This is a genomic window from Paractinoplanes maris, from assembly GCF_023544465.1.
Lineage (GTDB): Bacteria > Actinomycetota > Actinomycetes > Mycobacteriales > Micromonosporaceae > Actinoplanes > Actinoplanes maris.
In genome coordinates this window covers 437176-494298 of record NZ_JALPVL010000003.1, presented here as the reverse complement: position 1 = coordinate 494298, position 57123 = coordinate 437176, and the positions used below count along the sequence as shown (strand labels likewise).

The 57123-nt window shown below is 70.6% G+C and carries 50 protein-coding genes (2 of these 50 cut by a window edge); 29 read left to right on the top strand and 21 right to left on the bottom strand.

Annotated elements, in window-relative coordinates; translation table 11 throughout:
- Positions 1-273, top strand: partial view of a hypothetical protein gene (locus tag NAG42_RS11405; protein ID WP_250030176.1) — the final stretch only. Its footprint begins 498 nt before the window's first position; 273 of the gene's 771 nt are visible here — the last part of the coding sequence; its start codon lies beyond the left edge, outside the window; it ends in the stop codon at positions 271-273.
- 42 nt (positions 274-315) lie between these two features.
- Here NAG42_RS11405 and NAG42_RS11400 read toward each other — a convergent pair whose 3' ends face one another.
- Positions 316-1335 (bottom strand): LacI family DNA-binding transcriptional regulator, encoded by a 1020-nt coding sequence (locus NAG42_RS11400; RefSeq protein WP_250030175.1) that lies wholly within the window; start codon positions 1333-1335, stop codon positions 316-318.
- Between the two features lie 152 nt (positions 1336-1487).
- Here NAG42_RS11400 and NAG42_RS11395 point away from each other — a divergent pair, with 152 nt between their 5' ends.
- Genes NAG42_RS11395 through NAG42_RS11375 form a run of 5 tightly spaced genes read left to right on the top strand, consistent with a single transcriptional unit; the run spans position 1488 to position 8638 of the window.
- Entirely contained in the window at positions 1488-3419 is a 1932-nt protein-coding gene (locus NAG42_RS11395) for a beta-galactosidase (protein ID WP_250030174.1), read from the top strand.
- 2 nt (positions 3420-3421) lie between these two features.
- Positions 3422-4348, top strand: a complete 927-nt coding sequence (locus NAG42_RS11390; RefSeq protein WP_250030329.1) for a carbohydrate ABC transporter permease — start codon at positions 3422-3424, stop codon at positions 4346-4348.
- Entirely contained in the window at positions 4345-5220 is an 876-nt protein-coding gene (locus NAG42_RS11385) for a carbohydrate ABC transporter permease (RefSeq protein WP_250030173.1), read from the top strand. Before NAG42_RS11390 ends, NAG42_RS11385 begins: the two co-directional genes overlap by 4 nt.
- Positions 5221-5233: 13 nt before the next feature.
- Positions 5234-6556, top strand: coding sequence for an ABC transporter substrate-binding protein (locus NAG42_RS11380; protein WP_250030172.1), 1323 nt, complete (start codon positions 5234-5236; stop codon positions 6554-6556).
- 6 nt (positions 6557-6562) lie between these two features.
- Positions 6563-8638, top strand: coding sequence for an alpha-galactosidase (locus NAG42_RS11375; RefSeq protein WP_250030171.1), 2076 nt, complete (start codon positions 6563-6565; stop codon positions 8636-8638).
- Here NAG42_RS11375 and NAG42_RS11370 read toward each other — a convergent pair.
- On the bottom strand, positions 8635-9075 hold the full coding sequence (locus NAG42_RS11370) for a MarR family winged helix-turn-helix transcriptional regulator (RefSeq protein WP_250030170.1): 441 nt from the start codon (positions 9073-9075) through the stop codon (positions 8635-8637). The two genes, NAG42_RS11375 and NAG42_RS11370, sit on opposite strands and share 4 nt — an antisense overlap.
- A gap of 95 nt (positions 9076-9170) precedes the next feature.
- Here NAG42_RS11370 and wrbA point away from each other — a divergent pair, with 95 nt between their 5' ends.
- Both wrbA and NAG42_RS11360 read left to right on the top strand, forming a co-directional pair.
- Complete coding sequence (gene wrbA / locus NAG42_RS11365; RefSeq protein ID WP_250030169.1) at positions 9171-9794, top strand: NAD(P)H:quinone oxidoreductase; 624 nt, start codon at positions 9171-9173, stop codon at positions 9792-9794.
- Between the two features lie 28 nt (positions 9795-9822).
- On the top strand, positions 9823-11247 hold the full coding sequence (locus NAG42_RS11360; RefSeq protein ID WP_250030168.1) for an MFS transporter: 1425 nt from the start codon (positions 9823-9825) through the stop codon (positions 11245-11247).
- A gap of 100 nt (positions 11248-11347) precedes the next feature.
- Here NAG42_RS11360 and NAG42_RS11355 read toward each other — a convergent pair whose 3' ends face one another.
- Positions 11348-12475 carry a TetR-like C-terminal domain-containing protein gene (locus NAG42_RS11355; protein WP_250030167.1) on the bottom strand — a complete coding sequence of 376 codons (1128 nt, stop codon included), beginning with the start codon at positions 12473-12475 and terminating at the stop codon, positions 11348-11350.
- A 200-nt stretch (positions 12476-12675) separates the two neighbouring features.
- Between NAG42_RS11355 and NAG42_RS11350 the strand changes: the two genes are divergently transcribed.
- Together NAG42_RS11350 and NAG42_RS11345 are read left to right on the top strand one after the other, a co-directional pair.
- The gene (locus NAG42_RS11350) at positions 12676-14142 is read left to right on the top strand and encodes a cellulase family glycosylhydrolase (RefSeq protein WP_250030166.1); all 1467 of its coding nucleotides are present in this window, start codon (positions 12676-12678) and stop codon (positions 14140-14142) included.
- Between the two features lie 21 nt (positions 14143-14163).
- Positions 14164-14703, top strand: coding sequence for a GNAT family N-acetyltransferase (locus NAG42_RS11345; RefSeq protein ID WP_250030165.1), 540 nt, complete (start codon positions 14164-14166; stop codon positions 14701-14703).
- Between the two features lie 22 nt (positions 14704-14725).
- On the opposite strand, the gene NAG42_RS11340 is transcribed toward NAG42_RS11345, so the two are convergent.
- Positions 14726-17881 carry a LamG-like jellyroll fold domain-containing protein gene (locus NAG42_RS11340; RefSeq protein WP_250030164.1) on the bottom strand — a complete coding sequence of 1052 codons (3156 nt, stop codon included), beginning with the start codon at positions 17879-17881 and terminating at the stop codon, positions 14726-14728.
- Positions 17882-18029: 148 nt separating this feature from the next.
- On the opposite strand from NAG42_RS11340, the gene aat reads away from it, so the two are divergent.
- Together aat and NAG42_RS11330 are read left to right on the top strand one after the other, a co-directional pair.
- Positions 18030-18728 (top strand): leucyl/phenylalanyl-tRNA--protein transferase, encoded by a 699-nt coding sequence (gene aat / locus NAG42_RS11335; RefSeq protein ID WP_250030163.1) that lies wholly within the window; start codon positions 18030-18032, stop codon positions 18726-18728.
- A 179-nt stretch (positions 18729-18907) separates the two neighbouring features.
- Complete coding sequence (locus tag NAG42_RS11330) at positions 18908-19465, top strand: hypothetical protein (RefSeq protein ID WP_250030162.1); 558 nt, start codon at positions 18908-18910, stop codon at positions 19463-19465.
- 49 nt (positions 19466-19514) lie between these two features.
- Here NAG42_RS11330 and NAG42_RS11325 read toward each other — a convergent pair whose 3' ends face one another.
- Positions 19515-20012, bottom strand: a complete 498-nt coding sequence (locus tag NAG42_RS11325) for a hypothetical protein (RefSeq protein WP_250030161.1) — start codon at positions 20010-20012, stop codon at positions 19515-19517.
- Positions 20013-20244: 232 nt separating this feature from the next.
- The gene (locus NAG42_RS11320; protein WP_250030160.1) at positions 20245-22500 is read right to left on the bottom strand and encodes a catalase; all 2256 of its coding nucleotides are present in this window, start codon (positions 22498-22500) and stop codon (positions 20245-20247) included.
- A 241-nt stretch (positions 22501-22741) separates the two neighbouring features.
- On the opposite strand from NAG42_RS11320, the gene NAG42_RS11315 reads away from it, so the two are divergent.
- Complete coding sequence (locus NAG42_RS11315) at positions 22742-23599, top strand: DUF2382 domain-containing protein (RefSeq protein WP_250030159.1); 858 nt, start codon at positions 22742-22744, stop codon at positions 23597-23599.
- A gap of 81 nt (positions 23600-23680) precedes the next feature.
- On the opposite strand, the gene NAG42_RS11310 is transcribed toward NAG42_RS11315, so the two are convergent.
- Positions 23681-24712: a LacI family DNA-binding transcriptional regulator gene (locus tag NAG42_RS11310; RefSeq protein ID WP_250030158.1), complete on the bottom strand. Its 1032-nt coding sequence runs from the start codon at positions 24710-24712 to the stop codon at positions 23681-23683.
- Positions 24713-24874: 162 nt separating this feature from the next.
- Between NAG42_RS11310 and NAG42_RS11305 the strand changes: the two genes are divergently transcribed.
- Genes NAG42_RS11305 through NAG42_RS11275 form a run of 7 tightly spaced genes read left to right on the top strand, consistent with a single transcriptional unit; the run spans position 24875 to position 32535 of the window.
- Entirely contained in the window at positions 24875-26092 is a 1218-nt protein-coding gene (locus tag NAG42_RS11305; RefSeq protein ID WP_250030157.1) for an amino acid ABC transporter substrate-binding protein, read from the top strand.
- Between the two features lie 7 nt (positions 26093-26099).
- Positions 26100-26987 carry a branched-chain amino acid ABC transporter permease gene (locus tag NAG42_RS11300; protein WP_250030156.1) on the top strand — a complete coding sequence of 296 codons (888 nt, stop codon included), beginning with the start codon at positions 26100-26102 and terminating at the stop codon, positions 26985-26987.
- A complete protein-coding gene (locus NAG42_RS11295) occupies positions 26971-28044 on the top strand; it encodes a branched-chain amino acid ABC transporter permease (RefSeq protein ID WP_250030155.1) in 1074 nt (357 codons plus the stop codon). Before NAG42_RS11300 ends, NAG42_RS11295 begins: the two co-directional genes overlap by 17 nt.
- Positions 28041-28769, top strand: coding sequence for an ABC transporter ATP-binding protein (locus NAG42_RS11290; protein ID WP_250030154.1), 729 nt, complete (start codon positions 28041-28043; stop codon positions 28767-28769). The genes NAG42_RS11295 and NAG42_RS11290 overlap by 4 nt, the downstream gene beginning before the upstream one ends.
- Positions 28762-29502: an ABC transporter ATP-binding protein gene (locus tag NAG42_RS11285; protein ID WP_250030153.1), complete on the top strand. Its 741-nt coding sequence runs from the start codon at positions 28762-28764 to the stop codon at positions 29500-29502. The genes NAG42_RS11290 and NAG42_RS11285 overlap by 8 nt, the downstream gene beginning before the upstream one ends.
- Before the next feature lie 43 nt (positions 29503-29545).
- Positions 29546-30460: a LamG-like jellyroll fold domain-containing protein gene (locus NAG42_RS11280; protein ID WP_250030152.1), complete on the top strand. Its 915-nt coding sequence runs from the start codon at positions 29546-29548 to the stop codon at positions 30458-30460.
- Positions 30461-30468: 8 nt separating this feature from the next.
- Entirely contained in the window at positions 30469-32535 is a 2067-nt protein-coding gene (locus NAG42_RS11275; RefSeq protein ID WP_250030151.1) for a PQQ-dependent sugar dehydrogenase, read from the top strand.
- A gap of 76 nt (positions 32536-32611) precedes the next feature.
- Here the strand turns inward: NAG42_RS11275 and NAG42_RS11270 are convergent, their stop codons facing one another.
- A complete protein-coding gene (locus NAG42_RS11270) occupies positions 32612-33646 on the bottom strand; it encodes a hypothetical protein (RefSeq protein ID WP_250030150.1) in 1035 nt (344 codons plus the stop codon).
- 423 nt (positions 33647-34069) lie between these two features.
- Between NAG42_RS11270 and NAG42_RS11265 the strand changes: the two genes are divergently transcribed.
- Both NAG42_RS11265 and NAG42_RS11260 read left to right on the top strand, forming a co-directional pair.
- A complete protein-coding gene (locus NAG42_RS11265; RefSeq protein ID WP_250030149.1) occupies positions 34070-35380 on the top strand; it encodes an AI-2E family transporter in 1311 nt (436 codons plus the stop codon).
- Between the two features lie 192 nt (positions 35381-35572).
- Entirely contained in the window at positions 35573-36973 is a 1401-nt protein-coding gene (locus NAG42_RS11260; RefSeq protein ID WP_250030148.1) for a M28 family peptidase, read from the top strand.
- Here the strand turns inward: NAG42_RS11260 and NAG42_RS11255 are convergent.
- A complete protein-coding gene (locus NAG42_RS11255) occupies positions 36970-38730 on the bottom strand; it encodes an alpha-keto acid decarboxylase family protein (protein WP_250030147.1) in 1761 nt (586 codons plus the stop codon). The two genes, NAG42_RS11260 and NAG42_RS11255, sit on opposite strands and share 4 nt — an antisense overlap.
- Positions 38731-38871: 141 nt before the next feature.
- Between NAG42_RS11255 and NAG42_RS11250 the strand changes: the two genes are divergently transcribed.
- Positions 38872-39618 (top strand): DUF998 domain-containing protein, encoded by a 747-nt coding sequence (locus NAG42_RS11250; RefSeq protein ID WP_250030146.1) that lies wholly within the window; start codon positions 38872-38874, stop codon positions 39616-39618.
- On the opposite strand, the gene NAG42_RS11245 is transcribed toward NAG42_RS11250, so the two are convergent.
- From NAG42_RS11245 to NAG42_RS11225, 5 genes are all read right to left on the bottom strand, one after another.
- Positions 39512-40336, bottom strand: coding sequence for a glycosyltransferase family 2 protein (locus NAG42_RS11245; RefSeq protein ID WP_250030145.1), 825 nt, complete (start codon positions 40334-40336; stop codon positions 39512-39514). The two genes, NAG42_RS11250 and NAG42_RS11245, sit on opposite strands and share 107 nt — an antisense overlap.
- A gap of 47 nt (positions 40337-40383) precedes the next feature.
- The gene (locus NAG42_RS11240) at positions 40384-40962 is read right to left on the bottom strand and encodes a dihydrofolate reductase family protein (RefSeq protein WP_250030144.1); all 579 of its coding nucleotides are present in this window, start codon (positions 40960-40962) and stop codon (positions 40384-40386) included.
- Positions 40963-41493: 531 nt separating this feature from the next.
- Positions 41494-42768: an ABC transporter permease gene (locus NAG42_RS11235; protein WP_250030143.1), complete on the bottom strand. Its 1275-nt coding sequence runs from the start codon at positions 42766-42768 to the stop codon at positions 41494-41496.
- Positions 42765-43460 carry an ABC transporter ATP-binding protein gene (locus NAG42_RS11230; RefSeq protein ID WP_250030142.1) on the bottom strand — a complete coding sequence of 232 codons (696 nt, stop codon included), beginning with the start codon at positions 43458-43460 and terminating at the stop codon, positions 42765-42767. The genes NAG42_RS11235 and NAG42_RS11230 overlap by 4 nt, the downstream gene beginning before the upstream one ends.
- Positions 43457-44482 carry an efflux RND transporter periplasmic adaptor subunit gene (locus tag NAG42_RS11225; protein WP_250030141.1) on the bottom strand — a complete coding sequence of 342 codons (1026 nt, stop codon included), beginning with the start codon at positions 44480-44482 and terminating at the stop codon, positions 43457-43459. The genes NAG42_RS11230 and NAG42_RS11225 overlap by 4 nt, the downstream gene beginning before the upstream one ends.
- A 121-nt stretch (positions 44483-44603) precedes the next feature.
- Between NAG42_RS11225 and NAG42_RS11220 the strand changes: the two genes are divergently transcribed.
- Complete coding sequence (locus NAG42_RS11220; RefSeq protein WP_250030140.1) at positions 44604-46193, top strand: methyl-accepting chemotaxis protein; 1590 nt, start codon at positions 44604-44606, stop codon at positions 46191-46193.
- 28 nt (positions 46194-46221) lie between these two features.
- Here the strand turns inward: NAG42_RS11220 and NAG42_RS11215 are convergent, their stop codons facing one another.
- The gene (locus NAG42_RS11215) at positions 46222-46476 is read right to left on the bottom strand and encodes a zinc ribbon domain-containing protein (protein ID WP_250030139.1); all 255 of its coding nucleotides are present in this window, start codon (positions 46474-46476) and stop codon (positions 46222-46224) included.
- Positions 46477-46568: 92 nt separating this feature from the next.
- Here NAG42_RS11215 and NAG42_RS11210 point away from each other — a divergent pair, with 92 nt between their 5' ends.
- The gene (locus NAG42_RS11210; RefSeq protein WP_250030137.1) at positions 46569-46955 is read left to right on the top strand and encodes an HPF/RaiA family ribosome-associated protein; all 387 of its coding nucleotides are present in this window, start codon (positions 46569-46571) and stop codon (positions 46953-46955) included.
- Positions 46956-47017: 62 nt separating this feature from the next.
- Here NAG42_RS11210 and NAG42_RS11205 read toward each other — a convergent pair whose 3' ends face one another.
- Together NAG42_RS11205 and NAG42_RS11200 are read right to left on the bottom strand one after the other, a co-directional pair.
- Positions 47018-47641, bottom strand: a complete 624-nt coding sequence (locus NAG42_RS11205) for a response regulator (protein WP_250030328.1) — start codon at positions 47639-47641, stop codon at positions 47018-47020.
- Positions 47642-47661: 20 nt separating this feature from the next.
- Positions 47662-49596: a sensor histidine kinase gene (locus tag NAG42_RS11200; RefSeq protein WP_250030136.1), complete on the bottom strand. Its 1935-nt coding sequence runs from the start codon at positions 49594-49596 to the stop codon at positions 47662-47664.
- Between the two features lie 93 nt (positions 49597-49689).
- On the opposite strand from NAG42_RS11200, the gene NAG42_RS11195 reads away from it, so the two are divergent.
- The gene (locus NAG42_RS11195) at positions 49690-50760 is read left to right on the top strand and encodes a CPBP family intramembrane glutamic endopeptidase (RefSeq protein ID WP_250030134.1); all 1071 of its coding nucleotides are present in this window, start codon (positions 49690-49692) and stop codon (positions 50758-50760) included.
- Positions 50761-50786: 26 nt separating this feature from the next.
- Here NAG42_RS11195 and NAG42_RS11190 read toward each other — a convergent pair whose 3' ends face one another.
- From NAG42_RS11190 to NAG42_RS11175, 4 genes are all read right to left on the bottom strand, one after another.
- Positions 50787-52688, bottom strand: a complete 1902-nt coding sequence (locus tag NAG42_RS11190; protein WP_250030132.1) for a sugar phosphate isomerase/epimerase and 4-hydroxyphenylpyruvate domain-containing protein — start codon at positions 52686-52688, stop codon at positions 50787-50789.
- A 342-nt stretch (positions 52689-53030) separates the two neighbouring features.
- Positions 53031-53618 carry a hypothetical protein gene (locus tag NAG42_RS11185; protein ID WP_250030130.1) on the bottom strand — a complete coding sequence of 196 codons (588 nt, stop codon included), beginning with the start codon at positions 53616-53618 and terminating at the stop codon, positions 53031-53033.
- Complete coding sequence (locus NAG42_RS11180) at positions 53615-54349, bottom strand: hypothetical protein (RefSeq protein WP_250030128.1); 735 nt, start codon at positions 54347-54349, stop codon at positions 53615-53617. The genes NAG42_RS11185 and NAG42_RS11180 overlap by 4 nt, the downstream gene beginning before the upstream one ends.
- The gene (locus tag NAG42_RS11175) at positions 54343-55032 is read right to left on the bottom strand and encodes an ABC transporter ATP-binding protein (RefSeq protein ID WP_250030126.1); all 690 of its coding nucleotides are present in this window, start codon (positions 55030-55032) and stop codon (positions 54343-54345) included. Before NAG42_RS11175 ends, NAG42_RS11180 begins: the two co-directional genes overlap by 7 nt.
- A gap of 98 nt (positions 55033-55130) precedes the next feature.
- On the opposite strand from NAG42_RS11175, the gene NAG42_RS11170 reads away from it, so the two are divergent.
- The 3 genes in view from NAG42_RS11170 to NAG42_RS11160 are tightly spaced (each overlapping or abutting the next) and all read left to right on the top strand, a layout consistent with a single transcriptional unit that may run on beyond the window.
- Entirely contained in the window at positions 55131-55982 is an 852-nt protein-coding gene (locus NAG42_RS11170) for a sensor histidine kinase (protein ID WP_250030124.1), read from the top strand.
- The gene (locus NAG42_RS11165; protein WP_308201137.1) at positions 55979-56686 is read left to right on the top strand and encodes a response regulator; all 708 of its coding nucleotides are present in this window, start codon (positions 55979-55981) and stop codon (positions 56684-56686) included. Before NAG42_RS11170 ends, NAG42_RS11165 begins: the two co-directional genes overlap by 4 nt.
- Positions 56676-57123, top strand: partial view of an SAM-dependent methyltransferase gene (locus NAG42_RS11160; RefSeq protein WP_308201136.1) — the 5' portion only. Its footprint extends 338 nt past the window's final position; only the first 448 of its 786 coding nucleotides appear in the window; the start codon lies at positions 56676-56678; its stop codon lies off the right edge, out of view. Before NAG42_RS11165 ends, NAG42_RS11160 begins: the two co-directional genes overlap by 11 nt.

Genomic DNA, 57123 nt, shown 5'->3' with positions numbered 1-57123 from the left:
CCGTCCCGCCACGACGAGTGGGTGATCACCGACGACGCGGCGGCGGTGGCCGGGCGCATCCACGAGCGGTTGCCGTCCCTCGACCTGTGGCTCGACCGTGAGCTGGTGTGGCGGTCGGCCATGGGCGCCTCGACCGAGCTCGGCGTCATGTCGGAGCCGATGAAGCTGTGGTTGCTCGCCGAGCGGGGCCAGTCCGACGAGCTGCGCGAGTTGCTCGACGACGAGGAGGTCGACCGCGAGATCTGGGAGTGGGCCAAACGCCAGGCCGAGTGACAGCGCCGAGTGACAGCGCCGAGTGACAGCGCCGAGTGGGGGTCAGGCTGAGTGGCGCCAGACCACGGGGGAGTCGAGCACCACGCTCAGCTCCACCGGCTCGGCCCCGGCGATCTGACGCAGCACCAGCTCGGCCGCGTTCCGCCCGACCTCGCGGGCCGGCTGGTGCACGGTGGACAGCGGCGGTTGCGTGCGCAGCGCCCACGAGCTGTCGTCGAAGCCGACCAGTCCCACGTCCTCCGGCACCCGCCGACCGGCCTCGCGCAGCGTCTCCAGCGCCCCGGCCGCCACCGCGTCGGACGCCGCGAACACCCCGTCGATGGCCGGCTCCCGGTCGAGCAGCGCCCGCATGCCCTTGACGCCGTAGGAGTAGTCGTAGAGCGGCACGTCGGCCACCAGTTGCGGGTCGAACCGCTCGCCCAGTGCCTCCTGGAACCCGGTCAGCCGGTCGGCCCCGGAGTCCCGGTCGAGCGCCGCCGCGATCATGCCGATCCGCCGCCGCCCGGTCTCCATCAGGCGCCGGGTGACGGCCCGGGCCGAGCCGAGGTTGTCGATGCCCACATACGGGATGTGCCGCGCCAGATCCGGCGGGTGACCGACGAAGGTGGCCGGCAGCCCGAGCTCGGCGATCACCCGGATGATCGGGTCGTGCGACCGCGCCGACACGATGATCGCCCCGTCGACGAACCCGCCGCTCAGATAGCGCCCGACCCGCTGCATGTCCCGGTCGGAGTCGATGACCAGGCTGACCATCTGGTGGTCGGCCAGCGACAACGCCGAGTTGGCGCCCAGCATGATGGCCCCGATGTTCGGGTCCTCCAGCAGCAGCGAATGCGGCTCCAGGGTCAGGAAGCCCACGGCCTGTGACCGCTGCCGGGCCAGGTTGCTGGCCGCGCGGTTGGGCACGTAGCCGACCTCGGCGATGGCCGTCTCGATGGCCGTGCGCGCGTCGGCCGACACGTAACCGCCGTTGAGCACCCGGTTGACAGTGCCCCGCGAGACGCCGGCCGCCGCGGCCACGTCGTGCACGGTGGCGCGGCGCGCTTTCCTGGGCCCGGTCACGGCAACACTGTAACGGCTCCCGATCTCCGGTTCGACATTCGCTATTGACCGCTCACCAGCGACGACCCTAGTGTGTGCCCGTTCACACAATCGACATCGGCGGTTGCTTGCGCCGAAATGTGTGCACGTGCACACACGATGAAGGGGGACAGATGCCGCGGCTGGGCTGCGACTACAACTTCGAGCAGTGGCCGCCCGAGGTGTGGGTCGAGGACATGGCGCTCATGCGCCGGGCCGGCGTCGGCCTCGTGGCGGTCAACGTGTTCGGCTGGTCGGAGCTCGAAGCGCGGCCGGGGGAGTACGACTTCACCGCGCTCGACCGCGTCGTCGAGTTGCTGCACGAGGCCGGCATCAAGCTCAACCTGGGCACCGGCACGGCGAGTGCGCCGCCGTGGCTGACCCGCCGGCACCCTGAGGTGCTGCCGGTGACCGCCGACGGCACCACCCGCTTCCCGGGTGGCCGCCAGGCCTGGTGCCCCAGCTCACCGGTCTTCCGCGAGCACGCGCTCCGCCTGGTCGAGCAGGTCGCCGCCCGTTACGGCAACCACCCGGCCCTCGACCTCTGGCACGTCTCCAACGAGCTCGGCTGCCACAACGCCCTCTGCTACTGCGAGGCCAGCGCGGCCGCCTTCCGCGGCTGGCTCGAGCAGCGGTACGGCACCGTCGAGGCGCTCAACAAGGCCTGGGGCACCGCTTTCTGGAGCCAGCGCTACGCCGCCTTCGACGAGATCCAGCCGCCCCGCGCCGCCCTGTCGGTGCGCAACCCGGCCCAGCTCGTCGACTTCCAGCGCTTCTCGTCGGACGCGCTGCTCGACCACTACCGCGCCGAGGCGCAGGTGATCCGGCGCCACTCGGCGATCCCGATCACCACCAACTTCATGGTGACCGCGCACATCCGCAACCAGGACTACTGGTCGTGGGCGGCCGACATGGACGTGATCGCCAACGACCACTACCTCGACCACCGCCTGCCCGACCCGGTGGCCGAGCTGTCGTTCGCCGCCGACCTGACCCGCGGCCTGGCCGGCGGACGCCCCTGGATGCTCATGGAGACCTCGACCGGCGCGGTCAACTGGCAGCCCTACAACCTGGCCAAGGAGCCCGGTCAGCTGCTGCGCAACGCGTTGACCCACGTGGCCCGCGGCGCCGACGCCATCTGCTTCTTCCAGTGGCGGGCCTCGGCTCAGGGCGCCGAGAAGTTCCACTCGGCGATGATTCCGCACGCCGGCGCGGACAGCGCGGTCTGGCGCGACGTGCTCGAGCTGTCGGCAACGCTGGGGAAACTGGGCGAGGTCGACGGCACGACGGTCGCGGCCGACATCGCGCTCGTCTTCAGCTGGGAGTCGTGGTGGGCCACCGACACCGAGGCCCGCCCATCGCAGGATCTGCGCTACCTGGACCAGGTGCACGCCGCCTACCGCGCGCTGCGGGAACTCGGCGTCACCGCCGACATCGTCGCTCCCGGCACCGACCTCAGCCGCTACCGCGCGGTAGTCGTCCCCTGCCTGCACATGGTCTCCGACCAGGAGGCGGCCGCCGTGACGAACTACGTCGAGAGCGGTGGCCGCGCCGTCATCACGTTCTACAGCGGCATCGTCGACCCCGACGACCGCGTACGCCTGGGTGGCTATCCGGGCGCGTTCCGCGAGCTGCTCGGCGTGGTCAGCGAGGAGTTCGCCCCACTGCTGCCCGGAGCCTCGGTCCCGCTGGCCGACGGCGGCGAGGCCACTCTCTGGACCGAGCGGCTGCGCCTGACCACAGCCACGACCGAGCTGGCGTACGCGGACGGGCGCCCCGCGGTGACCCGCAACGAGTTCGGAGCGGGCGAGGCCTGGTACGTGTCCACAGGACTCGACACTCCCGCGCTCCGAGACGTCTTCGAGCGCGCGACGGCGCACTCGGGTGCTGAACCTGCGCCGGACACCGAAGTCGTTCGGCGGGGGCCGTTCGTCTTCGTGATCAATCACGGAAGCAAAGACATCGACCACCCGATCACCGGCCACGAGCTGGTGACCGGCCAGACGGTCACCGGTTCGGTCACCGTGCCCGGCGGCACGGTCCGAGTCGTACGGGAAGAGGCGTGACCATGACCCAGGCGACCATCGTCGACGTGCCGGAAGGCACGGAGGCGCCACCCCGCAGGAGCGGAGCCGTCCGGTATGGGAGGGCGGTGCCCTTCTTCGTCGTACCGTTCGGGCTGCTGTTCGTTCTGTTCTACCTGCTGCCGATCGGGTACGCGATCGTACAGTCGCTCTACACCGTCGAGCGCACCGGTACGTTCGGGCCGGCCCGCGAGGTCTTCGGCGGGCTCGTGCAATACGGGCGGGTCTTCCAGGACGGCCCGTTCTGGAGCTCGATCGGCCGGGTGCTGGTCTTCGGCGTCGTCCAGGTGCCGGTCATGCTCGGCCTGGCCCTGCTGCTGGCCCTGCTGCTCGACTCGGGCCTGGTCAAGGGGCGCCGGTTCTTCCGGCTGGCCTTCTTCGTCCCGTACGCGATCCCGGGTGTCATCGCCGCGATCATGTGGGGCTTTCTCTACTCGCCCAACCTGTCCCCGCTCAAGCCGGTGACCAGCGCCATCGACTTCCTGTCGGCCGACTTCGTGCTCTGGGCCATCGCCAACGTCGTGACCTGGGTCTACGTCGGCTACAACATGCTGATCATCTATTCCTCGCTGCTGGCCATCCCGGCCGAGGTCTACGAGGCGGCCCGGATCGACGGCGCCGGACCGATCCGGATCGCCTGGTCCGTCAAGATCCCGCTGGTGATGCCGGCGATCGTGCTCACGACCGTCTTCTCCATCATCGGCACGCTGCAGTTGCTGGCCGAACCTCAGGTCTTCCGCAGCTTCAGCTCGGCGGTGTCCAGCACCTACACACCCAACCTGACGGTCTATTCGACGTCGTCCGTCCCGAACTTCAACCTCGCCGCCGCCTTCTCGGTCGTGCTGGCCCTGGCCACGTTCGTCCTGTCCTTCGCCTTCCTCAGGTTCACGCAGCGAAAGGGTGCCCGATGAGCGTCCTCGCGCCGGAAAACACCAAGGGCAAAGTCCGGGAGAGCCTGTTTTCCCGTACGGGCGCCATGCTCATCATGGCCGTCGGCACGGTCTACTTCCTGACGCCGATCTGGTGGCTGTTCGTCGGCGCCAGCAAGAGCTCCGAGGAGTTCACCAGCACCAACCCGCTCTGGTTCGCCGACTTCGACCTGTTCACCAACATCGGTGACCTGTTCGCCTACCGCGACGGCGTGTTCCTGCGCTGGATGCTCAACAGCGTCCTCTACACCGGCGGGGCCGCGCTGCTGGGCACCCTGATCGCCGCGATGTGCGGTTACGCGCTGGCCAAGTACCAGTTCCGCGGGCGCGAGCTGCTCTTCAACGTGGTGCTCAGCGGCGTGCTCGTCCCGGCCACCGCGCTCGCCCTGCCGCTGTTCCTCATCTTCAGCAAGGTCGAGATGACCAACACGTTCTGGTCGGTCTTCCTGCCCAGCCTGGTCAACCCGTTCGGCGTCTATCTGGCCCGCATCTATGCCACCGCGAGCGTGCCCGACGACCTGCTCGAGGCGGCCCGGATCGACGGCTCGGGCGAGATCCGGACGTTCTTCAAGGTCTCGACCCGGCTGATGACGCCGGCCCTGGTCACGATCTTCCTGTTCCACTTCGTCGCCGTCTGGAACAACTTCCTGCTGCCGCTCATCATGCTCAGCGACGAGCGGCTGTTCCCGGTGACGCTCGGCCTCTACTCCTGGAACACCCAGGTCAACCAGATCCCCGAGCTGCGCGGTCTGGTGATCATCGGTGCCCTGCTCTCGATCACCCCCCTGGTGATCGCGTTCCTTTTCCTCCAACGGTTCTGGCGTAACGGCCTCGGTGCCGGCGCCGTCAAGTAAAGGAAGTCACCCCATGCGGAAAAGACTCAGCGCCCTCCTGATATCCGTGCTCGCCCTCTCGGCGTGCGGCTCCGGCGGCGACGACTCGCCGGAGGGCACGGCCGCGGCCGCCTCCTGCGCCCCGTCGTCGGGCCCGGTCACCATCACCTACACGACCTGGATCCCCGGGATCGAGAAGGTGGTGAAGCTCTGGAACGACAAGAACCCGAACATCCAGGTCAAGGTGCAGACCGGCCCGAACGGCAACGGCGGCACCTACCAGAACTTCTTCAACCAGCTCAAGGCGGGCAACACCCCCGACCTCGGCCACATCGAATACGACGCGCTGCCCAGCTTCCGCGTCCAGGACGGCCTGCTCGACGTCGCCCAGTGCGACATCGTGGCCAAGGCCAAGGACCAGTTCATCCCGTGGACCTGGAACCAGGTCAGCTTCGGCGACGCGAAGTCGGCCTGGGGCATCCCGCAGGACTCGGGCCCGATGGCGCTGTTCTACCGGGCCGACCTGTTCGAGAAGAACGGGATCGCCATCCCGAAGACCTGGGACGAGTACGCGGCGGCGGCCGAGAAGGTCAAGGCGGCCGGCGGCTACATCACCAACTTCTCGCAGAGCGACATCAACCAGTTCGCCGGCTTCACCTGGCAGGCCGGCGGCCGCTGGTTCGCCAACGACGGCCAGCAGTGGACGGTCAACCTGACCGACGACAAGACCAAGAAGGTCGCCGGCTACTGGCAGAACCTGATCAGCAAGAAGCTGGTCTCGACCGTCCCGCCGTGGACCACCGAGTGGGACAACGCCTACAACTCCAGCTCGGCCTGGACCTGGGTCTCCGCGGTGTGGGGAGCCAACTCCATCATGAGCGGCGCGCCCAAGACGGCCGGCAAGTGGCGGGTCGCGCCGATGCCGCAGTGGACCGCCGGTGACGACGTCGCGGGCAACTGGGGCGGCTCGGCGACCGCCGTCTTCAAGAGCTCCAAGCACCCGTACGAGGCCGCGCAGTTCGCCCTGTGGCTGAACACCAGCGAGGAAGCGCTCGCCCTGCTCAACAAGGAAGCCCAGCTCTACCCGGCCACCACCGCCGGAACCAAGTATTCGTACCTGGCCAACCCGGTCGAGTTCTATGGTGACCAGAAGATCTACGAGGTCTTCGCCGACGCCGCCACCCAGGTGACGCCCGACTTCACCTGGGGCCCGACGATGACCTCGACGTACGCCAGCGCCTCGGACGGTTTCAAGGCGGCGGTGTCCGGCCAGGGCACCCTCGACGAGGCCCTCGCGGCCACCCAGAAGCAGACGGTCGAGACCCTCAAGTCCCAGGCCATCCCGGTCAAGGAGTAACACACGTTGCTGATCCACCTGCAGGCCGCGGGCACCAGCTTCGTGCTGGACGCCCGCGGCCCGCAGCCGCCTTCGGTCCTGCACTGGGGCGCCGCGCTCGGCGACCCGGCCGACGAGGACCTGGCTGCGCTCGCCTCGGCCGCTGTGCCCGCCGTCCCGCCCAGCTCCCTCGACACGCCGCCGCGGCTGTCGATCCTGCCCACCCTCGGTGACGGTTGGAGCGGCCGGCCCGCCTTCGCCGGCGCTGGTCGGCCCCGCTGGCACCTGTCCGGGGTGTCCCGGCCGTCGCCCGCTTCGGTGCTGGTCACGCTGGAGGCCGAGGGCCTGCTCGTGGCGACCGAGATCGAGCTGAGCGCTCAGGGGGTGCTCCGGGTGCGGCACCGGCTCGACAACACCGGCCGTGAGCCCGTCGACGTCGGCGGGCTCGGCGTGGTGCTGCCCGTGCCGGCGCGTGCCTCCGAGGTGCTCGATTTCAGCGGCCTGTGGGCGTACGAGAGGAAACCGCAACGCATCGCGCTGCGGAACGGGGCCTGGGTGCGCGAGACCCGCCATGGCCGCCCCGGGCACGACGACCCCTATCTGATGATGCTGGGCACGCCCGGGTTCAGCTTCGGCGAGGGCGAGGTGTGGGCGGCGCACCTGGCGTGGAGCGGCGACAAACAGCTCTGGGTGGAACGTTCCAGCCTCGGCCCGGCCGTCCTCGGGGCGGGGGAGTTGCTCGCTCCGGGCGAGGTGCGGCTGGCTCCCGGCGACTCCTATGCCACGCCGTGGACCGTGGCCGTGTGGTCGGCCGACGGCATCGACGGTGTCTCGGCCCGCCTGCACGAGTGGATCCGCTCCCGGCGGGCGCCTCTGACACCGCGGCCGGTGGTGCTCAACACCTGGGAGGCCGTCTATTTCGACCAGTCCCTGGAACGACTCCGGCCACTGGTCACGGCGGCGGCCGAGGCCGGGGTGGAGCGATTCGTGCTCGACGACGGCTGGTTCCGGGGTCGCACCGACGACCGGCGCGCCCTGGGCGACTGGACGGTCGATCCGGTGCGCTGGCCGCAGGGCCTGACCCCGCTGATCGAGGCCGTCCACGAACGCGGCATGCAGTTCGGCCTCTGGCTCGAACCCGAGATGGTGTCGCCCGACTCCGAGCTGGCCCGGGCCCATCCCGACTGGATCCTGGGCGGCCCGGACGCCGCCACCTGGCGCCATCAGCTGGTGCTCGACCTGTCGATCCCGGCCGCCTGGTCCTTTGTGCTCGACAGCATCGCGGCGCTGCTCACCGAGTATCCGATCGCCTTCATCAAATGGGATCACAACCGCGACCTGCTGCAGGAAGGCTCGGCCCACCGCCAGACGACCGCGCTCTACCGCCTGCTGGCGACGCTGAAGCACCGCTTCCCGGACGTCGAGATCGAAAGTTGCGCCTCCGGCGGCGCCCGCATCGACCTGGGCATCCTCGACCACGTGGACCGCTTCTGGACGTCCGACACGAACGACGCCCTGGAACGCCAGCAGATCCAGCGCTGGACCGGCATCCTCATGCCCCCCGAGCTGCTCGGCTCGCACGTGGGCGCCCCCACCGCCCACATCACCGGCCGCCGCGGCGACCTCAGCTTCCGGCTGGCCACGTCGTTCTTCGGCCACCCCGGCATCGAGTGGGACCTGACCACCGCCCCACCGGCCGACCGCGCGCTGATCGCGGCCTGGGTGACCGAATACCAGAAGCGCCGCGCCCTGCTCCACACCGGCACGGTGGTCCGCTCGGACGGCGACGACCCCACCCGCCTGATCCACGGCGTCGTCTCACCCGACCGCCGGTCCGCGCTCTACGCCCTGGTCTCGCTGCGCGCCCCCGGCACCGCGATCCCGCCCCCGATGCTTCTCAAAGGCCTCGATCCCGTACGGCGTTACACCGTGCGCCCCCTCACCCTGGGCTCCCCACCGCGAACCCTCCAGGACGCCCCACCCCCGTGGCTGCAAGCGGGCGAGGTGACGCTGACCGGCCGCGTGCTGGCCGAGGTGGGCCTCCCGGTCCCGTTGCTGACACCCGAGCAGGCCCAGCTCTTCACCGTCGAAGCGGCCCCCTAGGCCGACGATTTGCCGTCGACGTTGGTGGACATGGTGTGCAGGACGTCGGGCAGCTGCCTCAGCGTGGCGGCGGGCAGGCCGCGGACCGTCTCCTGTGCGAGGGTGACCCACAGTTCCCGGATCTGGCCGGCCAGCGCTTTGCCGCTGTCGGTCAGCGCCACGACGGTGGCGCGTTTGTCGGCCGGATCCGGGGTGCGCCGGATGTGGCCGGAAACCTCCAGCTTCCGAGTCATCAGCGTGACGCTGGGGGGCTCGCAGCCCAGCGCCTCGCTGAGCTGAGCCTGGATCAGCGGGCCGGTCCGGTCGAGCTCGAGCAGCACGGCTTCTTGGCCCACGTGCAGGCCGAGCGGGGCCAGCAACTGCGCCGCCCGGGCCCGGTGACGCAGGCTGAGCAGGCGGATGGCCTGGTTGAGGGCGTCGGCGTACTCGGAATCCATGGGCACTCCTTGACAACAGCTTTCGTTACGCGCATAAGATTATGCGCATAACCATTATGCGCGTAACCAATGCTACACAGACTCGAGGAGCCGGTATGACGGTGAAGGTCGCAGTCTTCTACTACAGCTCAACGGGCACAGTTCACGCCCTCGCGAAGGCCGTCGTCGAGGGCGCCGCCTCGGCGGGGGCCGAGGTGCGACTGCGCCGGGCCGCCGAGTTGGCCCCCGCCGACGCCATCGACCAGAACCCGCGGTGGCGCCGGCATCTCGACGCCACCAGCTCGGTGCCGGTGGCCGAACTCGACGATCTGGCCTGGGCCGACGCGTACGCGTTCGGCACGCCGACCCGATTCGGGACGCCGGCCGCGCAGCTCAAGCAGTTCATCGACCAGGCCGGCGGCCTGTGGCGCGACGGAGTCCTGGCCGACAAGCCGGTGACGGCCTTCACCTCGGCCTACAACCGGCATGGCGGCAGCGAAGCCACGATCCTCGCCCTGGGCAACGTCTTCTACCACTGGGGCGCGCTGATTGTGCCGCCCGGCTTCACCGACGCTACGGTCTACGCCGCCGGCGGCAACCCCTACGGCACCGTATCGACCGGGGGCGCCGGCCCCGACGCCGCGGCCCTCGATGCTGCCCGCTACCAGGGCCGGCGGTTGGCCGGCTTCGCCGTCCGGCTGAAGGGTGCCCCCCTCGTCGTGGGCGCTGCCCAGGCCTGAGGAGCGGTTCGATGAAGCGGAGGAAGTCATGACGAGTGCCGGTGCGGACAACCAGGTGGTCAAGCCGTACACCGGCTCGTCCTGGCTGGTTCTCGCGCTGGCCTGTGCCTGCCAGTTCATGGTCATTCTCGACGTGGCGATCGTCGTCGTCGCGCTGCCGGCGGTGCAGCGGGATCTGGGGTTCACCGACACCGGACTGGCCTGGGTGGTCAACGGCTACGTCCTGGCGTTCGCCGGTTTCATGCTGCTGGGCGGTCGCGCGGCTGACCTGTTCGGTCACCGCCGCATGCTGGTGTCCGGGCTCGTCCTGTTCTCCCTGGCCAGCCTGGTGGCGGGCCTGGCGACCAGCGCGGCGATGCTGGTCGTCGCCCGCGCCGCGCAGGGGCTGGGTGGCGCGATGCTGGCCCCGGCCACCCTTGCCGTGATCAACACCTGCTTCTCCGAGGGGGTGCGGCGCGGCCGTGCGTTCGGGGCGTGGTCCGCTTCCGGTGGCGTCGGCGGCATGGTCGGTGCGGTTGCCGGCGGTGTGCTGACGACCGGGCTGTCCTGGCGGTGGGTGTTCCTGATCAACGTGCCGATCGGGGCGGTGCTGATCGCGGTGGCGATGGCGTCGCTGACCGCGCGACCCGGCCGCCGCGAGGCGATGGATCTGGCCGGTGCCATCACTGGTACGGCCGGGTTGGCGGCACTGATCTACGGAGTCATGCAGACTGCTGACAACGGGTGGGGATCCGCGCGGGTGCTCGTCCCAGTCGTGGCCGGCGTCCTGCTGCTGGCGACCTTCCTGCTGGTGGAGCAGCGGTTCGCCACGGCGCCGATGATGCCGCTGAGGCTGTTCGGCAATCACCGCGTGGCGGTCACCAACGCGATGCTTTTCCTGTTCGGTGGCATCGCCGTCGCGATGTGGTTCTTCACCTCGCTTCTCATGCAGAACGTGCTGGGCTACAGCGCGCTCGAGGCCGGGCTGGGGCAGACGCCGGCCGCGGTCATGTTCGTGGTGGTCGCGCGGTTCGCCGCCGGCTGGCTGCCGAAGACCGGCGTGCGTCTGCTGATTCTGGCCGGGTGCGCGAGCTTCGTAGCCGGGTTCGCGTGGCTCTCGCAGGCGGGCGTCGGCAGCGACTACGTGGCGAGCGTCCTGGGCCCGACACTGCTGGTGGCGATCGGCATCGGCCTGGTCTTCCCGACGCTGATGGCGTCGGCGACCGCCGACGCCGAGCCGCGCGACGCCGGCATCGTCGGTGGCCTGGCCAACACGGCCGGCCAGGTCGGCGGTTCCCTGGCGCTGGCGGTGTTCGCGACCGCGGCCGCCGCCCGCGCCGCCTCGCACAGCGGTACCAGTTTCTCTCCTGAGGCCCTGGCCTCCGGCTACGAACTGGTCTTCGGCCTGGCGGTCGGAGTCGCCCTGGCAATCGCCGCGGTGAGCCTGCTGTTGCCTTCACGACAGCGGAACTGAACCGCGACGACAGGAGACATCGCGTTGCCCACGGGGGTGACCGCCCGCCGGCGGCCGACCCGTCGAACCCGAGGACACGGCCTGGCCACGGCGGGCGGCCTTACATGGTGGTCTCGATGACCTGGTCGATCAGCCGGATCAGCGCCATGGTCCCGTCCGGCGCTCGCAGGCGGACCACGACGTCGACCCGCGAGCCCGCCCCCCACGTCGGGCCCAGGCGAGCTCCCGCCGAGAACTCCTGACTGCCCAGGGTCGGCGGATCGCCTTCGATCAGGGGTGCCACCCACACCTCGTCGCCGTGCACCACGACGATCCGGTCGGCCCGCAGATGAGGTGGCAAGGTGTGCGGCTTGTCGGCGACGACCCGCACCCCGGCCGACAACCGAGTCTTGTTGCCGTCGGCGCGGAGAAGCGGATCGTGGGAGGCCGTGAGGGAGAAATCACGGTTGAGGAACACCGAGACCGTCACCGGGCAGTCGCCGAGCACAGCCTTCTCCTGTGGCGCTTCCGTCATCAACAACAGCGGCTGCGACACGTCGGCCGCCCGCAGCATCGCGCCCATCGGCACCTCGTCCAGCCACCGGAACGCCCGCTCGACCGCGGGCGGGACGATCACCGGCTGCTGCTGCACGTATTCGGGTTCCCGGAGCGGGGCGACCCCGGTCAGGATCATGTCGAGCAGCGTCCGCAGAACGGAGGACCAGTCGCCCCGCCTCGTGCCGAACACGCTGTGATAGGTGACCGCGGCGGCGAGAACGTCGACGATCGCCTCGGTGTCGACGTCCGGTGGCAGGTCGCCCCGGACGATACCCCGCTCGAGCACTGTGGTGACGATTTCCCGCCATCGGCGCTCGCTCGCCTGCCGCAGGCGCTCGACGCCGTCGACGTCGTTCCCGCTGACATTCAGCACCAGACGCAGCAGCCCATGTGTCACGCCGGACTGAACCGAGTAGAAACCGACCATCTGGTTCATCGCCTGGAAGAGCTCGGTCCGGGTGTCTCCGAGATCCGCGACATCCTCCACCAACCGCCCGCGGCCCTGCACCTCGGCATAGACCACCTCCGGTTGCGGGCAGAGCCGATGGAACTCCTCGAAGCTCATGCCCATCCGCTGGGCGACGGCGGAGCCGAAGCTCATCTGCGCCGTCCACCACTCCTGAAAAACTTCTTCGACCGCGTTGACGACGGCCGCCTCGGTGTCCGGATCCAGTTCCGGCGGATCATTCACGCGCTCACCCTAGAACGGCCGTCCGCCGGCCGACGAGGCTCAGCGCGCACCGCCGCTTGGCACGCGGTAGTCATTGCCGAAGGCGCGCGGTGGAACTTACCGTCGTCAATAGATGCCCGATCGCATCCATAAACACCGAGACGGTGGCTCATCGCCGAACCTCCGGGTGCTCATCCCCCCTCGTGAAGGCTGGGTTCCCCATGCCCAAACTCCGCTTCCGTGCCCTGGTCCTGGTCGGTTCGCTGCTGCTGACCGCGGTTCTGCCGGCCTCGCCGACCCGCGCCGCGACACCATCCGCCGCGCCCAGCCTGGCCGGCCGGATGGCCGCCGTCCTGGAGGCGAACACGATCAACTACTACCCGTCCAACGCGGGGTGGACGTCGATGTGGACGACCTTCGACGCGGCCCGCATCGACGCCGACCTCGGCCGGGCCGCCACGCTCGGCGCGGACACTGTCCGGGCCATCGTCTTCCCGCAGACGTTCGGCTATCCCGAGCCGACCTCCGGGTATGCCGCGAAGCTGGCCCAGTTCATCAACATCGCCGAGGACAACGGCCTGGACGTCAAGCTGACCCTGTTCGACTGGTGGTCGAACTGGACCGATGTGGACAACAGCGTGATCTGGGCGGTCAGCCTGCTCTTCCCGTACGTCGACGACCCGCGGGTGCTCGCGGTCGAGCTCAAGAACGAGATCCCGCCGGGCAATGCCGCCGCGATCGCCTGGGCCCGCGAGCTGATTCCGGCGATCCGGGCCACCGCCCCGACCATGCCGCTGACCCTGACCGTCGACGGCGCGAGCGGGGCCGCCGGCATGGCCACCCTCAAGTCTCAGCTCGCCGGTACGCCGCTGGACTACTACGACTTCCACTTCTACGGCGCGTCGGAGCGCTCCCTGGCCGAGATCCGCCGTGCTCAGGCCGCGGTGGCCCCCACCCCGGTGGTCATCGGTGAGACCGGGTTGAGCACGCTGTCCTCCACCGAGGGTGAACAGGCGGCCTACCTGGCCCGGGTCTTCCGCGCGGCCCAGGAGACGAGCATCGGCTCGGTGGCGCCGTGGATCCTCGACGACTTCGCGCCCGGCGCCATCCCGGCCAACTCCTCGGTCTCCACCCAGCCCGCGCAGTACAAGTTCGGCCTCCACCACACCGACGGAACCCCGAAATCCGGCGCTGCCGTGGCCGGCGCCGGGTGGACGGGCGGGACACTGTCGAACAGTGTGCTCAACCTCGGGTTCGAGTCCGCCGCGGTCGATTCACCCTGGCGGCAGTACCTTCCGCAGGCCGGCGCGGCCGTCATCGTCACCGACACGGCCCGTACCGGAAGCCGGTCGGCCCGGTTCTCCGGCACCACCCGTACCTCGAGCGGGCTGCCCTCGCTGCTCACCTCGCCGATCACGCCGGTGCAGGGCGGCCTGGCCTGGCATGCCGAGGCCTACGCCCGGGGCACCGCGGCCACGGGCATCACCGAGCTCGCTCTGAGCTGGTTCGACATCAACGGCACGTGGGTCGGCCAGAACACCTCCAACCGGCTGCCGACCGGCACCACCGGCTGGACCAAACTCGCCGTGGACGCCACCGTCCCGGCGGGCGCGGCAAGCGTCCAGCTGCACCTGAAGTCCGGCGACAACACGGGAACCGTCTGGTTCGACGACGTCGCGGTCACCTGATGCGTGAGCAAGAGTGGATCCATGCGCACGATCACGACCGACCGCCTTCTGCTGCGTCCGTGGCAGGAGGACGACGCCGGCTTCCTCCTGGATCTGGAGTCACGCTGGGAGGTCGTACGGTTCCTCGGCGCGCATCCCACGCCGATGAGGACGCGGGAGGAGGCGCTCGCGTCGATCAGGCGCCGGCGTGCCCTCGACCACCCGGTTCACGGCATCTGGGTGATCGCCACGGCGGACGGTGCGCCGGTGGGTAACCTGCTGCTCAAGCCGATCCGCTTGTCGGCCGGGGAGCCGTCCGGCGGACCGGACGAGGTCGAGATCGGCTGGCACCTGCATCCGGACGCCTGGGGGCACGGCTATGCCACCGAGGCGGCGCAGGCCGTCCTTCACGACGCGTTCGGCCGCGGGCTGGCGAGGGTCCTCGCCGTGACGGATCCGGGCAACCATGCCTCCCAGGCCGTCTGCCGGCGGCTCGGCCTGACCGCCCTCGGACGCACGACCAGGTACTACGACACCGTCAACGAGCTCTTCGAGGGCTCACCCCGCATGGTCGCGGGATGAGCCCTCGGACAGCAGTGCCAGGTCAGCGAGCCTCGGCCGTGTAGAGGGCCGCGACCTCCTCGTCGGTCAGGGAACGGTTGTAGGCGTGGACCTCGTCGACCGCTCCGGACCAGAAGTCGGTCGCGTTGCCCGCGTACTTGGCCCGGCCGACCGTCAGCGGGCCGGTGCTCACCACGTCCGGACCGGCCGGGACGGTGGCCACCCGCTTGCCGTCGACGAACAACCGGACCTCGCCGGTGGCGTGGTCGCGGACGCCGGCCAGGTGGTACCAGCGGTTCAGCTCGGGCGTGAGCTCCAGCCGGGCCCGGTTGCCGCCCGGCGTACTGAAGGCGAAAGCACCCTGGCCGTACTGGAGATAGAACGGGTTCTCGCGGGCCCGGCCGTCCTGGCTGAGGACGGTGGCGTAGTTGCCGGGCAGCTTGTCGAGCGAGGCCCACGCGGAAACCGTGTAGTCCTTGGTGGTGTCGAGGACCGGCGCCGCGGTGCCGGCCGCGTCGCCGTCACCGTCGAACCTCAGGGCCGAGCCGTCGACACCGTCCACCCACGACGTGTTTCCGGTCAGCCCCAGCGAGGCGCCCCCGCTGCTGTCGCGGGCGGTGGTGCCGCTGCCCTCGTTCAGATTCCAGTCGCCGCGGCCGGGGAAGGTCGCGTCCGCCGCGGCGGTGGCCCCGGCCTTGATGACGGCCGCGTTGATGGCCCGTACGGGAGCGGGGTTGACCTTGATCTGCCGCCGGTCGTAGGTCCAGAGGCCGTTGAGCTCGGTCTCCAGGTCGGTGATCTGCGTGTAGACCGAGCCGGACAGCTCCGCGCCCGCCGCTTCCCGGTAGAACCGGTCGGTGTTGTCGACATACTTGGCGGTCAGCGCGGCCTTGTCGGCGACACCGCTGTAGATGGCGGCCGGCGGGCCGGGCCACATGTGCCCCGGAGTGCGCAGGGTGAAGCCGCCGTGCTCGCCGTCCATCGCGATGCGGGTGGCGTCCGGGTAGGGCGGGTCGTTGTTGACGTAGTCGTGGTGGTCGATCACGTCGCCCCGGCCGCTGTCGCCCTTGGAGGAGCAGCAGTTGACGCCGCTGTGAGCGTTGAGGATGCGGGACTCATCGAGCGCCTTGGTCTCGTCGGCGATCCGCCCGGTGGCGGCGCGGTCCCACTCGCCCCAGCCCTCGTTGAAGACGATCCAGCCGATGATCGACGGGTAGCTGTGGTGCTGCCTCATCATCTCGCGGCCCTGGCTCAGGAACGCCTCCTGGCCGGCCGGGCCGGTGATGTCGGCCGAGACGAAGTCCTGCCAGACCAGCAGGCCGAGCTCGTCGGCGTGCCGGTACCAGCGGGCCGATTCCACCTTGATGTGCTTGCGGACCGCGTTGAAGCCGAGCTTCTTGGTCTCGACCAGGTCGAACTTGAGCGCCGCGTCGCTGGGCTGGGTGTAGAGGCCGTCCGGCCAGAAACCCTGGTCCAGGGTGGCCAGCGAGAAGATCGGCTTGCCGTTCAGAACCAGCTTGGGGAAACCGCCGACGGTCTGGACGGCGACCGTGCGCAGGCCGAAGTAGCTCCGCACGGAATCGGTGCCCAGCTTGACGTCCAGGTCATAAAGGTACGGATCGTCCGGGCTCCACAGCCGGGGATTGCTGACCGTCAGCCGCAGGTCGGTGTTGGTCGCTCCGCGGACCTCGCCGACCTTCTTGCCCTTCCTGTCCCGCGCCACGATCGTCGCGGTCGCGGTGGCCGACGACCGGACCTGGATGGTGGCCGAGGTCAGCGTGGGCGTGACGACGACCTCGTCGATGGCCCCCGCGGCAACCGGCTCCATCCAGACGGTCTGCCAGATGCCCGACGACGGCTCGTAGACGATGCCGCCCGGGTTCAGCGACTGCTTGCCCTTGGGCTGGTCGGGGCCGGTGACATCGGTGACCGCGACGACGATCTCCTGCCGGCCGGTCTTCTTGAGCGCGTCGGTGATGTCGGCCGTGAAGGCGTTGTAGCCGCCGGTGTGCTCGGCGACCAGCGTGCCGTTGACCCAGACCGTGGCCTGGTAGTCGACCGCCCCGAAATTCAGCTTGATCCGCTTGTTCCGCCAGCCACCCGGCACGGTGACGAGCTTGCGGTAGAACATGTGGTCCTCGCGCCGCTCGATGCCGGACAGCTGCGACTCGACCGGGAACGGCACGGTGATCCGCTCGCCGAGGGCCCGGCCGAAGACCGGCTGCTCGCCCGCTTCGGCTCCGGCGAACTCCCACGGCCCGTTGAGGTTGAGCCACTCTTTGCGGACGAGTTGAGGGCGCGGATATTCGGGCAGGGGACGCTGCTTGTCGACCTTGTCGCCCCACGGCGTGGTCAGCCGGTGCGTGGAGTTGTTGGTCGCCGAGCGGATGACCTGCGGGACCGTCTCGCCGCCGACGACCAGGCCGCCGGTGCCGTCGTAGTTGACCCGCACCCGCTGGTTCTTCTGCACGGTCGCGCCCAGCTTGAGCACGATCCTGCGGCCGTCCCGCCGCGCCGAGGTGATCGGGAACGGGGTGGTGTCCACCTCGACCTTCGTCGTCGTGGCGAACTGCCCGAGGGCGGTCACCGGGGCGTCGAAGTCCGCGGTCAGCGTCGTACCGGTCCGGTCGACGGTGAAGGCGACCGGGAACACCTGGAAGCCGTCCGGCGGGGTGAACGCCGACTCGGGCACGAGCTGCTTGGCGATCCCGGCGCCGGCCCAGCGCAGGAAGAGGTTCGCGCCGCCGACATCCTGGAACATCTCGATCCGTACGGTATGGGCCTCGCCCGCGACCAGGTGCACCGGCGCACTGTTCTGCTCGACGTCCCAGTCGCCGACCCAGTGGTCGATCACCGGCTGGTCGTCCAGGAAGAAGCGGAAGCCGTTGTCGCCGATCATCGAGAACGTGTAGTCGCCGGTGGCCGGCGCGGTGAGCTTGCCGGTCCAGCGGGCCGTCGTGTGCTCGGTGCGGCCGGTCAGGGACTCGAACGTGCCGGCCAGGCCGGGCAGGTCGATGGCCGGGTCGAGCACGACCCCGCCGAGCTCCGCGAAGTCGCGCGCGCCGGGCGCCGACATGCGGAAGTACTCACCCTTGAGACCGTGGACGGACGCGGCGGACGCGGCGCTCGCGGGCGCCACGAGGACGGAGAGGACGAGGAGGACAGCCAGAAGGAGAGGTCGCAGGGGAGATCGTTGCACCGAGTGTTTCCCTTCGATCAACAACGCGTTGCGACCACATTCAGGCATTTACATGCGTGATGTCAACAGAATGAAACAGGTACCGACATTTTCGCGAACCCGAGTGTGCCCGGAAGGACCCGCTCGCTTCTCCGGGTACGCTCCCGGTGTGATCGGGCTCGAGCTGCGCCGGGCGCGCCAGGCCCTCGGGTTCCCGCCCGTCTCGCAGGCGGACGACGACGGGTTGCTCGCGGTGGGTGGCGACCTCAGCCCCGAGCGGCTCCTGGTCGCGTACGCCAACGGCATCTTTCCCTGGCCCAGCAAGCGCACGCCGCTGCTCCCGTGGTTCTGCCCCAGCCCGCGGACGGTCCTGATCCCCGGCCACATCTCAGTGAGCCGCAGCGCCCGCAAGACCATGCGCCGCGCACCGTTCACGATGACCTACGACCGGGCCTTCGCCGACGTGATCGCGGCCTGCGCCACCGTGCCGAGGCACGACAACGGCACCTGGATCACGCCGGCGATGGTGCGGGGCTACATCCGCCTGCACGAGCTCGGTTTCGCTCACTCGGTCGAGGCGTGGAACGGCGACCGCCTCGTCGGCGGCCTCTACGGCGTCTCCCTGGGCGCGGCCTTCTTCGGCGAGTCGATGTTCCGGCTGGAGTCCGAGGCCTCCAAGGTCGCGCTGCTCACCCTGCTCGACCAGCTGAAGGCCTGGGACTTCCACTTCGTCGACTGCCAGATGATGACCCCGCACGTCCAACGCCTGGGCGCGGTCGACTGGGAGCTCGACCACTTCCAGGCCGAGCTGGAGCGGGCCCTGGCCCAGGAGACCAGACGGGGACGCTGGACAACTCCATCCAGGTAGGAACGGCCGGCGCCCTAACAACAAACGGAATCCCTGTCGATAATCCGGAAGCGTGAATTGTTGAAGAACGTCTTGTTGGCGACAGAAAGAATCGTTTCGGACCATTCGCTGTAACGATCGAAACAGTGTTACGTGTTCCTCGAGTCCGATCTCGGCTTAGGGGGAGTATGCCGGAACAAGTGAGTCCCGAGCACGAGTCGGCCTTGGCGGAATTCACTGCGCTCAGGGCCGAGATCGTGGCGCGGCAGAACATTCAGCAGGGGCTGCTGTCTCTGCAGCTGACGGCAGCCGGTGCTCTTTTCAGTTTGGCGCTGTCGGGCGCGGGAAGATCGGCTGCTCTCCTTATCCTGCCACTTATTACATACATGCTTGCCGGGCGGCATGTCTCGCACAGTTATGCGTGCCAGAGCATTGGCACCTACATCCGCACCAAGCTCAGCGCGCGAGTGCGCGGGGGGCTCGGCTGGGAGCATTGGCTGAAGGCGCACCGGGCCAATCCGCGGCGCTATCGGGCGCTCAACCCGCTCTTCATAACGTTCCCCGGAATCAGCATCCTGGCTCTGGTGGGGTCCGTGCCTTACTTGGCGGCCTTGAACGGCTCGTCCACGGCGACCATGCTCTGGCTCTGCTGGGCCGCCGGTGCCGTGCTTGCGGCGTCCTCGTCACGGCTTGTCTGGAGGGTGCGCAGCGACTCGTTCCTCTGGACGGGTCCGACATCGGAAGCGGGCGAGACCTGAATCCCTTCCCACCTTGACCGTGCGACTCAACCCGTGGTTGCAACCACGGTCAGTCAGATCGCGGGGTGGTGTGGGTCAGGCCGCGGTAGTTGCGTAAGCGGCGCAGGTGCAGCCAGAAGGCGCCGGCCACTGTGAGAGACATGAGCACGCAGATCACCGTGCGGATCACGTCCTCGGCGTCGCGGTCGCCCAGGAACAGCAGCGCCAGGAAGAACGCCGCGAACGCCAGGTATAGGTACGGCAACCAGCGCGGTGTGGGGGATCGCTCGATCAGGTCCCGGGCCAGGGCATCGACGTTCGGATCAGTGGCGTGTCCGCGGCGGAGGGCGGCCCGGACGGCCCGCTGAGTGGCTCTGTCCGCCCCGACCATCATGGGCGCGTTCCTGACCCGTTTCTGCACGGCCCAGATGAGCCCCAGGATTCCGGCCAGCACCAGGGCGACGCCGGCCGCGATCAGCAGCCTCGATGCCGTGGGCGAGGGAGACTTCTCGCCCCAGTCGAACCCGCCGGCGCCGATGGCCGCGGAGCCGGCCACGACGGCAGCCACGACAAGGAGACGTCGCTTCGTACGCCGTTGCGCCGTTCGCCGCAGTGCAGACGGCTCATCCGCTTCGGTCACGCCATCACCTCGCCTCATCCCGCCCGCCATACCCGTACTCAACCGCGGCCAACCGTCCACCATGGAGTGCCGTGTCGGAGGACGGGAGGCCGGCCCGCGGTCGCCGGGACGGCGAAGGGCCACCCGCCGCGTCGAGCGACGGGTGGCCCTGGTGGCCGGGTCAGGCGATGGTGGCCGGGAAACGCTGCCAGACGCGGTGCTTGGCCAGCAGCGTCTGGAGCTCGGTCAGCGCCGTGGTGGCGGAGTCGGCGGCGACCACGCCGGGCGTGCCGGCCAGGCCGGTCTGCTCGAGCACGGTCACTCCCGCGCCCCAGGCGCCGATCGCCTTGGCGTGGCGCCACGCCTCCTCGACCAGCAGGGTGACCCGCGGGTCGACGGCGGGGGAGGAGGGCGCGCCGGCCTTGGCGTCGCGGGCCGGCACCGCGTCGGGGGCCGGCGCGGGCGCTCCGGCCAGCAGGATGGCGTCGTACTCGATCGAGCGCGCCGTGGCGAAGGTGCGCTGGACGGTGACGCCGTCGACCACGCCGCCGTGCGGGGCGATCACCAGCGGGACCATGCCGGCGGCGAAGACCGCGGCGCGCACCTCGTCCACGCCGTCGAGACCCGCGGCCGGGTCGACGACGATGCCGATCAGGCGGCCGTCCGGCGGCCACTCGCCGCCGACCTGCGACAGCGCGGGGCTCGGGGTGACCTCCGTGTCGAACGGGACGGTCGGCGCGGGCACGGGCAGGCCGAGACCGGTGGCCACCTGCTCGCACAGGACCGGGTCGATGTTGGCCAGGCACTGCACCTGACGTTCCTTGATGGCCTGCTCATAGCACTTGGCCAGCTCGAACGTGTAGGCCCGGACGATGTGCTCCTTCTCGACCGGGGTCATGCTCTGCCAGAACAACCGGACCTGGCTGTAGTGGTCGCTGAACGACACCGGGTTCTCGCGCACCTTGGTCGACTCGGCCACCCGCACCGGCAGGTCGACGAAGCCGGTGTCGGTGGTGAACGGGTTGCCGCCGTCGAGCGAGTTCGGCCGGTACGGGGCCACGCCGCCGTGCACCGCGTGCTGGTGGAAGCCGTCACGCAGCATGTCGTTGACCGGCGCGTGCGGGCGGTTGATCGGGATCTGCCCGTAGTTCGGCCCGCCGAGCCGGGTGAGCTGGGTGTCGACGTACGAGAAGAGGCGGCCCTGCAGCAGCGGGTCGTTCGTCACGTCGATGCCGGGCGGCAGGTGACCGAGGTGGAACGCGACCTGCTCGACCTCGGCGTGGAAGTTGGTCGGCACACCGTTGAGCACCAGCTTGCCCACCGCCTGCACCGGGGCCAGCTCCTCGGGCACGATCTTCGTCGGGTCGAGCAGGTCGATGCCGGCGAACGTCTCCTCCTCGGTGTCGGGGAAGACCTGCAGGCCCAGCTCCCACTCGGGGAACGCGCCGGCCTCGATGGCGTCGTAGAGGTCACGGCGGTGGAAGTCGGGGTCGACACCGGCGGCGAGCTGCGCCTCTTCCCAGTCCAGGGAGTGCACACCCAGCTTCGGCTTCCAGTGGAACTTGGCCAGGACCGTCTCGCCGGCCTCGTTGACCAGCCGGAACGTGTGGACGCCGAAACCCTCCATGGTCCGGTACGAGCGGGGGATGCCGCGGTCGGACATGTTCCAGATGGTGTGGTGCTGGGCCTCGGTGTGCAGCGAGACGAAGTCCCAGAAGGTGTCGTGCGCGCTCTGGGCCTGCGGGATCTCGCGGTCCGGGTGCCACTTGGCGGCGTGGATGACGTCCGGGAACTTGATGGCGTCCTGGATGAAGAACACCGGGATGTTGTTGCCGACCAGGTCGAACGTGCCCTCGTCGGTGTAGAACTTCGTGGCGAAACCGCGCGTGTCCCGGACGGTGTCGGCCGAGCCGCGCGACCCGAGCACGGTCGAGAAGCGTACGAAGACCTGGGTCTCCTTGCCCTTGGCCAGGAACCCGGCCTTGGTGATCTCGGAGGCGGTGCCGTACGCCGTGAAGAGGCCGTGGGCACCGGCGCCCCGCGCGTGCACGACCCGCTCGGGGATCCGCTCGTGGTCGAAGTGCGTCATCTTCTCGCGGAAGTGGTGGTCCTGCAGCAGGATCGGCCCGCGCGGACCGGCCTTCAGCGAGTGGTCGGTGTCGCGCAGCCGGGCGCCCTGGGCGGTGGTCAGATACTCGCCCTGCTGGGACTTGCTGGTCTTCGGAGCGCCGGTGGCGACGCCGGTCGGCGTGACCGTCTCGGGCGCGTCCTGCTCGCTCTTGGGCGGCGGCGGCCCCTGCGGTGTGGTCGGCTCGTCGACCGTCGGCGTGCCGCTGCCGGGCGAACCCGGGCTGCGGTCGCCCAGCGCCTCGGAGACCTTCGCCGCGGCGGCCTCCACGACGTCCTTGACCTTCTTGGCCGGCTTGCTTGCGTCCATCAGTCGGAGCTCCTCGTGGTTTGTGGTGCCGGTGAGAGCTACCCGCGAAAGATCATGACAAACCGGTGAAGATCGGAAATTATCCCAGTCGCGGGTGGCCCGTCGGGGCCACGGGTGCCCGCCGAGGCCAAGCTCAAACGGGAGAGGGTGAATGACTCGGTTTTCATCGGGTCGGCGGCATGGGGCCGAACGAGCCGGGTAGGTCCTGGGCAGACGCAAACCAGCAAGGAGGAGGCCCCCTATGATCACCCTCGAGCACGCCAACCGCCTGCACGGCACCGACGTCTACGACAACGACGGCGACAAGATCGGCAGCGTCGGTCAGGTGTGGGACGACGGCCGCGGCCGTCCCGCGTGGGCCAGCGTCAAGACCGGTCTCTTCGGTCTCAACGAGTCGCTGGTGCCGCTGGAGAACGCCGACCTGCGCGACGACCGCCTGGTCGTGCCGTTCGACAAGTCCACCGTCAAGGACGCGCCGAACATCGACGCGTCGCACGACGAACCTCTGCAGGGCGAGGACGTCGAGAAGCTCTACCAGTACTACGGCCTGAGCTGGGACACCGCCGGGAGCGGCACCGCCGGCTACTCCGACAGCTCGTACTCCGACACCTCTTACGCAGGCGGCCGCACCGCCGGCTCCGGCACGTCGTACGCCGAGGGCCGCACGGCCGGTTCCGGCACCTCGTACGCCGAGGGCCGGACTTCGGCCGGTGACGACGCCATGACCCGCTCGGAGGAGCGGCTCAACGTCGACACCAAGGTCGAGCAGACCGGCCGGGCGCGCCTGCGCAAGTATGTGGTGACCGAGGAGCAGCAGGTCCGGGTTCCGGTCGCGCGGGAGGAAGCCCGCCTCGAGCGGGAGCCGATCACCGACGCCAACCGGGGCGCCGCACTCGGTGGCCCGGACATCACCGAGGCCGAGCACGAGGTGACCCTGCGCGCCGAGCGGCCGACGGTCGAGAAGGAGACGGTGCCGGTCGAGCGCGTCCGTCTCGGCAAGGAGACCGTCCGCGACGAGGAGACGGTCGGCGGCGAGGTCCGCAAGGAGCAGATCGAGGCCGACCTGCCCGACGAGAGCGGCCGCCGCAACTTCGGCTGACGCGGCAGCGGCGCCGGGGCCCGGGTGGCTCCGGCGCCGTCCGGCGTCCGCGCCCGGCCGGGCTGCGGCGCCGCTGGAGCGTCAGTGCGGCGCCGGGCCGGTCGAGTCGCGGACCACCAGCGTGTGCCCGGTCGAGCGGCGCCGCGGTCGCGCCGCCGGGGGCCGCAGGGCGAGGGCCAGCGCCATCTTGCCCATGTCCGTCATCGGCAGCCGGACGGTGGTGAGGCTGGGCGCGAGGTCGGCCGCCACCGAGACATCGTCGAAGCCCACCACCGAGATCCGTTCCGGCACGGGTACGCCGTGGGCGCGCAGTGTCGAGAGCACTCCGATGGCCATCGCGTCGTTCAGCGCGATGATCGCCGTCGTCGAGGGATGCTCCCGCAGGATCCGCTCGGTGGCGGCCACCCCGCCGTCCCGGGTGAAGTCGGTGTGGACGATCGGCAGGCCGGTGATCGACCGGCCCGCCTCGCGCAGCGCCGCCGCCACGCCGGCCATGCGGTCGACGACCGTGTTGAGCTCGGCCGAGCCCGAGGCGATCGCTATCTCGCGGTGACCCAGCTCCAGCAGGTGCCGGCCCAGCGCCCGGCCGCCGGCCTCGTTGTCGGGCAGCACCGCGTCGACGCCCAGCGTGTGCCGGCCGATCACCGCGACCCGCCCGCCACCGCGCACGAAGCCGGACAGCTCCTCGCGGGCCGCCGTCTCGTGCCGCGTGTCGGCGAAGCCCGAGCCGGCCACGATGATGATCCGCACCCGCTGGTTGATCAGGTGCCGGATCTGGCGCAGCTCGTGCTCGGGGTCGCGCCCGGAGTGGCAGATCTGCACGAGCAGCCCCTGCTCGTCGGCCACCCGGATGACGCCGCCGGCGATCTCGGAGAAATACGGGTCGTCCACCTGATGCACGACCAGGCCGACGGTCGAGCTCGCCCCGCCGGCCAGGGTACGGGCGTACGGGTTGGCGACATACCCCATCTCCTCGGAGATCCGCCGGATGCGCGCGGCCACCTCCTCGCTGACCCCATCCCGTCCGGCCAGCGCGCGCGACGCGGTGGCCAGCGAGACACCGGCGCGCTCGGCGATGTCGACGAGGCGCAACCTCACACCGGGCTTGGGCATGCGTCCACTCTCCACGAGTCGTCGCGGGACGTGATCACCAGGCCGGGGGATCGCCGGTATTACTGCAAATTATTTCCGGGGTGTTGCAAGTCACGCATCGATCACTTTAGGCTACGTAAGCGCTTTCGCAAGCGCTTACGTCCCGGCAAAGGAGCCTCTTCGATGCGTTCACCCGCCAGACGTACAACCTGGGCCGTCGCGCTCAGCGCCACACTTCTTCTCGCCGCCTGCGGCGGGGGCGACGAGGAGGGGCAGAGCTCGGACGATCCGATCGTCGTGGGCATCTCCCTGCCCCTGACCGGCGACTTCTCCGAGCCCGGCAAGGGTGTCCAGGAGGGCTACGAGGCCTGGGCCAAGACGACCAACGACAAGGGTGGCCTGCTCGGCCGCCAGGTCGAACTCAAGATCCTGGACGACCAGTCGAACGCCGACCGGGTCGTCGCCGACTACGAGCAGCTCATCGGCAGCGACCAGGTCGACCTGGTCGTCGGCCCGTTCTCCACCCGGCTCGTGGTGCCGTCGGCCCGGGTCGCGCAGGAATACAACATGCTCTTCGTCGAGCCCGCCGGTGCCGCCGCCGAGGTGTTCAACCAGGGCTTCAAGAACCTGTTCTACGCGGCCCCGGCGGTGGCCGACGACCACTACAACCACCTGGCCGAATACCTGCTCGCGCTGCCCGCCGGCCAGAAGCCCACGACCGTGGCCTACGCGGCCATGGACGACCCGTTCGCGCAGGGCACGGCGTACGGGTTGAAGAAGAAGCTCGAAGCGGGCGGCGTCAAGACCGTGGTCGACGAGGTGTATCCGCCCAACACGACCGACTTCGGCAGCATCGCGGCCAAGATCGCGTCGGCCAAGCCCGACATGGTGGTCGGCGGCTCGCAATATCAGGACGGCGTCAACCTCATCGTGGCCCTGCAACAGCTGAACTATCAGCCCAAGCTGGCCGCGTTCTCCACCGCGCCGACCAGCCCCGAGTTCGCCAAGGCGATCGGCAACAAGACCGCGGGCATCCTGTCGCCCACGGGCTACAGCCAGGACGCGCCGTACCCGAGCAACAAGGAGTTCGTCGAGAAGTTCACCGCCCAGTTCGGCAAGGCGCCCGAGGAGGACCAGGCCAACGGCTACACGACCGGCCAGGTCGTCGCGGCGGCGGTCGAGGCCGCGGGCTGCGCCGAGCAGGGGGAGTGCCAGCAGAAGCTGATCGACTGGCTGCACGGCAACCAGGTGGAGACCGTGGTCGGCCCGCTGAGCTGGGATGCCACCGGCAAGCCGCAGGGCGCCCACATGATCCAGCAGTGGGTCGGCAACGACATCAAGATCGTGCTGCCGGCCGAGGCCAAGGAGGCCGACCTGGTCTACCCGAAGCCGGCCTGGTGATCAGCCGATGCCCTCCGGCGCGCTGCTCTTCCAGAGCATCATCCTCGGTCTGCTCCTCGGCGGGCTGTACGCCCTGCTCGCCGCGGGGCTGACCCTCTACTTCGGCATCATGCGGGTGGTGATGATCGCCCACTCGGCGTTCCTCATCCTGGCCGCCTACCTGGCCTGGTGGACCAGCACCGAGCTGGGCATCGACCCGCTGCTGTCGATGGTGGTGACCGTGCCGCTGTTCTTCGCCGCGGGAGTGCTGCTGCAACGAGGCCTGCTCTCCCGGTTGCGCCCGGTCACGCTGACGATGATGTCGGTGCTGATCACCTTCGCGATCGCCCTCATGATCGAAGGGCTGCTGGGGTACGCGTTCTCGGGCACCCAGCGGCGCATCCAGCTCAGCTACGGCACGGCCAGTCTCGAGCTCTTCGGGGCGCGGGTGGCCGTGGTCAAGCTGATCGCGTTCGGGCTGGCCGCGGTCTCGCTGGCCGGGCTGTACGTGCTGATGAAGCGCACCCAGTTCGGCTGGGCGCTGCGAGCCACGATCCAGCACCGCGACGCGGCCCGCCTGGTCGGCATCGACACCGAGCGGACGGCCGGCTTCGGCTTCGGTCTGGGCCTGGCCACCGCCGCCGTGGGCGGCACCGCGCTGTCGCTCGACACCACGATCTATCCGTCCCTGCACTGGCACTGGATCGGCCCGCTGATGGCCATCATCGTGGTCGGCGGCCTGGGCAGTGTCGCCGGTGCCGCCGCGGCCGCGCTGCTGCTCGGGCTGGCCCAGAGCCTGCTGCAGATCCCGATGGGCGCCACCTGGGCCCAGACCGTGTTCTACGTGGCGCTGTTCGCCACGCTGGCCATCCGGCCGCAAGGATTCTTCGGAGGCCGCCTTGCCCAACGCTTCTGACGCCACCGCCGCGGGCCTGCGGGCTCCCGGTAAGTGGCTCCCGCTCGGTGCGGCCGGCCTGCTGATCGTGGCGATCGCCGCGTTCCCCAGCCTCGCCCCCAACCCGTACATCCTCTCGAGCGGCGTCATCGTCCTGAACTGGGCCGTGCTGGCGACGTCGTGGAACTTCGTCGGCGGCTTCACCGGCTACATCTCGCTCGGTCACGGGGCGCTCGCCGGGCTCGGCGGCTATGCGACCGGGCTGCTGATCACCAAGGCCGGCATCCCCAGCTTCGTGGCGCTGCTCGTGGCCGCGCTGCTCGTGGCCGCGCTGGCCGTGCCGATCGGGTTCGCCGCTCTGCGCGTCCGGGGCGCCTCGTTCGTCATCGTGTCGATCGCGCTCGTGCTCATCCTGCTGCTGGTCTTCCAGAGCTGGTCGTCGGTCACCGGCGGCTCGCGCGGTCTGGTCGTGCCCCGGCCGTTCCCGGGCATGCTGCGGCCCGAGCATCACCGCGTCTTCTTCTTCCTGTACGGCGGTCTGCTCCTGCTCGCGCTGGCCACGTGGTGGCTGCTCGACCGCTCCCGGTTCGGCCTGGGCCTCAAGGCGATCCGCGAGGACGAGGACAAGGCCGAGTCGCTCGGGACGCCGACTTTCGCGTACAAGCTGACGGTCTTCGTCGTGTCGGCCGCCTTCACCGCGCTGGCCGGCGGGCTCTACGCGTTGTGGTTCGGCGACCTCGACCCGGTGTTCCAGTTCTCCGTGCTCACCGGCTCCTACATCGTGCTCATGGCCCTGCTCGGCGGCGTGCGCAATCTGTACGGCCCGGTGCTCGGGGCGATCGTCGTCGGGGTCGCGCTCGAGTACTTCAAGGTCGAGTTCGGCAACTCGCCGCTGCACCTGGTCACCACCGGCCTGTTGCTGGGCCTGGTCGTCATGTTCATGCCCGACGGCGTGATCCCGTCGCTCGGCGGTCTCGTCCAGCGCCTGCGCAAGGGGGAGCAGAGCTCGATCCGCGAGATGACCGCGGCTGACCTGGCCGAGCAACGCAAGCGCGAGCGTGAGGGGGCGAGCTCGTGACGCTCACGACGCACGGTCTGCGCAAGGCGTTCGGTGGCGTCGTGGCCATCGACGGTGCCGACGTCGAGTTCCGGCCGGGTCAGGTGAACGCGCTGATCGGGCCGAACGGCAGCGGCAAGACGACGTTCTTCAACTGCGTGACCGGCATGATCAAGCCGGATGCCGGCACCGTGGTCTACGGGGACCGTGACCTCACCGGGCGGGCGCCGCACGTGGTGGCCCGGGCCGGCGTCGGCCGCACGTTCCAGCTGTGCCGGGTGTTCCCGCGCATGACGGCCCTCGAAAATGTGCTCGCGGCCGTCCGTCCAGGCGGTTTGCTGCTCGGTTTGCGGAGCGCCCACCGCCGGAGCGAGCAGGAACGAGCACTCAGCTGGCTCACCCGCCTGGGCATCGAGCATCTCGCCGGGGCCGAGGCCCGCACCATGTCGTGGGGGCAGCAGAAGCTGCTCGAGCTGGCCGGCGTGCTGATGGCCGAGCCCGCCACGATCCTGCTCGACGAGCCGGCCGGCGGCGTCAACCCGGCGCTGCTCGACCGCATCGGCACGCTGGTGCGCGAATTGAACGCCGAGGGACGCACGTTTGTGATCGTCGAGCACAACATGGACCTCGTCATGAGCATCAGCGACCACATCGTGGTGTTCGACCGCGGCCGGCCGATCGCGGCCGGTCCGCCGGCCGAGATCCGCGCCGATGAGCGAGTGCTGGGGGCCTACCTTGGTGTCTGAGATCGAACTCGTCGACGTCCAGGCTGGATACGGCCGGGCCGCTCCCGTGCTGCGCGGGTTCAGCGTCGCGGTCCCGGCCGGCTCGGTGGTCTGCCTGGTCGGACCCAACGGCGCCGGCAAGTCCACTGTGCTCAAGGTGGCCAGTGGACTGCTCGGCCCGCGCTCGGGCCGGGTGCTCGTCGGCGGTCAGGACATGACCGGACGGGGACCGCAGAAGATGCTCGCCGCCGGCGTGGCGCTGGTCCTGCAGGGCCACAGCGTCTTCCGCGAGATGACCGTCGAGGAAAATGTGCTGCTCGGCGGTTACACGCTCACCGACAAAGCGAAACGCGCGAAACGTGCGGCCTTCGTCAAGGAGCTCTTCCCCGTCGTGGGGGAGCGCTGGCACTCGCTGGCCGGTCTGCTCTCGGGCGGGCAGCAGAAACAGGTCGAGTTCGCCCGTTCGCTCATGGTCGACCCCAAGGTGGTGCTCCTCGACGAGCCGTCCATGGGCCTCGACCCCAAAGCCACCAGCATCATCTTCGACCAGGTCGCGCGGATGCGTGACGCCGGGACCGCGGTGCTGCTGGTGGAGCAGAACGCCCGGCGTGCGCTGCAGACCGCCGACCTCGGGTGCGTGCTCGACCTCGGGCGCGTGCACATCTCCGGACCCGCGGCCGACCTGCTGGCCGACCCGCAGCTCGGGGAGCTCTACCTCGGCGGCCGTCCGGCGGAGAAGCCACCCGTCACCTGAGTTCGCCGAGCACCCACCTGTCACCAGAAGAGAGGTGCGTTCCATGCGAAGAACCGGACGCGTCGCCGTCGCCGCCGCCGCAGTCCTCGCGGCCACCGCGGCTGCGGCCCCCGTCTCGGCCGGCCATCGATCCGGCCCGGACATCGTCCATCCGTCGCTGCGGCCCAACCTGGTCGCCTACTACGACTTCGACCATCCGCTGCGCGGCGACCCCGCGCTCGAGCAGGACCAGGGCCGATCCAGCACCGAGATCGAACTGGTCAACGGCGGGGCCGCCATGCGGGTCGCCGACCGCGCCTATCCCGGGGGTGGGCGCGTTCTCCAGACCAGGCAGGTCAACCCGGGTGTGACCGGCAACGACGACTGGAAAGCCGGCATCTGGTCGGCCAGTGGTGTGCGGACCCTGCGCCCGTTCAGCAACGCCGAGGGCACGACGGTCATGGGCTGGTTCAAACGATCGATGGACGGCCCGGCCGCCGGCTTCAACGCTATCGGCCTGGCCGGCGTGCTGACCGGCGACTCCGACGGCCATGCCGTCCGGGCGCTGCTCGAGCTCATCGACGTCAACGGCGAGCTCAAGCTGGTCGCCCTGGGCCGCCGGATCGACGGCGGGAACTCGCAGACGTTCGCCGCGACCGAGGACTGGCGCACGCTGCTGCCCAAGGACAAGTGGGTGCACCTGACCGCCACCTTCGACTTCACCCGGGGCACGATGGCGCTCTATCGCAACGGCAAAGCGGTGCCCGGTGGCTACACCCGCACCGACGACCCGTGGCTCATCAACGGCCCGGGACCGCACGTCACCAGCGCCGCCGACGCCCGCGGCATCAAGATCGGCGGTAGCTTCCCGCAGAACACGCTCGAACGTAATCCGTGCGACTGCCGGATGGACGCACTGATGTTCCTCGACCGCTCGCTCTCCGCTCGTGAGGTCGCGAACCAGTTCCGCCTCTTCTAGGAGTCTCCATGCGCAGATTCGCCATAGCCGCCGTCGGCGCGGTCCTTATGTCCACATTGGTGGGTGTCCCGGCGTCGGCCGCCGACCCGGCCCCCGTCTACGACCCGGTGCCCACCGAACCGGTCACCTCCAAGCTCGGCCTCGTCCTGACCGAGTACGCGCAGTTCCCGCAGAGCCGGACCAACCCGCCGCTGATCGACCCGCGGCTCGACCGGGTGGCGCGGATCAACACCATCATGGAGCTGCCCGACGGCTCCGGCCGGCGCGCGGTGCCCGACCTCAACGGCAACCTGTACGTCGTCAAGAACGGCGTCCCCAGCGTCTACCTCGATGTGGCCGCCACCTTCGCGCCGCAGTTCTTCTCGGGCCGCGGGCTCGGGCAAGGCTTCGGCTACGTGGCGTTCCACCCCGACTTCGGGCGCAACGGCCTGTTCTACACGATCCACACCGAGCAGGCGTCGGCGACCACGGCGGTACCCGACTACGCCCAGGCGAATGTGATCTATCACGGCGTCATCAACGAGTGGAAGGCCACCGACCCGGCCGCCGACACGTTCGCGGGCACGCACCGCGAAATGCTGCGGATCGGCTTCGGCGGGCAGATCCACGGCATCCAGGAAATCAACTTCAACCCGACCGCGCGCAAGGGCAGCCCTGAATACGGCAAGCTCTACCTGGCCGTGGGGGACGGCGGGCAGGGCGTCAACAACACCGACCCGCAGAACCTCGCCCTCCCGCACGGCAAGCTGCTGCGTATCGACCCGGCCGGAAACAACAGCCCCAACGGCAAGTACGGGATCCCGCGCGACAACCCGTTCGCCGGGCAGCCCGGCACGGCGGGTGAGATCTACTCGTACGGATATCGGGACCCGCACCGGTTCAGCTGGGACCGCGCCACGGGCAAGCTCTACCTCGGCCACATCGGCGAGCACGCCATCGAGGCCATCTACGAGGTGCGCGCCGGCGACAACATGGGCTGGAGCGAGCGCGAAGGGGCCTTCGTCTTCGACAAGACCCCGGCGACGCCCTGCGACCGGCTGTTCCCGCTGCCGGCCGACGACAGCGGATACGTCTACCCGGTGGCGGCGTACGACCACAACCCGGCACCGGGCTGGAACTGCACCTCGGACGTCGGTGTCGCGGTGGCGGGCGGCTTCGTCTACCGCGGCCGGGACGTGCCGGCGTTGCGCGGCAAGTACGTCTTCGGTGACCTGGTGGACGGGCGCGTGCTCTACACCGAGGCCGCGGAGATGCGACGGGGCCACCAGCCGGCCACGATCCACCGGCTCAACCTCTTCACCGCGGGCGGCACCCCCGTACGGATGCAGGACCTCTCCGGACCCGGGGCGCCCGGCGACCCCAATCGGGTGGACCTGCGCTTCGGCACGGACGCCCAGGGCGAGCTCTACATCCTGGCCAAGGCCAACGGCAAGATCTGGAAGGTGACCGGGACCAGGACCTTCGCCGCCGCGCCGGCCGGTCCGGTGCGGATCTCACCGGCGCCGCGCGCGTCGAACTGGGCGCCGGTGACCCCGGCCAAGTGGCAGTTCAGCGGCAACCAGGTGATCCTGGCCGAGGCGGGGAGCGAGCGCCCGGGTCCGCGGCGGCCCTTCGAGTACGCGGTGCTGACAGCCGGGCCGGTCTGGCAGTCCGTGGACATCCGCGCGCAGGTGCGGCTCGACGAGCCGGTGTCGCTGACCAACCGCGATGTGATCATCGTATTCGGCTACCGGTCGGACACGGAGTTCTACTACGCGCACCTCTCGACCGACAACACGATCCTGCCGCACAACGGCATCTTCAAGGTGAGCAACGCCGACCGTCAGCGGATCGACTACCAATGGAACGGTCGCTCGCGCGGCGCCAACCCGGCCATCGTCGACGAGCGCTTCCATGACGTACGGGTGAAGCACCTCCCGGCCACGGGCGAGATCGCGGTGTACGTCGACGGGTCGTCCGATCCGTTGATGACCGCGCGGGACACGACGTTCACGTCGGGCCGGGTCGGCTTCGGCTCGTTCGACAACCGTGGCCGCCTGCGCCACCTGACCGTGAGCGGGACGCCGGCGGGTTAGACACGACGGGCCGGCGCTCCATCGAGGAGCGTCGGCCCATTCACGTGCCGGTGCCGTGCGGGAACGTCGGTGATTCTCAGCCGGCGGTCGGCGCGGCCGTCGTCGCCGGAGTGCCGGCCGTGCCGTTCAGCGTCGTCTCGGTGCCGGTGACGTCAACGCCGGTGACGTTCGTCTGATCGGTGGGTGCCGCGGTCGCCGTGGACGTCGCGGTGCCGGTGTCAGCAGACGCTGTGCCGGCATTGTCGGTAGACGCCGGGGTGGCCGTGTCGGTGTTTGCGGTGCCGGTGGTGTCGGTGGACGCTGTGCCGGTGGTGTCAGCAGACGCTGTGCCGGTGGTGTCAGCAGACGCTGTGCCGGTGGTGTCGGTGGACGCTGTGGCGGCGGTGTCAGCAGACGCTGTGCCGGTGGTGTCGGTGGACGCTGTGGCGGCGGTGTCAGCAGACGCTGTGTCGGCGGTGTCGGTGGACGCTGTGTCGGCGGTGTCGGTGGACGCCGGAGTGGCGGTGTCAGTGGACGCTGTGCCGGTGGTGTCAGTGGTTGCTGTACCGGTGGTCCCGGTGGATGCCGCGGTGGCGGTGTCGGTGGTTCCTGTGCCGGCGGTGCCCGCGGTTGCTGTGCCGGTGGTGTCAGTCGTGGCCGGGGCGGTGGTGCCGGCCGGTGTCGTCGTGGCGGCCGGGGCGGGGGTCTGCGCGGCGCTGGGTGCGTTCGTGGGGCTGGGCTCCGTGGTCGGGGTCGGCCCGGGCTCGCTGGGTGCCGCGGTGCCGGGGTCGGGCGCGCTCACGTCCTCGCCGCTCGACAGCGGACCGCCCGGAACGCTGGGCTGCGATTGATCGGACTGCGGCGGGCTCATCGGCCAGCCGGCCATGCCGGGCAGTCCCGAAAGCCCTTCCAGGCTGCCCAGGATCACCACGACGATGCTCGGTCCGTCGTAGGGCTTCGGCCAGTTGCCCGGCGCGACGGACGTGCTGCCGGCCGGCCCGGCCTGAGCCGCTCCCAGCGGAGCGCCTGGATCCGGTTCGGCGGCCAGTGCGGCGGACGCGGGGCCCAGAGCCAGCACGGCCCCGGCGAGCAGGCCGGCCCCGGCGGCGAACCGGCGATCTTTCATGCGCATCTCGGTTGTTCCTTTCCAGTTCTCGAGTTGTCGGGTCCGCAACAGCTCAGCACAGGAATGCGCCGCCCACGGGCCGTTCAGGGGTATTCGGCAGCCCATTCCCGAAGCCATTAACGAAACCTCCGGAACCGTGCATGGGCTGCGGATATGCGGGTAACCACCTCGCCTTTCCGGCCCGGGAATTCGTACATTCGCGACCCGACCTCGCATGCGGCCGGAAAGCGGATGCGGATGCCCGGCCAAGCAATTCACCGGGATGCGGGGACCGTCTGTAATGGACCGCACGTCCTGTCCCGTGTTTCCCATTTTGGCGCCGGGGTACCCGAGGTCCGGATCAGATGCGTTGGCCGGTTCGGTCGCAGTGCGTCGCGGCCGCCTCCCGGCCCGCGCCCGGCCGGCCGGGAGTGCGGGGAAGAGGACCGGATGGCCTGGATCGATGAAGTTCGCGAGCGTGCTCGTGCCCGGCTGGAGCAGGCCCGCAAGGGCGCCGCGCCGCCGCCGTTCTTCGACGAGTCGACGGCGACGGCCACGCCCGTCGTGATGGTCGACGCCTCGCCGCGCGACGAGGACGGGCTGCCCCGGCCCATCCGGGTCGCCGGTGCCTGGGCCTGGCGGATCGTGCTGTTCTTCGCCGTCGGCTGGCTCTTGCTCCAGGTGATCGCCCGGCTCGACGTCGTGCTGATCCCGGTCATCGTGGCCGTCCTGCTGGCGGCCATGTTCCAGCCCGTCGCCGCCTGGCTCCGCACCCGGGGCATGGGCCGGTCACCGTCCGCGGCCCTGGTCCTGATCACCGCGCTGATCGTCGTCTTCGGTGGCCTGGGACTGATCGTCAACACCGTCGTCTCGCAGGTGGACACGCTCAGCACGCAGGTCGGCGACGGCGTCGGCCAGGTGCAGGACTGGCTGGCCCGGGGCCCTCTGCACATCTCGCAGGATCAGATCAACGACGCCATCGCCCAGGCCCAGAACGCCATCACCGCCAACCGCGGGGCGCTGACCTCGGGCGCGCTGACCACCGCGACGACGATCGGCGAGGTCGCCACCGGCTTCTTCCTCACGCTGTTCACGCTGTTCTTCTTCCTGCGCGACGGCGATCAGATCTGGCGTTTCGTCTGCCGCCTGCTGCCCCGCGCGGCCCGGGTGCCGACCGCCCGCGCCGGTCACTACTCGTGGCACACCCTGGTCTCGTATGTGCACGCGACTGTCCTGGTGGCCTTCGTCGACGCGATCGGCATCGGCATCGGCCTGTTCGCGTTGCGGGTGCCGCTGGCGCTGCCGCTGGCCGCGCTGGTCTTCCTGGGCGCGTTCATCCCGGTCGTCGGTGCCACCGTCAGCGGTGCCGTCGCCTGCCTGGTCGCGCTGGTGACGGTCGGACCGGTCAAGGCGCTGATCCTGCTGGGCGTCGTCATCGCCGTACAGCAGCTCGAAGGTCATGTCCTGCAGCCGCTGATCATGGGCCGGGCCGTCGCTCTGCACCCGTTGGCCGTCATCCTGGCCATCGCCGCCGGCGTCGTGCTGGCCGGCATCGTCGGTGGCCTGATCGCCGTACCGCTGCTGGCCGTGGTCAACACCGCCGTCCGCTACTTGTTCGCCCACCCCGACGGCGAACCCACCCCGGACCGCGAACCGCCGGGCACCCACGACCCCGGCGAGGACGACGAGCACTCCACGGCCAAGCTCGACGACCCCGCCGCCCCGCCCCCGGCCAGCACCAGCCTGGAACAGCCGGCCTGATTCCGGCGAACGTCGATCGGCGGCCCGCACCAGCCGGTATGCAGGAGGAACGGGCCGCCCCTCAGTATCCACAGCTGTAAGTATTGAAGAACTTCTAACTACGCCTTAGGTTCATCAGTCACGGGGAGCGGCGGCCCGACCACGGCCTCGCGTCCTCGCCGGATCACGAGCCGGATCGACTTGGAGGAACCTTTGGACACGCACGAGCACCCGTCCGCGGTCAGCCGCCGGCGCATGCTGTCGGTCGCGCTGGGCGGAGCGGCAGCGGTCGCCCTGCCCGCACCGGCCTGGGCCGCCACCGGCCTGCGCCCCGGCGCGACCCGGCCGCCCGCGCTCACCGGTCACGACCTCGACGTGGCCCGGCGGGTGTCGGCGGAGCGCGCGCTGGCCCACCTCAAGGTGCTGTCGATCGGCATCGGGCCGCGCATCGGTGGCACCAAGTCGGAGCTGGTGGCCGCCAAATACATCTCCGGGGTGCTGGACCTCCTCGGTTACGACGTCGAGCTGCAGCCGTTCCCGGTCGCCGACAAGTTCCTGGCCCAGCTCAGCTCGCCCCGCGGGCTGCCCACCGACCTCAACTGGCAGTGCGGCGCCTCGCCGAACGCCAAGCTGGACACCAGGGTGCGCGGCGACGTGGTCGACGCGGGGCTCGGCGGCGAGGCCGACTACCCGGCCGACGTCACCGGCAAGATCCTGCTCATCGACTACGTGGTGGCCACGCGCGAGCAGGTCGTCGCGACCGCGGTGGCCCGCCGGGCGGCCGCCGTCATCTTCCTGCCGGCCGACCTGGTCGAGCCGCGACGGGCCTCGGCCTTCAGCCCGGCCCTGCCCGGACTCGCCGAGACCCCGGCGCCCATCCCGGTCGTCGGCGTCGCCCAGGCCCAGAAGCACCGGCTGCGCGAGCTGCTCGCGGCCCGGCGGCTGACACTGACCCTGTCGACGACGGCGCACCGGAACCTCACGTCGCACAACGTCATCGCCAACGCGCCCCGCCGCACCACCGGTGGCCCGGTCGTCATGGTGAGCGCCCACTACGACACCGTCATCGGTGCACCCGGCGCCAACGACGACGGCTCGGGCACCGTCCTGTGCCTGGAACTGGCCCGGGCACTGCGCAAGCTGCCGACCAACGCCCAGCTGCGCTTCGCCCTCTGGGGCTCGGAGGAGCAGGGGCTGATCGGCTCGCGCTACTACGTGGCCCAGCTCCCGCAGGCCGAGCGCGACCGCATCCTGGCCGTCTACCAGAACGACATGGTCGCGACGAGCTGGGATCCGGCCACCCGATACTGGCTGCTCTCGTTCGACGGGCTGGCCAACCGGGCCACCGACGGGGTGACCGCGGCCGCGCAACGCCTCGGCTACACCCCGCGGATCTCGCCGGTGACCCTGCGCGGCTCCAGCGACCACCAGTCGTTCCAGGAGGTCGGCATCGCCGCGGCCAACTTCTCGTGGCGCGGCGAGGCGTCCCCGGCGCTGCTCGAACCGCCCTACCACAGCCCCGAGGACACCATCGCCAAGAACATCAGCCTCGAGCGCTTGCAGGTCTCGCTCGAGCTGATCGGCTCGGCCGCCTACGCGACCGCGACCGCCTAGCTCGTCCCCGGCGCCCCGCCGCCGCTGCGCTCAGCCAACCGGCGCAGCAGCGGCGGGGCGTCGTACTTGTCCAGCACGACCTCGATGAACGTGAACGCGTCACCGATCGCGGTCAGCGCGTGCCGCAGGTCGGCCGCCGTCTCGGCGCGGTGATAGTCGACCTTGTCGCCGGTCAGCGCGGTGACCAGGCCGGCCCAGTCCCAGGCGGCGACGTCGTTGTAGCCGGCGTCCGGGCTCTGCAGGGCCCGCTCGATCGTGTAGCCGTCGTTGTTGAGCAGCAACACCACCGGCTTCAGCGCAGCGGCGGCGATCGTGCTCAACTCCTGCACGGTCATCTGCGCCGCGCCGTCCCCGGCGATCAGCACCGGGCGGCGTCCCGGGTCGGCCAGCCCCTGCCCCAGCACGGCCGGCAAGGCATAGCCGATCGAGTTCCAGATCGGCTGACCCACAAAGACCGTGTCGGGCGGCAGACGCAACCCGGCCGCACCCCAGAACGACGTACCGGTGTCGGCGAGGAGCGCGATGCCACCCGGCAGCCAGTCCTGCACCGCCGCCCACAACGCTTCCTGACTGAGGGCCGCGTCGTCATCCACCGCGACGTGCCCGGTCGTGCGCTCGTCCACCACGGCGTGCCCGGGCGTTTGCTTGTCTGGCGCGGCGTGCGCGGGCGTCGGCTTGTTTGGCGCGGCGTGCCCGGGCGTCCGTTCGTCTGGCGCGGCGCGCCGGGCCGTTGGCTCGCCCCTCGCGGCCGTCTCGAAGACGAAGTCAAAGGCGGCCAGCGTACGGATGGCATCCGCGAAAGCCACCGGCCGGGGCTCGCCGAGGCCGATCGTCGCGGTGGTGGCGCCGACGTGCACGACCTGCTCGTCCGGGCCGCGGTGGGTGAAGAAGCCGGAGAGCACGTCGCTGGCCACGGTGCCCAGTTCGATGACGAGGTCGGCTTCGCGGACGAGTCGCGCGGCGGCCTCGTCGATCATCGTGCCGGCGTAGACCCCGTGGTGCAGGGGCTCGCTCTCGTCGATGACTCCCTTGGCGGCCAGCGACGTGACGATCGGGATACCGGCCTTGGTGGCCGCGGCCAGCACCTCGGCGCCGAGGCCGAACCGTGCGACCAGGTGGCCGGCGACGATGACCGGGCGGGTGGCTGTCCTGAGTCGTTCGCGCAGCGCGGCCTCGAACTCCAGCGGCCGGCGCGGGACCGGCGTGAGCGGTGTCGCCAGGGGAGCGGCGTCGACCGGCAGCGTGGCCAGATCCTGCGGGATGCTCAGGTAGGCCGGCTTGCGGTGCGTCATCGCCGCGAGCAGCACGGCGTCGATCTGCTCGGCCGCCCGCCCGGCGGTCACGATCTCCTGGTGCACGGTCACTTCGGCGTACGCGTTGGCGAAGCGCCCGAAAACCCCGTCGGCCAGCGTGTGATGCACCGGTCGCCTCGCGGCCACCGCCGTGGTCGACGGACTGCCCGCGATGTGCACGACGGGCACATCCTCGGCCGCGCTGCCCGCGATGGCGTTGAGGGCGCTCAGCTCACCCACGCCATAGGTGGTCACGATCGCGGCCAGTCCGCGGCTGCGCGCGTAGGCGTCGGCGGCGTACCCCGCGCCCAGCTCGTTGGGCGATCCCACCCAGGCCAGCCCGTCGACCGGGATCAGGTGGTCGAGCAGCGTGAGGTTGAAGTCGCCGGGCACCCCGAACAGGTGGCCGACGCCGCACTGGACCAGGCGGCGCCCGAGGTACTCGGCAAGCGTGACGGTAACCATGCGGGCAACCCTGATCGCCGACGATCAAAATGAGCAATGTGACGTGCGTCGGCTGAGCATTCTGCGCAGACGTAGATCACATTCGTGGGCAGCCGTGATCATGTTGATCATGCGGTTGCCTCGGGGTGACAGGCTTCGGATGTGCTGTCGACGCGGGTCGCCCGGATGCTGCCGCTGGCGTGTGTCCTGGCCGCGCTTCAGATGATCGTCTTCGTCACCGTGGCCGGCCTGACCCGGCCGGGCTACGACCCGAGCCGCAACTGGATCAGCCAGCTCTCGCTCGGCCCGGGCGGCCGCCTCGCCGACGTGAACCTGGCCCTCTGCGGCCTGTGGCTCCTCATCGGCGCGGCCGGCCTGCGGCGACAGCTCACGTCGGCGCGCTGGACCGTAGCTCCCGTCCCGGTGCGGTGGGCGGTGGGGCTCGTCGGCTGGTGCGGCGCCTGCCTGATTGTGCTGGCGGTGCTGCCGACCGACGCCGGGATCGGCTACCCGCCGGACGTGCCCGAGACGCACACCGCGATCGGCCTGGCCCACCAGCTGGTGGCGGTCACGCTCGGGGGGGCCGGCGTCGTGGCGGCGGCCCTGCTCGGGCGGTGCGTCCACCGGCCGTACGCGGGCCTGGCCGTTGCCTTGCTCATGGCCATCACGTTCGTCGCGGCCAGTGTGCTGGTGGTGCTCGACGACGCGGGCGTGCTGCCGGGCAACCCCAGCGGGCTGCTCGAGCGGGTCGCCCTCTTCGGCGGCCTGGCCTGGATCGCGGTGGTGGCTCTCGCATCGACGCTCAACGGCGGGACATCGGATTCTTCCGCGACCGCACCCGGCCCCCCGACCGGAGCTCGAACAGCAACCGCAGCACCGGAAACAGCACCAACAGCAACCGCGCGGTGAGCCACGCGCGCACGAGCGAGCCGCGCGGCACCATCGCCCGATGGGCGCGATAGCCGGCCTCGCTCATCAGCAGATAGCGGCGATAATCGCCGAAGCGGTCGGCGATGCGGCGCGCCGAGGTGCTCGCGCGCAATCCGGGGTCGTACGCGATGTGCCCGCCCGCGGCCCGCAGATGGATGCCGAGATCGATGTCCTCGTGAGCCGAGCCGTCCGTGCACAGCACCGGCCGCACGAGCCGCCAGGCACTGGCCCGGACAGCCATGTTGGCGCCGAACAACCAGTCCATCCGGCCGATCACCGGCCGGCTCCAAGCCCATCGGATCGCCGCGTCACCCAGCCCGAGCAGCGGACCCAGCGCCACGTCGTAGTAGCCCACCGGCCCGGTGACCGCGTCCACCCCGGAATCCTCGAACGCCAGCCGCACCCGCCGCGACCAGTCCGGCGGCAGCCGGGTGTCCGCGTCGATCCGCCCCAGCACGGCCCCCGAGGCCGCGTCCAGGCCACGGTTCCGGGCGTGCTGCACTCCCGGCCGAGGCTCGCGCAGAATCAAAACCCTTCCCCGGTACGCGTCGAGCACTTCCCAGGTCCGGTCGGTCGAGTTGTTGTCGACCACGATGACCTCGTGCACCGGCTCCTCCTGCCCCAGCACCGCGTCCAGGCACGACCCGAGGAACGCTTCCTCGTTGAAGACCGGCACGACGACCGACAGCAGAGTCACCCCGGCCACACCACCGCTCGTCCGCCGCCGCGCCGGCTCACCGCGGGCTAGGCATGCAGCGTGGGCCGGTAAACGAGTTCCTGGACGCGCCCGTCGAGCGTCCGGCTCCCGATCAGCTCGAGGTCGAAATCCTCGGCCCCCTGAAAGATCGAACTGAGCCCGGTCCGCCCGGTGATCACCGGAAAGACCGACACCTGAACGCGATCGACCAGCCCGGCCGCCATCAGCGCCCGGTTGAGTGACAGGCTGCCGTGCGAGCGCAACGGCGCATCGGACTCCTGCTTGAGCCGCCGCACAACCTCCACTGCGTCACCACCGGCGACAGTCGCGTCGTGCCAGTCGAGCGGTCCGGTCAGCGTGTTCGACACCACCGTGGCGGGCAGATTGATCATCTTGGTGACCCAGGGGTCGCGGACCTCGGACTCCTCCGTGCTGCCGGCCAGCATCCGCGCGAACTCGCGGTAGGTGGTGGCGCCGAAGACCATCCGCTGCTCCCCGTCGTACTGCTCGAGGCGGTGGGCGAGCAACTCCGGGCCTTGCTTGCCCCAGTAGCCGGTCCAGTCGCCGCCGGCGGCCCCGAAGCCGTCGACGCTGGAGAAGACGTCGAAAGTGTAGGTGGCGGTCATGATGTTCTCCTTGTTTGCCGTTGTCCGGTCATGTGTTGTCAGACCGGTGGGCACGGCCGAACTCATCGACCGCCTCAGGATTTGCGGGCCACCGCCGCGTGTTCGTCGGTCTCCCTCAGCTCCTCCGGCCGGGCGATCTGCTCAGCCGACGGGAGCTGGGTCATCCCCGAGTCTAGTTAGGACTGACGCTCCGCGGGGCCGTGTCGCAGCTCGGCCGCTTCTGGCGGGGCGCTGCCGATTCGGGGGGTAGACCCTGGGGCGCTGCCCCAGTCCCCGGCCATCGCTGGAGAGCTCTCTGGCGATGGTTGCGGTGGGAGGCTTGGGGGCCCTCCGGGCGACGGCAGGCGGAAGCGAATCGCAATCAAGGGCAGTACGCAAGCAAAGGGCGGCTTGCGTACTGCCCTTGCTCACGATGAGCTGCGCTTGCCGTCGCCCGGAGAGCCCCCAAGCCAGGGGGAGAGCTGTGGTAAAAGACCCAGCTGTTCTTGTCCTCCGACGTCCAGCGCAAGCGAGTCCAACCCACCGACCGGTTCAGGCCCGCATGACCGTCGCGATCGGAATGCCGGCTGCTCTCAACGCCGGAACGAATCCACCGAGCACCCCGGCGACAAGGCCCGCGATGATTCCGGCCACGCCGGCTTCCCACGGGAACTGGACGTCTCGTAGTAGCGGCTCGGAACTGCCGACAATCATCGACACCACCCGCAAGCCGGCCACGCTCACCCCGATCGCCGCGGCGGCGGTGAAGAGGCCGGTCAGTAATGTCTCGACCAGGACGATGCCGGCCAGCAGGAAGCGTGGCGTTCCCACTGCCCGGCGCAGGGCGAACTCCTCGACCCGTTCGCCCACGGTGGCCAGTCCCACGTTCAGGATGCCCGCCACGCCGATCAGCAGCACGAGCCCGGCCATCGCGAAGAACACCAACCGCATCAGGGTCAGTGTTTTCTCCTGCTCCTTGCGGGATTCCACGGTGAACGCGTACGGCTCGTTCCCCATGGCCTTGAGTTTGCTGGTCACCACCTGCTCGACCGGCGAGCCCGCGGTCATCATCAGGCGCAGCTCGCCGCTGGTGTTGGGGTCGGCCAGCTTCGAGGTCGGCAGCCAGTTGGTGAGCTCGTCCAGCCGTACGTAAGCGCGGGGTTGACCGTCGCCGTCGTCGACCACGCCGGTGAAGCGTGGTGTCACGTTGTTCGCCGCGCCGCCGACCCGCATCTCGGCCGGGACGTGGTGGCGGTCGAAGGCTTTGGCCGCCTCCATGTTGAGCACCAGCCGGGGCGCCAGCGCGGGGACCGTCGTGAAGTCGAGCCACCGGCCCGATTCCTGGCGGAACGGCCGGAACTTGCGGACGTCTCCGGTCAGCGCGGTCAACCGGAGTTCCACCGCTTCGCCTTCGGGGCCACCGATCGGCACGCAGCCGTTCTCGTCGCAGTTCATCGGCGGTCCCCAGTCCTCGTCGATCGGGGACCCACCCGGGTTGACCGGCAGGACGCCGGGTTCGCCGACGATGCCGTTGATGCCCAGCATCACCACCGCGTCGGAGCGGCCCTTGGCCGTGGTGGTCAGCACCTCGGCCGCCTGCTGCGAGGCCTGCATCTCCATCACGCGCGTGCCGTCGTAGCCGGCCGTCAGCTCCAGATCGGCCAGCAGAGCTCGTTCCGCGATGCTCGCCCCGGCCTGCACGACCACGACGGCCAGCACGCCCAGGAACAGGCTGATCATCGACAGCAGGGTGCGCAGCTTGCGGGCGCGGATGCCCTGGAGGCCGATGATCAGCGAGGACCGGAACCGGCCCGAGAAGCGCCTCATCGTGCCGCCACCCGTTCGTTCAGCACGCCGTCGATCAGGTCGTGGGTGCGGCCCATCCGCGCCGCGTGGTCGCGGTCGTGGGTCACCAGGATGAGGCCGCAGCCGCGCTGAGTGGCCGACAGCAGCGCGTCGATGACGAGCGTGCCGGTCTCGGTGTCGAGCGCGCCGGTCGGCTCGTCGGCCAGCAGAACCTTCGGATCCCGGACGAGGGCCCGGGCGATCGCCACCCGCTGCTGCTCGCCGCCGGACATCTTGGTCGGCCGGTTCTTCGCCAGGTGCGCGATACCCACCTGTTCGAGCGCCTCCATCACCCGCGTCCGGCGCTGCCGGCGCGGGTGCCAGCCCTGGCCGTTGACCAGTGCCATGGCTACGTTCTGGGCCGCCGTCAGGTGTTTCAGCAGAAAGAACCGCTGGAACACGAAACCGAAGTGGGAGCTGCGCAGCCGGGCCGCACGCCGCTCGGGCAGCCGGGCGATCTCCTGGCCGTCGAGCAGATAGCTGCCCGAGTCGGGCCGGTCGAACAGGCCGATCACGCTGAGCAGCGTGCTCTTGCCCGAGCCGGACCGGCCGACGATGGCCACGCTCTCTCCGGGGTGGACAGTCAAGCCGACACCGTCGAGGATCGTGCGGGGTTGCTCCTGACCCTTCAGGACCTTGGTGATGCCGCTGAGCTCGATCAGCGCCGTGGTCATCCGCCCACGCCCTTGCCGCCGTCGCCGCCGCTCTCGGCGCCGGGCGGGGCCGCGGGCAGGTCGGGTCCGGGTACGGCGACGGTCTCGTCACCCTTGAGGCCCGACTTGATCTGCACGACCTTGCCGTCGGTGAGGCCGAGCACCACGTCGACGGTCTTGCGCTGCTGGTCCGCCCCGACGATGTCGACCTTGCCCTTGCCCTGGGTGCCGGCCACCGCCTCGACCGGCAGCACCAGCACCTTGGACGCCTTGGCCGTCACCACCTGAAGGGTCACCTGGGCACCGTTGATGAGTTTGACGCTCGCCGGTGGGACGCAGACCAGCCGCATGCCGGTGGCCTCGGAACCGTCGGAGCCGCCGTTCTCCGCCGGCCCCTGCTCGACCGGCGTCTGCGGCACCGGCGCGCCCGAGGCGCCCGGCGCCGGGGTGGTCGGGACCGGCGGCGGAGGTTCGGGAATGGTGCCGGCGGGCAGGGCGGCGATGGTGCCGACGGCGGTGCAGGCGAACGGGCCCGGGCCGTTCTTGATCTGGGCGCGCACGTCGGTGATCGCGCCCGAGACCCGGTAGGCCTGCGCGCTGTCGATCTCGGCGACGATGCCGTACCCGGCGTGCTTGGCCGAGATGATCGGCATGCCTTCGGTCACGTCGGAGCGGTCGTCCATCAGCCGCCCGGCGAGGATCGAGTCCTTCGGGATCATCACCTTGCGCGGGTCGCCGTTGTCGTCCCAGATGGTCGCCACCCACTTGGGCCGCGCGGCCGCGGCCTTCGACGGCCTCTTGTCGAGGTAGCGCAACTCTCCGTCGACCGGCGCGACGATGCCGAAGACCGGGTTGATGGTGACCGAGCCGCCCAGGCTGATCTGGTTGCTCAGGTTCTGGCGCTTGGGCTTGACGGTGGTGAGCACCGTGCCCCGCGCTTCGAGACCGGGCGTCGTCGTGCTCTTCTCGGCCGAGTCACACCCGCAGAGGGCCGCGGCGATCAGTACGGCCGCTCCCGCTCCGGTCACCCTGCGTGTGCCCACGTGTACCCCTTATGTCCGACCGATCGGATCTCTCTGCGCGACCCGGCCGGGCAGAGGTTACAAGGCGCACGCAAGCGTCGATGTCCCAGCACCGCCGACCTGCGCGAAATACGTTGTGGTGATGGGAGACGTGCTCAAGAACCTGGGCGTGCGGACGAAGATCCTCGGCGCGGTCTGCGTGGCGATCCTCGTCGCGGTGATGGTCGGCGCGGTCGGGTTGAGCGCGTTGAGCACCTCGAGTGACTCGGCCGAGGAGATCTACGTCAGCAACGTGGCCGGGGTCAACGAGCTGGGCGACATCCGGACGTCGCTGGCCGAGGCCCGGATGGACGCCGCCAACTTCATGATCTCGGCCACCGCGACCCGCAAGGAGCAGTACCGCCAGGCCTTCGCGGCCGACTTCGCGGAGCTGCAGGCCTCACTGGCCGCGTATCGCACCAGCAACCCGGTGGTGGACGACGCCGCGATCGCCGAACTGGCCGACGACTTCGGCACCTTCCGGCGGATCGTCGAGGACCGCTTGTTCCCGGCGGGCCTGCGCAACGACCTCGACACCTGGCAGACCGTCCGGGACGCCGAGCTCGCGCCACTCATGCAAGAGGTTGAGGGCGACCTGATCGGCATGCGCACGGCCGAGAACGGCGACGCGAAGGCGAACGCGGCGGCCGCCCGGTCCGGCTACCACTCGAGCCGGACGGTGTCGCTGGTGCTGCTGATCGCCGGGGCGCTGCTCGCTCTGGCCCTCGGAGCACTGGTGGCCCGGCAGATCGTGCGCTCGATGGCCCGCGTCCGCCACGTGTGCGACGGCCTGGCCGAGGGCGATCTCACGCGTACGGCCGGTCTGATGTCGCGCGACGAGCCGGGCCGCATGGGTCAGGCGCTCGACTCCGCGGTGACCCGGCTCCGCGACACGGTGATGACCATCGACAGGTCGGCGACCGCGCTCGGCGGTGCGTCCGAGCGCCTGTCCGGCGTGGCCAGCGAGATCGCCGTGTCGGCCGAGGACTCGTCGACGCGGGCGCAGAGCGTGTCGGCCGCGGCCGAGCAGATCTCCCGGAGCGTCGACGCGGTCTCGGCCGGCAGCGACGAGATGGGCGCGGCGATCCGGGAGATCTCGCGCAACGCGGCCGAGGCGGCCCAGGTCGCCGGCGAGGCGGTCGGACTGGCCGCGGGCACGTCGGCCACGATGACCAAGCTCGGTGAGTCGTCGGCCGAGATCGGCAGCGTGATCAAGGTGATCACGGCGATCGCCGAGCAGACCAACCTGCTGGCCCTGAACGCCACCATCGAGGCGGCCCGGGCCGGTGAGACGGGCAAGGGGTTCGCCGTGGTGGCGGCCGAGGTCAAGGACCTGGCTCAGGAGACGGCCCGGGCCACCGAGGACATCTCGTCGCGGGTCGAGGCGATCCAGGCCGACACCGGCGGGGCGGTCACCGCGATCGAGCAGATCAGCCAGGTCATCGCGCGGATCAGCGACTTCCAGACCACGATCGCCTCAGCCGTCGAGGAACAGACCGCCACCACGGCTGAGATGAACCGCAGTGTGGGCGAGGCGGCCGCGGGCACCGGGCACATCTCCGGCACCATCGCCGGGGTGGCCGAGTCGGCCCGCCGCACGAGTGAGGGCATAACGCAGACCCGGCAGTCGACCGCCGAGCTGACCGCGATGTCGAGCGACCTGACCGCTCTGGTGTCGGCATTCCGGTACTGACCCCTCGGCCGGTCGACCACCCCCGGCGTCAGGCTGTGCGGACGCCGCCGCGCATCAGGCTCTCCGCCTCGCTCTTGCTGATCCGGTCGACCGAGCGGCACATCGGGTTGTGGCACTCCACCACATAGCGCGTGCGCACCTTGATCAGGGGGATGAAGAACAGGCTGAAGCGGGTCACCTCGCGGATCAGCAGCCGGCTGCCGTTCTGGCCGCACACCCGGCAGGGTCCGCCGACCCAGCCGAGCGCCTCAGGTTTGGTACGGAAACCGAAGATGAGGAACATGCGTCCCTGAGTACCCACGATCGGGCCGTTTGAGCCTCCTCGCCGCCGGGGAAGGAGGTCAAGGTCAGATTTTTCCGATTCGAGGAGATGTGATGAGTGCGGTGACAGATCCCGCCACCGTGGGCCAATGCCTACGGGTCGGCGCCGGTTTCTCGCAGGGCGACCTCAACTGGATCGCCGAGCAGTTCGCCACGCTCGATGCGCGCCTGGCCGGCTTCCACGCCGATTCGACCGAACTCGAGGTGTCGGTCAAGGATCGGGAAGCACGCGGTCAGAAGGTCACGCTGGAGTGCTGGATCGCCGGCCGTCAGAAGATCGTCACCACCTCGAGCGAGGAGGACCTGCACGCGGCGCTGAACGACGTCCGTGACGACCTGCGCCGCAAGCTGAACGACTCGAAGACCAAGCAGGAGCCGCGCCACAACCGCCACCTGCGGGAGCACGCGGAGCCTGACGAGGAACCGACGCTCGTCGAGTAACGAGGTCTCCGCGACAGCCCGGGCCGTTCACGGTCCGGGCTGTCGCCTTTCGGCGGGGGCGTCTATCGGGGCCGCGCCAGGCCGAGGTCGTAGGCCACGATCGTCGCCTGCACGCGGTCCCGGGCCCCCAGCTTGGGCAACAGCGCGTTGACGTGGGCCTTCACGGTGCCGGCGGTGATGCCGAGGACCTCGCCGATCTCGGCGTTCGAGCGGCCGGTGGCGATCTGGGTCAGCACGTCGCGTTCGCGCGGGGTCAGGCCGGTCAGCCGCGGGTCGTCGCCCCGGGCGGCGGTCACCGTGCCGGTGGCGAAGGCGTCGATCAGGCGCTTGGTGACGGCCGGGCTCAGCATCGCCTCACCCGAGGCCACCGTACGGATCGCGGCCACCAGCGAGGCCGGGTCGGCGTCCTTGAGCAGGAACCCCGACGCACCGGCCCGCAGCGCCGAGAAGACGTACGCGTCCTGGTGGAAGGTCGTCAGCACGATGACCCGTGGCGGATCGTCGCCCGCGGTGAGCTGCGCGGTGGCGGTGAGACCGTCCATGCCCGGCATACGCACGTCCATCAGCACGACGTCGGGGCGCTCGCGGGCGACCACGCGCAGGGCCTCGCCGCCGTCCGAGGCCTCGCCCACCACGTCGAGGTCGTCCTGCGAGGCGACGATCGCGCACAGCCCGGCCCGCACCATCGCCTGGTCGTCGACGACGATCACCCGGATCCCGATGACGGCACCTCCTCCCGTTGCTGCTGCGCCGGGCGCAGGCCGTCCAGCAGGCCCCGCATGGCCGCCAGCGCCGCGCGGGCCGCGTCGACCACCCCGTCCAGGTCATTCTGCCCGGCCGCCTCGGTGATCCGGGTGGCCGAGGCCAGCACCGAGGCCCGCAAGCCGGCGGCGACCCGCGCGCGTTCGTCGCGGGCGCGCTGCTCGGCATCGGCCGACACGACGGCGACGGCGCCTTCCTCACCGGCCCGGCGGCGCTCGCGGCGGCGCCGGGTGGCCCACCCGGCCAGCCAGGAACCGGCGAACGGGACCGCGAGGCCGAACCCGGTGCACCCGGCCAGGAACAGGAACAGGGCGACCGTCGCGGCCGGCGTCTCAGGCGGTGGACCGCCACCCTCGGTCTCCCCGGACACCGTGAGCAGGACGGCGAAGCTGACCGTGGCCGAGATCAGGCCGGCCACCGGGCCGATCCACGAGAGCTTCGGCCGTACGGCGTAGGCCGCCACCGCGTACGCCGCGGCGAAGTCGCTGCCGAAGCTGAACAGGAAGAGCCACGCGTCCTCGCCGGGCACCACGTCCACGGCCACCAGCAAGGTGCCGAGCCAGCCGGTCAGGGTCACCGCGATCAGCGCTGTCCACGGGCGCTGCCGTCGCCACAGCAGGGGAGCGGCGTGCGCGAGCACGGCCAGCAGGATCAGCGTGACCGCGGCGGGCGACACGTCGCTCTCCTCGACCAGGGCGGCCACCCCCGAGAGCGGCAGGAGCAGGACGAGCAGGGTCAACCCCGCATCGAGGACGAGTTGACTGCGCAGCCAGACCCGGAGCCGCGCGGGTGCCGCCACGGCCGGGAGCACCGCACGGACCTGCCAGCCTCCACCCGTACGGGGACCGGCCGTGACCGACCCGCCGAGCTCAGCCGCCCGCTCCCGCATGCCGGTGAGCCCGCGGCCCCCGCCGAGGCCCTCGATCGGCGTCGCGGAGCCGTCGTCCTCGACGACGAGGGTCACCCCCGTCTCGTCGTACGTCCGGGTGAGCCGGACCGTCGCGCCCGGCGCATAGCGCAGGGTGTTGGTCAGCGCCTCGCGGGCGATGCCGTGCAGCGCCTCGGCCTGGCCGGGCGGCGGGTCGCCGGTGACCTCGAGGTGCACCACCTGACCGAGCTGGCGGAAGTCATCGGCCAGGTCGGCCAGATCGGTCGCCTCGGGCGCCTGCGGCAGCACGGCGACCAGCTGGTGCAGCGAGGCGAGGGTCTCGCGGCCGGTGCGGGCGGCGAACTCGAGGGCGTCGGCCCGCAACTCGGGCTTGCCGAGGAACTGGGCGGCCGAGGCGTTCACCACGATCGAGGTGAGATGGTGCGCGGTGACGTCGTGCAACTCGCGGGCGAGGCGGCGCTGCTCGGCCGCGGCCGCGTCCCGCCGGGCGTGCTCGGCCTGCTCGAGCCGGTGGGCCGCCGCGTCCCGGTCGTCGAGCCAGCGCCGCCGCACCCGGCCGAACGCGACGACCAGCGCGTAGAAGGCGATCGAGACGAGGATGTCGAGCGGCTCGTCGTCCAGGACCAGGGCCGCCTGGACGGCCAGCAGACCGGCCACGACCAGCAGCGTGGTGCGGCGCGAGCTGCGCAGAGCCACGTGGAACAGGGCGATCGACTCGGCCGTCGAGAGCACCAGCAGGGCGTCGCCGGGAAAGAGATACTCCTGCTGCGGGGTCGCCCAGGTGCCGAGGGCCAGCCCGCCGGCGACCACGGCGACCGCGATGAGCGGCCGGCGGCGACGGAGCACGAGAGCGCCGCAGACGACGGCGGCGACCGCGGCGGCCGCCGCGGCTCGGGTGGGGTCGGCGCGGCTGAGCACGGGAGCGGGCCAGTAGGCGAACTGCGCGACCGCGAGCAGCGCGGGGACGATCCAACTCTTCCAGCGGGCCATGATGACCGCCACCCTATCTATGCCCTGGGGCAGGGGTCGGATTCCAGCCTCGGCCCGATTCGCCGGGCCGGCCGGATCGGCAGAATTCTGCTCATGGCTGCTCTCGAATATCACCGCCTCGCCCGGACCCCCGCTCACCGCTGGTGGCGGCCGGTCGTCGGCACCCTGTTCATCCTCGGCGCGGGCGCTGTCGTCGCGGTGTTCTCGTATCTGGTGGTCACCCTGGCGGCCGTCCTGGCCGGGCGACCGGACAATGTGGATGGACTGCCCAGCTTCGGTGCGCACGCCGACCTGGCGCTGGCGTTCCTGAGCATCGCGGCGCTGTTGCCGTTGACGTTGCTGGCGGCCCGGTGGATCCAGCGGCGCCCGGCCGGGACGCTGTCGTCGGTCACCGGGCGGCTGCGGTGGCGGTTCCTGCTGACACTGCTGCCGGTGGCACTGGTGGCGATCGTGGTGCTGATCGCGGGCGGGACGGCGCTGGCCACGATGACCGGTGTCGAGGACACCGGCCTGAGCGACCCGCTCGCCGGGTGGGGGCCGTTCGCGCTCACGATGCTCCTGCTGCTGCTCGTGGTGCCGCCGCAGGCCGCCGCCGAGGAGTATCTGACGCGGGGCTGGCTGCTGCAGGCGACGGGCACGTGGTTCCGGCGGCCGTGGGTGCCGATCGCCTTTCAGGCGCTCGTGTTCGCCGCGGCCCACGGGTGGGGCACGCCGTGGGGTTTCGCCGACCTGTTCCTGTTCGGCTGCGTCACCGGCTGGCTGACCGTCCGAACCGGTGGCCTGGAGGCGGCGATCGCTCTGCACGTGATGAACAACCTGGTCAGCGCGGGGCTGGCGGCGGCCTTCAACGCGCTCACCCTGACCGAGACCGCCGCCGACATGCCCTGGCAGATGTTCGCGGTCGACGTCGTGGTCCTCACGGCCTATGCCACCGTGGTCGCGAAGCTGGCCGAACGCCGTGGCCTGGCCACGCGCAGCCCCGAACTCGCGCCCTCGCTCGCGCCGTTGCCGTCGCTCGCGCCGTCGTTGTCGCCCGCGCTTCCGCCGTCGCCGTCGCCGTGGCCGTCGCCGTCGCCCTCGCCCTCGCCCTCGCCCTCGCCGGAGCTTGACGAGCCAGCGGCGGTCACGACGAGCCTCTCGCATCGCTCGACGCGGGACTCGTGACGAGGCCTGCCGCGCGGGGTCCGTCGCTACCCGGAGGTGGTTTCCAGGCGCTGGGCCCGGTGCGCGGCCATGCGTACCGGGTCGTTGGCGAAGCCGTACCCGCGGTAGTCGCCGATGCGCTGGACGATCTCGATGAAGACCCGGTGGCCGAGCACGGGCGTGAAGAGCTGGAGATACCGGCCGTGGTCGTCCTCGTCGTAGAGGGCGCCGAGCTTCCGGACAGACTCGCGCAGGTCAGGTGGCAGGTCCGTGCGGGCGTCGAGGTCGTCGTAGTAGTTCCCCGGGATGGGCACGGTGTCGATCGCCGCGGCGGTGCGGGCCAGGTCATCGGTGAGCAGGGTCAGGCTCTGCGGGTGGGGGACGGCCGGCGCCCAGTCGCCGCGGCGCAGCAGGGGAACACTGAGCGCGAGCCGGACCCGGCGATTGGCGTTGCGGATGGCGAGCGTGCGCACCAGCCCGAACGGCGCCGCGAACTCGCCGGCCTCGTCATCGGTCATGCCCAGCACGCTGCGATAGAAGAGCGCCGCCTCGTCATAGCGATCGAACGGCTGCGCGAGCGAGAGATGGTCGATGGCGGTGATCCCAGCCCCCGGTGCGGGGGCGACCCGCGTTCGCTCGTCGGCGCGTCCGTTCGTCGTTCCGGCTGCCGGATCGAGTGGTGCTCGGGTCGTCTCGCCGGTCGGGAGGAAGTCGTCCATCCACCCGTGGTCGCTACGGCAGAAGAACATCTCGGTGCCGTCGGGAGCGGCCACGGCGGTCAGATCCGCCTCGCTCTGTCGCCGGCGCCGGGGGAGCGGCCGGGCGAGCAGCTCGGCGGCGCGCTTCGCCGACGCGGCGGGGTCCGTGCTCTCCAACGCGAACGCCCGGATCGCCGCCTCCCCCTCGACCGCCCTGGGTGCGCCCGAGTTGAGCAGGATGCGCGCCGAGCCCTGCTCCCACAGCTGCACGGCCTTGGAACGATGCTGCCCGGTATGAGCGAAGCCGAGCGCCCGCAACAGATTCTCGAGCTCCGGCCCGGTAGCCGCGTCGACGCCGAGCTCGACGAACGCGATCCCGTCCAGTTCGGGCGCGGGCGTGAGCCCACCGAGCGTTTTGTGTGCCGGAGTGGGTGCTTGGCTCGGTGGGGGTGGCAGGGTGCCGGCCAGGGCTGTCAGGGAGCGGCGGGCGTCGACGGCTGTGCGATGGGGGTCGGCCTGGCGGAAGACGTCGTTGAAGACCTCCAAGGAGAGCGGGCCGGCGTAGCCGGCGGTGAGGACCGCGCGGGTGAAGCCGGGGAGGTCGAGGCGGCCCTGCAGCGGGAAGAGGCGGTGGTGGCGGCTCCACTGCAGGACGTCCATGTCGAGGCGGGGAGCGTCGGCCAGCTGGAGGAAGAAGATGCGGTCGCCCGGCAGGTGCGCGATCTGGTCGTACTCGTCGGTGCGGGAGAGGACGTGGAAGCTGTCCAGGCAGAGCCCGAGCGCCGGGTGCGCCGCGCGGCGCACGATCTCCCAGGAATGCTGCCAGGTCGAGACGAAACGGCCCCACGCCAGCGCCTCGTAGGCGATGCGCATGCCGCGCTCGGCGGCCAGCTCGGCCAGTCGCCGGAGCTGGGCGGCGGCGAGCTGGTCGTCGTCGATCGTGTCGGGCGCGACCGACGAGCAGATCAGGACGGTGCCGGCGCCGAGGCGTTCCATCAGGTCGAGCTTGGCCCGGAAACGCCGCTCGACGGCGGCGAACCGGGCCGGGGGAGCGGCCTCGGCGTCCCGGAACGGCTGGTAGAGGTCGATGGTGAGACCGAGGCCGGCCACCCGCCGGCGGATCTCCTCGGGGGAGCTGCTCGACGCGATCAGGTCGTTCTCGAAGATCTCGACGGCGTCGAACCCGGCCGCCGCGGCGGCGTCGAGACGATCGTCGAGCGTCCCGGAGAGGCAGACGGTCGCGATGCTCATGCGTGCCATGCTTTTCGCCTCCGCGTGGGGCCGAAGCCAACCTCGTCGGTCCGGGCATTGCTTATGTACGAACCAGTACGTTCACTCTAGGGCCGTGGGCCGAAGTCTCGCAACCGCACCGCTGGTCAGCCGCACGTCGGCTTGGAACCCGCCCTGCCATGAGCCCGTGACCCGGTAGGTCACTGAGCAGGCGGTCCTCGTGGAGTCGCCGGGGTGGTGCTGCCGATTCGGGACGGGTCGGCGTCCGCCATCCACACCCAGGCCTTGCCCTTCTCGAACGTTCCCAGCACGTCTTGTGACGGGCCCTTCCAGGACGCCGTACGCCCTACGGCACGAGGCCGCTCAGGCGTTGCGACGGCGGAGAACCACGGCAGCGACGAGAGTCGCAGCCAGCGGCCAGGCCGCGGCCGTGAGAGTCGCGCCCGGCGGCCAGACCTCGGCGGCCAGACCTGCATCGGGCAGCCAGGGCCCCGATCCGGGGAGACGGGCGCGCATCGCCGGCGAGGCGACGAGATAGATCGCCAGCCCCAAGGCCACCCCGGCCACGCTGCTCCGCAGCAGCGACCCCAGCGCGGCGCCGACCAGGGCCACGCCGACCAGGTAGGGCGAGCCCGCAGGAGCCGCGAGGGCCAGTGCGACCACGATCAAAGCCACCGCCTTGGCCGCGGCCAGCGTCCACCGCCGGGGAACAGCCAGCAACGTGGCCCGGATCTGACCGCCCGGCTCGTACTCCTGCGTCGCGGCGAGCACCCCGAACACCAGGAATCCGGCCTGCGTCCACCGCAACGCCGCCCGGATCGGGTCCTCCTGCGGTGCGACGCGACGGACCGCGAGGGCCAGGACCAGAGTGGCGGCCCAGGTGAGGGCGGCGGTCCACCGCAGCGACGGCAGCGTGATCAGCTTGCGCAGCTCGGCGTGCACGGCCGTCACGCCGGCCGCCGATGGAAGAGGTAGCCGGCCACTGCCAGCAGGGCGGCGACCCAGGCGGTCATCACCAGGCCGGCGGTGAGCGGCGCGATCCGTACGCCGGTCGCATCGCCCCGCAGGAACATGTGCGCGCCGACGATGTCGGGCAGGTAGGCGGCCCACGGGGTCAGCTTGGTCAGCAGATACGACACCGAGACGACCGTGCTGTTCACGATGAAGACGGTCAGAGTGATGACACCGTTGCGGAAGATCAGGGTCACGGCGTACGCGAGAAGGGCGAGCAACGTCCAGTAGAGAGCCGCCGCGGCGATCCGGTCGGGAGCGAACGGTGGCGCGTACTCAGGCAGCACCACCTCGGTCAGCAGCACCGCGGCCGAGGCGGTCAGTGCTCCCTGCACGGCGACGACCAGCGCCAGTGCCATTCCCTTGGCGACGAGCAGCCGCGTGCGCCGGGGCATGGCCAGCAATGTCGCCGTCATCTGGTGAGCGCCCGGCGAGTCGTCCCCGGTGGACGTGTATTCACTGCTGACCGTCACCACGCCCAGGATCAGCGCCCCCAGCAGGCCGATGCCGAGGTTCTCGTAACCCAGGTCGGCGATCTCGCCCGACTCGATGGCCCGCCGCACGCCGGGCGCGTTGACGAAGACCAGTGCGGGCGCGGCGATCAGTCCCAGGACCAGCCCCACCCAGGCGGTCGGCAGCCCGAACAATTTGCGGAGCTCCGCCCTCACCACGAGCCCGCACCCGCGCCGGTCAGCGACAGGAACGCCTGCTCCAGCGAATCGTGCTCGCCGGTGACCTCGGCCGTCGTGCCCCGGGCGACAACCCGCCCGTGGTTGATGACGACCACGTCGTCGACCGGGAAGTCGAGCAGATGGCTGGAGAGCAGCACTGTACGGCCCTCGCCCGCGCAGCGGCGCAGGAACTCGCGCATCCAGTGGATGCCGGCCGGATCGAGCCCGTTGAACGGCTCGTCCAGCACCAGCACCGGCGGATCACCGAGCAGGGCCGCGGCCAGCCCGAGCCGGCGGCTCATGCCCAGCGAGAACCGCCCGGCCCGCTTGCCGCCCGCCCCGGCCAGACCGACCACGTCGAGCACCTCGCCGACCCTGCCCCGGGGCAGGCCGTTGCTCGCCGCCAGCCAGCGCAGATGGGCCCGGGCCGTACGGGCCCGATGGGCTCCGCTGCCGTCGAGCAACGCCCCGACGACCGTCAGCGGGCGCGGCCACGACGCGTACGCCCGGTTGTTGATCAGGGCCGTGCCGCCCGCCGCCCGGTCGAGGCCGAGCAGGATGCGCACGGTCGAGGTCTTGCCCGCGCCGTTGGGGCCGAGGAAGCCGGTGACCCGGCCGGGACGGGCCACGAAGGACACCTCGTGCAGGATTCCGGGACGGCTCACCCGGTCGATCGAGATCATGCGACGAGTCAACCGGAGTGCGCGGCCGGAGTCGTCGGACCACGATCCGATAAACCGGCGGCGCCTCGGACCCAGGTCGGAGAACTACAGTCGGCGGCATGCGCGAGAGCCTCCGTCCGACCAGGCGATCCCGGGCCGTCCCGGTGCTCCTGACGGTCGGCGTCGTCACGTTCGTGGCGATGGTGACCGGCGGGGCCCGGGGCCCGGCGGCGACGATCGTCCCGGCGGTCCTGGCCGGGGGCGCGCTGACCGCCGCCGTCTGGGCCGTCCAGCGCTGGCGGGCCGATCGCCGGGCCTACGAGGAGCGACTGACGGCCTGGGCCGCCGCCGAGGCGGTCCAGACCGAGCGCCTCAAGATCGCCCGTGATCTGCACGACGTCGTGTCCCACGGGCTCGGCCTGATCACCGTGCGCGCCGCCTCGACCCGCCACCTCGAGAAACCGCCGGAGGTGGGCGCCGCGCTGACCGACATCGAGGAGGCCAGCCGGGGCGCCACCGCGGAGCTGCGCCGCATGCTCACCGTCCTGAGAGAGACCGGGGGGCAGGCGCCGCTGGCCCCGGTCGACGATCTCAGTGTGCTGCCCGCCATCGTCCGCGCCGCCGAGAACGCCGGCGTCCGCCCGGAACTCAGCGTGACCGAGCTGGGCGCTGTGTCACCCGGCGTGCAGGTGGCCATCTGCCAGACCGTACGGGAGGCATTGAGCAACACCGCCCGGCACGCCGGCCCGACCGATGTCCGCGTCGTCGTCCGCCGCGACGCCGAGGTCCTGATCGTCTCGGTCGCCGACGCCGGGCCCGCTCCCGGCTGGCATCAGGCGCCGGGGGCCGGGCACGGACTGGCCGGCCTGCACGAGCGCGTCAACGCCCTGGGTGGCACCCTGGCCACCCGCCACAAGGACGGCGGCTTCCAGCTCACCGCCCGCATCCCCGACGAGGTGCCCGCCCCGTGACCCCCGTCCGCGTCCTGCTCGTCGACGACCAGCCGCTGCTCCGGCACAGCCTCGCGATGATCATCGAGAAGGAAGCCGACCTCGAGGTGGTCGGACAGGCCGGTGACGGCGCCGAGGCCGAGCGGCAGGCGCGAGCCACCCGGCCCGACGTGATCCTGATGGACGTCCGCATGCCCCACGTCGACGGTCTCGAGGCGACCCGCCGGATCTGCGCCGACCCGGCTCTCGACGGCGCCAAGGTGCTGGTGCTCAGCATGTTCGAGCTGGACGAGTACGTGCATGACGCGCTGCGGGCCGGGGCCTCGGGCTTCCTGCTCAAGGACGCCCACCCGGAGGAGCTCCTGGCCGCCGTCCGGCGCACCCACCGGGGCGAGTCGCTGTTCGCACCGTCGATCCTGACCCGGCTGATCGACCATTTCGTGTCCGCTCCCGGCCCGGGCCGTGACCGGCCCACGCTGCGCGGTCTCACCGCCCGCGAGATCGACGTGCTCGCGCTGGTCGGCGCCGGCCTGTCCAACGACGAGATCGCCGGGGCGCTGGTCGTCTCGGTCAAGACCGTCAAGACGCACCTGACCCACCTGCTGGCCAAGCTGCGGGCCCGGGACCGGGCCCAGCTGGTGATCGCCGCGTACGACGCCGGGCTGGTCCGTCCGCGGGTTGCACCGCCCACTGTCCACCCGGGACACTGTCGCCGTGACCGATGATCTGTCGACCAAGCTCAATGTCGAGGTGCCGCACTCCGCCCGGGTCTGGAACTACTGGCTCGGTGGCAAGGACAACTTCGCCGCCGACCGCGCCGTCGGTGACCAGGTCAAGGCGGTGTTCCCCGAGATCGTCGACGCCGCCCGCCAGACCCGGGCCTTCCTCGGCCGCGCGGTCACCTATCTCGCCGCCGAGCGCGGCGTCCGCCAGTTCCTCGACGTCGGCACCGGACTGCCCACGGTGGCCAACACCCACGAGGTCGCCCAGCACCTCGCGCCCGACGCCCGGATCGTCTACGTCGACAACGACCCGCTCGTGCTCAGCCACGCCCGGGCGCTCCTGACCAGCACGCCCGAGGGTGTCACGACGTACATCGACGAGGACCTGAAGGACGCGACCGCCGTGATCGACGAGGCGAAGCGGACGCTCGACCTCACGC

Coding starts and splice junctions, on each gene's coding strand:
- NAG42_RS11395 (WP_250030174.1), top strand. CDS start 1,488: ATGCCGCGGCTGGGCTGCGACTACAACTTCGAGCAGTGGCCGCCCGAG.
- NAG42_RS11390 (WP_250030329.1), top strand. CDS start 3,422: ATGACCCAGGCGACCATCGTCGACGTGCCGGAAGGCACGGAGGCGCCA.
- NAG42_RS11385 (WP_250030173.1), top strand. CDS start 4,345: ATGAGCGTCCTCGCGCCGGAAAACACCAAGGGCAAAGTCCGGGAGAGC.
- NAG42_RS11380 (WP_250030172.1), top strand. CDS start 5,234: ATGCGGAAAAGACTCAGCGCCCTCCTGATATCCGTGCTCGCCCTCTCG.
- NAG42_RS11370 (WP_250030170.1), bottom strand. CDS start 9,075: ATGGATTCCGAGTACGCCGACGCCCTCAACCAGGCCATCCGCCTGCTC.
- wrbA (WP_250030169.1), top strand. CDS start 9,171: ATGACGGTGAAGGTCGCAGTCTTCTACTACAGCTCAACGGGCACAGTT.
- NAG42_RS11360 (WP_250030168.1), top strand. CDS start 9,823: ATGACGAGTGCCGGTGCGGACAACCAGGTGGTCAAGCCGTACACCGGC.
- NAG42_RS11350 (WP_250030166.1), top strand. CDS start 12,676: ATGCCCAAACTCCGCTTCCGTGCCCTGGTCCTGGTCGGTTCGCTGCTG.
- NAG42_RS11345 (WP_250030165.1), top strand. CDS start 14,164: ATGCGCACGATCACGACCGACCGCCTTCTGCTGCGTCCGTGGCAGGAG.
- NAG42_RS11320 (WP_250030160.1), bottom strand. CDS start 22,500: ATGGACGCAAGCAAGCCGGCCAAGAAGGTCAAGGACGTCGTGGAGGCC.
- NAG42_RS11315 (WP_250030159.1), top strand. CDS start 22,742: ATGATCACCCTCGAGCACGCCAACCGCCTGCACGGCACCGACGTCTAC.
- NAG42_RS11310 (WP_250030158.1), bottom strand. CDS start 24,712: ATGCCCAAGCCCGGTGTGAGGTTGCGCCTCGTCGACATCGCCGAGCGC.
- NAG42_RS11305 (WP_250030157.1), top strand. CDS start 24,875: ATGCGTTCACCCGCCAGACGTACAACCTGGGCCGTCGCGCTCAGCGCC.
- NAG42_RS11300 (WP_250030156.1), top strand. CDS start 26,100: ATGCCCTCCGGCGCGCTGCTCTTCCAGAGCATCATCCTCGGTCTGCTC.
- NAG42_RS11280 (WP_250030152.1), top strand. CDS start 29,546: ATGCGAAGAACCGGACGCGTCGCCGTCGCCGCCGCCGCAGTCCTCGCG.
- NAG42_RS11275 (WP_250030151.1), top strand. CDS start 30,469: ATGCGCAGATTCGCCATAGCCGCCGTCGGCGCGGTCCTTATGTCCACA.
- NAG42_RS11270 (WP_250030150.1), bottom strand. CDS start 33,646: ATGCGCATGAAAGATCGCCGGTTCGCCGCCGGGGCCGGCCTGCTCGCC.
- NAG42_RS11265 (WP_250030149.1), top strand. CDS start 34,070: ATGGCCTGGATCGATGAAGTTCGCGAGCGTGCTCGTGCCCGGCTGGAG.
- NAG42_RS11255 (WP_250030147.1), bottom strand. CDS start 38,730: ATGGTTACCGTCACGCTTGCCGAGTACCTCGGGCGCCGCCTGGTCCAG.
- NAG42_RS11240 (WP_250030144.1), bottom strand. CDS start 40,962: ATGACCGCCACCTACACTTTCGACGTCTTCTCCAGCGTCGACGGCTTC.
- NAG42_RS11235 (WP_250030143.1), bottom strand. CDS start 42,768: ATGAGGCGCTTCTCGGGCCGGTTCCGGTCCTCGCTGATCATCGGCCTC.
- NAG42_RS11230 (WP_250030142.1), bottom strand. CDS start 43,460: ATGACCACGGCGCTGATCGAGCTCAGCGGCATCACCAAGGTCCTGAAG.
- NAG42_RS11220 (WP_250030140.1), top strand. CDS start 44,604: ATGGGAGACGTGCTCAAGAACCTGGGCGTGCGGACGAAGATCCTCGGC.
- NAG42_RS11215 (WP_250030139.1), bottom strand. CDS start 46,476: ATGTTCCTCATCTTCGGTTTCCGTACCAAACCTGAGGCGCTCGGCTGG.
- NAG42_RS11210 (WP_250030137.1), top strand. CDS start 46,569: ATGAGTGCGGTGACAGATCCCGCCACCGTGGGCCAATGCCTACGGGTC.
- NAG42_RS11205 (WP_250030328.1), bottom strand. CDS start 47,641: ATGGTGCGGGCCGGGCTGTGCGCGATCGTCGCCTCGCAGGACGACCTC.
- NAG42_RS11200 (WP_250030136.1), bottom strand. CDS start 49,596: ATGGCCCGCTGGAAGAGTTGGATCGTCCCCGCGCTGCTCGCGGTCGCG.
- NAG42_RS11195 (WP_250030134.1), top strand. CDS start 49,690: ATGGCTGCTCTCGAATATCACCGCCTCGCCCGGACCCCCGCTCACCGC.
- NAG42_RS11190 (WP_250030132.1), bottom strand. CDS start 52,688: ATGAGCATCGCGACCGTCTGCCTCTCCGGGACGCTCGACGATCGTCTC.
- NAG42_RS11175 (WP_250030126.1), bottom strand. CDS start 55,032: ATGATCTCGATCGACCGGGTGAGCCGTCCCGGAATCCTGCACGAGGTG.
- NAG42_RS11170 (WP_250030124.1), top strand. CDS start 55,131: ATGCGCGAGAGCCTCCGTCCGACCAGGCGATCCCGGGCCGTCCCGGTG.